57 protein-coding genes (2 of these 57 cut by a window edge) are annotated in these 57,671 nt (G+C 41.2%); 50 read left to right on the top strand and 7 right to left on the bottom strand.

Translation table 11 applies throughout. The features are described from left to right. The 3 genes from G4Z05_RS05235 to G4Z05_RS05225 form a co-directional block, all read left to right on the top strand. Nucleotides 1–557 carry the 3' portion of a thiazole biosynthesis adenylyltransferase ThiF gene (locus G4Z05_RS05235; RefSeq protein ID WP_163250783.1) on the top strand. It extends 463 nt beyond the left edge of the window, so the window shows 557 of its 1,020 coding nt (coding positions 464–1,020); its start codon lies off the left edge, out of view; the stop codon is at nt 555–557. Between the two features lie 186 nt (nt 558–743). Next, entirely contained in the window at nt 744–1,052 is a 309-nt protein-coding gene (locus tag G4Z05_RS05230) for a YwdI family protein (protein ID WP_163250782.1), read from the top strand. A 17-nt stretch (nt 1,053–1,069) separates the two neighbouring features. Next, on the top strand, nt 1,070–1,441 hold the full coding sequence (locus tag G4Z05_RS05225) for a DUF423 domain-containing protein (RefSeq protein ID WP_163250781.1): 372 nt from the start codon (nt 1,070–1,072) through the stop codon (nt 1,439–1,441). A gap of 83 nt (nt 1,442–1,524) precedes the next feature. Here the strand turns inward: G4Z05_RS05225 and gerQ are convergent, their stop codons facing one another. Together gerQ and hemQ are read right to left on the bottom strand one after the other, a co-directional pair. After that, nucleotides 1,525–2,025 carry a spore coat protein GerQ gene (gene gerQ / locus G4Z05_RS05220; RefSeq protein WP_163250780.1) on the bottom strand — a complete coding sequence of 167 codons (501 nt, stop codon included), beginning with the start codon at nt 2,023–2,025 and terminating at the stop codon, nt 1,525–1,527. A 474-nt stretch (nt 2,026–2,499) separates the two neighbouring features. Next, entirely contained in the window at nt 2,500–3,243 is a 744-nt protein-coding gene (hemQ, locus tag G4Z05_RS05215) for a hydrogen peroxide-dependent heme synthase (protein WP_163250779.1), read from the bottom strand. A gap of 267 nt (nt 3,244–3,510) precedes the next feature. Here hemQ and pta point away from each other — a divergent pair, with 267 nt between their 5' ends. Further along, nucleotides 3,511–4,482 (top strand): phosphate acetyltransferase, encoded by a 972-nt coding sequence (pta, locus tag G4Z05_RS05210; RefSeq protein WP_163250778.1) that lies wholly within the window; start codon nt 3,511–3,513, stop codon nt 4,480–4,482. A gap of 238 nt (nt 4,483–4,720) precedes the next feature. Then, the gene (gene lipL / locus G4Z05_RS05205) at nt 4,721–5,545 is read left to right on the top strand and encodes an octanoyl-[GcvH]:protein N-octanoyltransferase (RefSeq protein ID WP_163250777.1); all 825 of its coding nucleotides are present in this window, start codon (nt 4,721–4,723) and stop codon (nt 5,543–5,545) included. Between the two features lie 130 nt (nt 5,546–5,675). On the opposite strand, the gene G4Z05_RS05200 is transcribed toward lipL, so the two are convergent. Beyond that, entirely contained in the window at nt 5,676–6,401 is a 726-nt protein-coding gene (locus G4Z05_RS05200) for an RsfA family transcriptional regulator (protein ID WP_163250776.1), read from the bottom strand. Between the two features lie 376 nt (nt 6,402–6,777). Here G4Z05_RS05200 and G4Z05_RS05195 point away from each other — a divergent pair, with 376 nt between their 5' ends. The 3 genes from G4Z05_RS05195 to G4Z05_RS05185 all read left to right on the top strand — a co-directional run bounded on the left by G4Z05_RS05195 (nt 6,778) and on the right by G4Z05_RS05185 (nt 9,071). Next, nucleotides 6,778–6,999, top strand: coding sequence for a YuzB family protein (locus G4Z05_RS05195; RefSeq protein ID WP_163250775.1), 222 nt, complete (start codon nt 6,778–6,780; stop codon nt 6,997–6,999). A gap of 226 nt (nt 7,000–7,225) precedes the next feature. Further along, on the top strand, nt 7,226–8,521 hold the full coding sequence (locus tag G4Z05_RS05190; RefSeq protein ID WP_163250774.1) for an HD domain-containing protein: 1,296 nt from the start codon (nt 7,226–7,228) through the stop codon (nt 8,519–8,521). A 34-nt stretch (nt 8,522–8,555) separates the two neighbouring features. Beyond that, on the top strand, nt 8,556–9,071 hold the full coding sequence (locus G4Z05_RS05185) for a YwgA family protein (RefSeq protein ID WP_163250773.1): 516 nt from the start codon (nt 8,556–8,558) through the stop codon (nt 9,069–9,071). A gap of 142 nt (nt 9,072–9,213) precedes the next feature. Here the strand turns inward: G4Z05_RS05185 and G4Z05_RS05180 are convergent, their stop codons facing one another. Continuing rightward, nucleotides 9,214–9,408: a 2-hydroxymuconate tautomerase gene (locus G4Z05_RS05180; protein WP_038537900.1), complete on the bottom strand. Its 195-nt coding sequence runs from the start codon at nt 9,406–9,408 to the stop codon at nt 9,214–9,216. A gap of 184 nt (nt 9,409–9,592) precedes the next feature. On the opposite strand from G4Z05_RS05180, the gene G4Z05_RS05175 reads away from it, so the two are divergent. Together G4Z05_RS05175 and G4Z05_RS05170 are read left to right on the top strand one after the other, a co-directional pair. After that, nucleotides 9,593–10,243 (top strand): site-2 protease family protein, encoded by a 651-nt coding sequence (locus G4Z05_RS05175; protein WP_163250772.1) that lies wholly within the window; start codon nt 9,593–9,595, stop codon nt 10,241–10,243. Between the two features lie 17 nt (nt 10,244–10,260). Beyond that, on the top strand, nt 10,261–10,770 hold the full coding sequence (locus G4Z05_RS05170; RefSeq protein WP_163250771.1) for a YwhD family protein: 510 nt from the start codon (nt 10,261–10,263) through the stop codon (nt 10,768–10,770). Nucleotides 10,771–10,940: 170 nt separating this feature from the next. Here G4Z05_RS05170 and G4Z05_RS05165 read toward each other — a convergent pair whose 3' ends face one another. After that, complete coding sequence (locus G4Z05_RS05165; protein ID WP_163250770.1) at nt 10,941–13,001, bottom strand: transglycosylase domain-containing protein; 2,061 nt, start codon at nt 12,999–13,001, stop codon at nt 10,941–10,943. Between the two features lie 295 nt (nt 13,002–13,296). Between G4Z05_RS05165 and speE the strand changes: the two genes are divergently transcribed. The 5 genes from speE to G4Z05_RS05140 all read left to right on the top strand — a co-directional run bounded on the left by speE (nt 13,297) and on the right by G4Z05_RS05140 (nt 17,740). After that, nucleotides 13,297–14,127 (top strand): spermidine synthase, encoded by an 831-nt coding sequence (speE, locus tag G4Z05_RS05160; RefSeq protein ID WP_038537890.1) that lies wholly within the window; start codon nt 13,297–13,299, stop codon nt 14,125–14,127. 118 nt (nt 14,128–14,245) lie between these two features. After that, nucleotides 14,246–15,118 (top strand): agmatinase, encoded by an 873-nt coding sequence (gene speB / locus G4Z05_RS05155; protein WP_038537887.1) that lies wholly within the window; start codon nt 14,246–14,248, stop codon nt 15,116–15,118. Nucleotides 15,119–15,306: 188 nt separating this feature from the next. Further along, on the top strand, nt 15,307–15,720 hold the full coding sequence (locus tag G4Z05_RS05150) for a YwiB family protein (protein WP_163250769.1): 414 nt from the start codon (nt 15,307–15,309) through the stop codon (nt 15,718–15,720). Continuing rightward, nucleotides 15,717–17,387: an arginine--tRNA ligase gene (gene argS / locus G4Z05_RS05145; protein ID WP_163250768.1), complete on the top strand. Its 1,671-nt coding sequence runs from the start codon at nt 15,717–15,719 to the stop codon at nt 17,385–17,387. Before G4Z05_RS05150 ends, argS begins: the two co-directional genes overlap by 4 nt. Nucleotides 17,388–17,560: 173 nt before the next feature. Continuing rightward, a complete protein-coding gene (locus G4Z05_RS05140; RefSeq protein ID WP_038537879.1) occupies nt 17,561–17,740 on the top strand; it encodes an H-type small acid-soluble spore protein in 180 nt (59 codons plus the stop codon). Between the two features lie 39 nt (nt 17,741–17,779). On the opposite strand, the gene G4Z05_RS16490 is transcribed toward G4Z05_RS05140, so the two are convergent. Beyond that, nucleotides 17,780–19,156, bottom strand: coding sequence for a phospholipase D-like domain-containing protein (locus tag G4Z05_RS16490; RefSeq protein WP_240465312.1), 1,377 nt, complete (start codon nt 19,154–19,156; stop codon nt 17,780–17,782). Between the two features lie 192 nt (nt 19,157–19,348). On the opposite strand from G4Z05_RS16490, the gene G4Z05_RS05125 reads away from it, so the two are divergent. The 10 genes from G4Z05_RS05125 (at nt 19,349) to G4Z05_RS05080 (ending at nt 33,446) form a co-directional block, all read left to right on the top strand. Beyond that, entirely contained in the window at nt 19,349–21,460 is a 2,112-nt protein-coding gene (locus G4Z05_RS05125) for a (Fe-S)-binding protein (protein WP_163250767.1), read from the top strand. 299 nt (nt 21,461–21,759) lie between these two features. Continuing rightward, the gene (locus tag G4Z05_RS05120) at nt 21,760–22,947 is read left to right on the top strand and encodes an acetyl-CoA C-acetyltransferase (protein WP_163250766.1); all 1,188 of its coding nucleotides are present in this window, start codon (nt 21,760–21,762) and stop codon (nt 22,945–22,947) included. A gap of 134 nt (nt 22,948–23,081) precedes the next feature. Further along, nucleotides 23,082–23,933: a 3-hydroxybutyryl-CoA dehydrogenase gene (locus G4Z05_RS05115; RefSeq protein WP_163250765.1), complete on the top strand. Its 852-nt coding sequence runs from the start codon at nt 23,082–23,084 to the stop codon at nt 23,931–23,933. 219 nt (nt 23,934–24,152) lie between these two features. Further along, complete coding sequence (locus G4Z05_RS05110; protein ID WP_163250764.1) at nt 24,153–25,283, top strand: acyl-CoA dehydrogenase; 1,131 nt, start codon at nt 24,153–24,155, stop codon at nt 25,281–25,283. Between the two features lie 59 nt (nt 25,284–25,342). Then, nucleotides 25,343–26,482 carry an acyl-CoA dehydrogenase gene (locus G4Z05_RS05105; RefSeq protein WP_163250763.1) on the top strand — a complete coding sequence of 380 codons (1,140 nt, stop codon included), beginning with the start codon at nt 25,343–25,345 and terminating at the stop codon, nt 26,480–26,482. A 16-nt stretch (nt 26,483–26,498) separates the two neighbouring features. Then, entirely contained in the window at nt 26,499–27,137 is a 639-nt protein-coding gene (locus G4Z05_RS05100; protein ID WP_163250762.1) for a TetR/AcrR family transcriptional regulator, read from the top strand. Nucleotides 27,138–27,147: 10 nt separating this feature from the next. Continuing rightward, on the top strand, nt 27,148–30,408 hold the full coding sequence (gene icmF / locus G4Z05_RS05095; protein WP_163250761.1) for a fused isobutyryl-CoA mutase/GTPase IcmF: 3,261 nt from the start codon (nt 27,148–27,150) through the stop codon (nt 30,406–30,408). Between the two features lie 310 nt (nt 30,409–30,718). Next, on the top strand, nt 30,719–30,919 hold the full coding sequence (locus G4Z05_RS05090) for a hypothetical protein (protein ID WP_163250760.1): 201 nt from the start codon (nt 30,719–30,721) through the stop codon (nt 30,917–30,919). 101 nt (nt 30,920–31,020) lie between these two features. After that, on the top strand, nt 31,021–31,590 hold the full coding sequence (rpoE, locus tag G4Z05_RS05085) for a DNA-directed RNA polymerase subunit delta (RefSeq protein WP_163250759.1): 570 nt from the start codon (nt 31,021–31,023) through the stop codon (nt 31,588–31,590). A 260-nt stretch (nt 31,591–31,850) separates the two neighbouring features. After that, nucleotides 31,851–33,446: a CTP synthase gene (locus tag G4Z05_RS05080; RefSeq protein WP_163250758.1), complete on the top strand. Its 1,596-nt coding sequence runs from the start codon at nt 31,851–31,853 to the stop codon at nt 33,444–33,446. Between the two features lie 374 nt (nt 33,447–33,820). Here the strand turns inward: G4Z05_RS05080 and G4Z05_RS05075 are convergent, their stop codons facing one another. Next, the gene (locus tag G4Z05_RS05075; RefSeq protein ID WP_163250757.1) at nt 33,821–34,348 is read right to left on the bottom strand and encodes a DUF2529 domain-containing protein; all 528 of its coding nucleotides are present in this window, start codon (nt 34,346–34,348) and stop codon (nt 33,821–33,823) included. A 168-nt stretch (nt 34,349–34,516) separates the two neighbouring features. Here G4Z05_RS05075 and G4Z05_RS05070 point away from each other — a divergent pair, with 168 nt between their 5' ends. The 25 genes from G4Z05_RS05070 to atpE form a co-directional block, all read left to right on the top strand. Continuing rightward, complete coding sequence (locus G4Z05_RS05070) at nt 34,517–34,888, top strand: response regulator (RefSeq protein WP_163250756.1); 372 nt, start codon at nt 34,517–34,519, stop codon at nt 34,886–34,888. A gap of 267 nt (nt 34,889–35,155) precedes the next feature. Next, entirely contained in the window at nt 35,156–36,013 is an 858-nt protein-coding gene (locus G4Z05_RS05065) for a class II fructose-bisphosphate aldolase (RefSeq protein ID WP_038537846.1), read from the top strand. Between the two features lie 166 nt (nt 36,014–36,179). After that, nucleotides 36,180–36,830 (top strand): fructose-6-phosphate aldolase, encoded by a 651-nt coding sequence (gene fsa / locus G4Z05_RS05060; RefSeq protein ID WP_038537843.1) that lies wholly within the window; start codon nt 36,180–36,182, stop codon nt 36,828–36,830. A gap of 258 nt (nt 36,831–37,088) precedes the next feature. Further along, nucleotides 37,089–38,375, top strand: a complete 1,287-nt coding sequence (locus G4Z05_RS05055) for a UDP-N-acetylglucosamine 1-carboxyvinyltransferase (RefSeq protein ID WP_163250755.1) — start codon at nt 37,089–37,091, stop codon at nt 38,373–38,375. A gap of 81 nt (nt 38,376–38,456) precedes the next feature. Next, entirely contained in the window at nt 38,457–39,425 is a 969-nt protein-coding gene (gene glpX, locus G4Z05_RS05050) for a class II fructose-bisphosphatase (RefSeq protein WP_163250754.1), read from the top strand. Nucleotides 39,426–39,746: 321 nt separating this feature from the next. Next, complete coding sequence (gene rho, locus G4Z05_RS05045) at nt 39,747–41,012, top strand: transcription termination factor Rho (RefSeq protein WP_038537834.1); 1,266 nt, start codon at nt 39,747–39,749, stop codon at nt 41,010–41,012. Nucleotides 41,013–41,225: 213 nt separating this feature from the next. After that, a complete protein-coding gene (rpmE, locus tag G4Z05_RS05040; protein ID WP_038537832.1) occupies nt 41,226–41,432 on the top strand; it encodes a 50S ribosomal protein L31 in 207 nt (68 codons plus the stop codon). 404 nt (nt 41,433–41,836) lie between these two features. Continuing rightward, nucleotides 41,837–42,451, top strand: coding sequence for a thymidine kinase (locus G4Z05_RS05035; protein ID WP_163250753.1), 615 nt, complete (start codon nt 41,837–41,839; stop codon nt 42,449–42,451). Nucleotides 42,452–42,605: 154 nt separating this feature from the next. Continuing rightward, nucleotides 42,606–43,115 carry a hypothetical protein gene (locus tag G4Z05_RS05030; RefSeq protein ID WP_163250752.1) on the top strand — a complete coding sequence of 170 codons (510 nt, stop codon included), beginning with the start codon at nt 42,606–42,608 and terminating at the stop codon, nt 43,113–43,115. Nucleotides 43,116–43,516: 401 nt separating this feature from the next. Next, on the top strand, nt 43,517–44,590 hold the full coding sequence (gene prfA / locus G4Z05_RS05025) for a peptide chain release factor 1 (RefSeq protein WP_163250751.1): 1,074 nt from the start codon (nt 43,517–43,519) through the stop codon (nt 44,588–44,590). Beyond that, on the top strand, nt 44,583–45,476 hold the full coding sequence (gene prmC / locus G4Z05_RS05020) for a peptide chain release factor N(5)-glutamine methyltransferase (protein WP_163250750.1): 894 nt from the start codon (nt 44,583–44,585) through the stop codon (nt 45,474–45,476). Before prfA ends, prmC begins: the two co-directional genes overlap by 8 nt. Before the next feature lie 239 nt (nt 45,477–45,715). Then, the gene (gene spoIIR, locus G4Z05_RS05015) at nt 45,716–46,750 is read left to right on the top strand and encodes a stage II sporulation protein R (protein WP_205597442.1); all 1,035 of its coding nucleotides are present in this window, start codon (nt 45,716–45,718) and stop codon (nt 46,748–46,750) included. A gap of 145 nt (nt 46,751–46,895) precedes the next feature. Further along, nucleotides 46,896–47,342 (top strand): GNAT family N-acetyltransferase, encoded by a 447-nt coding sequence (locus G4Z05_RS05010; protein WP_163250748.1) that lies wholly within the window; start codon nt 46,896–46,898, stop codon nt 47,340–47,342. 177 nt (nt 47,343–47,519) lie between these two features. Beyond that, nucleotides 47,520–48,566: an L-threonylcarbamoyladenylate synthase gene (locus G4Z05_RS05005; RefSeq protein WP_163250747.1), complete on the top strand. Its 1,047-nt coding sequence runs from the start codon at nt 47,520–47,522 to the stop codon at nt 48,564–48,566. Between the two features lie 205 nt (nt 48,567–48,771). Further along, entirely contained in the window at nt 48,772–49,329 is a 558-nt protein-coding gene (locus G4Z05_RS05000) for a manganese efflux pump MntP (protein ID WP_163250746.1), read from the top strand. Nucleotides 49,330–49,411: 82 nt separating this feature from the next. Further along, complete coding sequence (locus tag G4Z05_RS04995) at nt 49,412–49,870, top strand: low molecular weight protein arginine phosphatase (protein WP_163250745.1); 459 nt, start codon at nt 49,412–49,414, stop codon at nt 49,868–49,870. Nucleotides 49,871–50,009: 139 nt separating this feature from the next. Further along, on the top strand, nt 50,010–50,456 hold the full coding sequence (gene rpiB / locus G4Z05_RS04990) for a ribose 5-phosphate isomerase B (RefSeq protein WP_038537810.1): 447 nt from the start codon (nt 50,010–50,012) through the stop codon (nt 50,454–50,456). A 24-nt stretch (nt 50,457–50,480) separates the two neighbouring features. After that, the gene (locus G4Z05_RS04985; RefSeq protein ID WP_163250744.1) at nt 50,481–51,047 is read left to right on the top strand and encodes a TIGR01440 family protein; all 567 of its coding nucleotides are present in this window, start codon (nt 50,481–50,483) and stop codon (nt 51,045–51,047) included. A 175-nt stretch (nt 51,048–51,222) separates the two neighbouring features. Beyond that, entirely contained in the window at nt 51,223–52,464 is a 1,242-nt protein-coding gene (gene glyA, locus G4Z05_RS04980; RefSeq protein ID WP_163250743.1) for a serine hydroxymethyltransferase, read from the top strand. Nucleotides 52,465–52,623: 159 nt separating this feature from the next. Further along, a complete protein-coding gene (upp, locus tag G4Z05_RS04975; protein WP_038537800.1) occupies nt 52,624–53,253 on the top strand; it encodes a uracil phosphoribosyltransferase in 630 nt (209 codons plus the stop codon). A gap of 157 nt (nt 53,254–53,410) precedes the next feature. Further along, on the top strand, nt 53,411–55,714 hold the full coding sequence (locus G4Z05_RS04970; protein WP_163250742.1) for a S8 family serine peptidase: 2,304 nt from the start codon (nt 53,411–53,413) through the stop codon (nt 55,712–55,714). Nucleotides 55,715–56,053: 339 nt separating this feature from the next. Continuing rightward, on the top strand, nt 56,054–56,272 hold the full coding sequence (locus G4Z05_RS04965) for an AtpZ/AtpI family protein (protein ID WP_163250741.1): 219 nt from the start codon (nt 56,054–56,056) through the stop codon (nt 56,270–56,272). Between the two features lie 7 nt (nt 56,273–56,279). Then, nucleotides 56,280–56,654 (top strand): ATP synthase subunit I, encoded by a 375-nt coding sequence (locus G4Z05_RS04960; protein WP_163250740.1) that lies wholly within the window; start codon nt 56,280–56,282, stop codon nt 56,652–56,654. Nucleotides 56,655–56,676: 22 nt separating this feature from the next. Continuing rightward, entirely contained in the window at nt 56,677–57,387 is a 711-nt protein-coding gene (gene atpB / locus G4Z05_RS04955) for a F0F1 ATP synthase subunit A (RefSeq protein ID WP_163250739.1), read from the top strand. 103 nt (nt 57,388–57,490) lie between these two features. Next, on the top strand, nt 57,491–57,671 hold the 5' portion of the coding sequence (atpE, locus tag G4Z05_RS04950) for a F0F1 ATP synthase subunit C (RefSeq protein ID WP_006838507.1). Its footprint extends 32 nt past the window's final position; only the first 181 of its 213 coding nucleotides appear in the window; the start codon lies at nt 57,491–57,493; its stop codon lies off the right edge, out of view.

Below are 57,671 nucleotides of genomic sequence, written 5' to 3'. Positions count from 1 at the left end.
TGAGTTTTTCCATTATTCCTGGTAAAACCCCTTGTTTAAATTGCCTTTTACGCACTATTCCTCTGCAGGGAATGACTTGTGATACGGGTGGCATCATTTCCCCAACCGTCCAAATGGTCATCTCTCATCAAACAGCAGAAGCATTGAAAATACTTGTGGAGGATTGGGAGGCTGTCCGGACTTCATTTGTCAGCTTTGATTTATGGAGGAATCAGTACACTAGCTTAAAAATGGGAAAGGCGAAATTTGCTGGCTGTTTGTCATGTGGTGAGGATCGAACATACCCGTACTTAGACCGTGAAAATATGACAAAATCGACCGTCTTATGTGGGAGGGATACTGTTCAAATCCGACCGTCTAACCAGGGGAAGATTTCATTGGAAAGACTTGCTACCCAACTCCTTTCACTTGGATATAAAGTAAAGGGCAATCCTTATTTATTATCCGTGGAAATGGGTAGTGAGCGGATGGTCATTTTCCAAGACGGGCGTGCCCTTATTCATGGAACGAAAGACTTGATTCATGCCAAAACGATTTATCAACGTATTTTAGGATAATATTGTGCCACCCAGTGTCTAAAAAGGTGTAGATTTTAAGGTGCATAATTTGACTGATTTTCATCATAAACGACATTTTTCGATATGTTTCATGTGGAACATTGATAAAAAGTCGAGGATTGTTTTTTGAAAAAAACAAGATACATGAAGATTAAAAGCGGAAGCAAAAGAGCGAGGTTTTGAATCGTGAATATATCTGTTCAAAAACTATTAATGAAAATGGAAGAAGAATTGCAGCAGGCGAGAACTAGTCAAAAGACGGAAAGTTTGCGGGAAAGGATTCACTCTATTAAAATATTATGCGAATTAATTTTAGATGAAAAGCAAGTAGGAAACGAATTTTTAGAAACGGTTTCTCAACCCGTTCGGCAGCAGTCAATAGAACAGGCAGCAATCTCCCAACCTATTTTTCAACAACAACAGCCATCCATTTCACAGCCAAAAAAATTGGATATGGATGACGGTGCGAACGGTGATTCGCTGTTTGATTTTTAAAAGGAGAGAAGGAAAGAATGAAAACTTTTATCATCATAGGTGCGGTTAATGCCTTTTTAGCTGTTGCTCTTGGCGCCTTTGGAGCACATGGATTAAAGGATAAGCTTGAACCTTATTATTTAGACATTTGGAAAACAGGAGTGCAATACCAAATGTTTCATGCCGCTGGATTATTGGTCATTGCCCTACTCCTTGGAAAGGCAGCGACAAGCTCTTTGTTTACGTGGTCTGGATGGCTCATGCTAATTGGAATTATTTTTTTCAGTGGCAGCTTGTACTTGTTAAGCATAACGAAAATTGGTCCGCTAGGTGCCATCACACCCATCGGAGGAGTTTGCTTTTTGGCGGCCTGGGTGATGATGATGATAGGGGCAGTGAAAAATCTATAAAAGCATTGAGAGTTGATATGCTCCCCAAAGGTATTTTTTATCTTAAAGGGAGTTTATCAAAACACTCTCAATGCTTTTTTCTATTATCTTGGAGGGAACGTACTTAATGATGCTCCCGTCCCAAATGGATATTCGTATTCAATTTCTTCCGAGAAAGTAATGTAGTCAACGGCAATCATTGGAATTAAGTAACGTGTGCCGGATTGCGGATCACTCAAGATAACGTGGTCTCTTCCTGCTGCTTCAATAATTCCTTTGAATTCTTTGGCATTCCATTGATTATTGCCCTCGAAAGTGGCAAAGACAGTGACTAACTTGCCTTTGTTTAACCGTAAAATGTTTTCAATGTAGGATTGCTCGAGTGGGAGCATGCCCGGAACTTGGCTGCCTGGCTGAGTACCGGTTCCTGCCCCCGCTGGCGGAAATTGCGGGAACCCTGGCTGAACAGGAACTCCACCAGATTGGGTGCCCGGCATTCCTCCGTTAAATCCCTGCCCTCCAGGAGTAGTGCCCCCTGCCATTCCACCAGTACCGGTCATTCCAGAATATGGTTGAAAACCTTGAGGATTGTAAAATTGGTTCATTTTATTCCCTCCTAAAAATAAATCATGGCCTAACAGTCTATATTTACTCAAGAAACCCAACTGGGTTCATATACTCACTGTTTAATTAATATGAGGGAAAGTCCGAATATATGACTTTAAGAAAGAAAAGCGTAAGCACCCTGGTCAGCGGCATAAAGCCTGGAAGTCTCCAACTGAGATAAAGGAAACACGAAGATCCCAAAACAAATCGATGTTGACTTATCGTAGGGCGGAGACTGAAGGATTCTAGCCGCTAGGGTGCTGAAGCTAGACAATTCTCTAAGTCTTAAATACCAATTCTTATCTTAATAGAAAAGCGTAAGCACTCTGGTCAGCAGCGTTGTCCTCCTTATTTCATAAAAAAAAAGCCCCCAGCTTTGTGTTGATCACCCATTCTTAAAACAGTGCTATCCATTTAGGAAATTTTACTTTAAAGAATGCAGATCAATGTGATCACTGGGAGCTTTTATTTATTTATACATGAAGGAATGTTGAAATGTTTTCTTCCTCTAAAATATTGCCGACAAAGAAGGAGCCGAACTCGCCGTAGCGGGCACTTACTTCGTCAAAGCGCATTTCATAAACAAGCTTTTTAAACTGAAGAACATCATCTGAGAACAGGGTTACACCCCACTCGTAATCATCAAATCCGACAGATCCAGTAATAATTTGTTTCACTTTACCAGCATATTTGCGGCCAATCATACCGTGAGAGCGCATTAAGTTTCGGCGTTCTTCCATCGGTAGCATGTACCAGTTATCATTACCTTGGCGGCGTTTATCCATTGGATAGAAGCAAACATGTTTGGCTTTCGGAAGAATTGGATAAAGGCGTGCCAAAATTTGCGGATTTTGGTAAGGGTCTTCCCCAGCAGGCAAGTAATTACTTAACTCTACCACTGATACATAGGAATGGGCTGGAATGAGAAATTCAGCAAATTTTGTTTTGTTGAATTCGGTTTCAATTTCGTTTAATTCTTCCATTGTTGGACGAAGAATCATCATCATAAAGTCTGCTTTTTGCCCAACAATTGTATATAATGCATGGCTGCCTTCTTTTTTATCTTGAGTGGTATTCCATTTTTCAATTAAACTTAAGAATTCGTGAATGGCCGTTTGGCGCTCATCACTTGAAAGCATCTTCCATGTTGTCCAATCAACGGTACGGAAATCATGTAAGCAATACCAGCCATCAAGTGTTTGTGCTGCTTCGCTCATTAATAATCACTCCTAAAAAATCATAGTTCAATAACTATATTTACTATATCATAGTTTCCCCAATCAATGTCCAAAAAAACCTTTACGGGGAAAAACCGTTATCAGGTAGAGAATATTTTTATAAAAAATAGCAAATAGTAAATAGGTAAATATAATTTTTTGAAAAAAAGAACTTTTTTATGAAAGCGCTATCAGTGATGAGCTTATCTTGAATTTTCAGGGTGGTAAAGTATGCTAGTAATGAATAGTTAATGGGAGGTTTGGGCTTTGAGTGATTTATTTGAAGGATTAAAGAAAAAAGTATCCGGTCGCGGATTGAGAATTGTATTCCCAGAAGCTTTGGATGAACGGATTTTAAAAGCTGCCAGCCGTTTGGCAGAGGAAAATTTAGTAACTCCGCTTTTAATTGGGGCTGCTGATCAAGTTCAGGCAAAGGCACAGGAGCTTGGGGTTTCTCTGGAAGGTGCACAAATTTTTGACCCTGCAAGCTATGAAGGAATGGACGAGCTTGTGGCAGCTTTTGTTGAGCGTCGGAAAGGAAAAGCAACTGAAGAGCAGGCACGAAAGATTTTATTGGATGTCAACTATTTTGGTACCATGCTAGTGTATGTAAATAAAGCAGACGGTTTGGTAAGTGGTGCAACTCACTCTACAGCAGATACGGTTCGCCCTGCACTGCAAATTATTAAGACGAAGGAAGGCGTAAAGAAGACCTCTGGTGTGTTCATAATGGTTCGCGGCGACGAAAAGTATGTGTTTGCTGATTGTGCGATCAATATTGCGCCGGACAGTATGGATTTAGCAGAAATTGCGATTGAAAGTGCGAAAACAGCAGAGATGTTTGATATCGAGCCACGCGTGGCTATGCTTTCATTCTCAACAAAGGGTTCTGCGAAGTCAGAAGAAACAGAACGGGTTGTGGCTGCTGTGGAAGAAGCGAAGCGTCGTGAGCCTTCTTTAGTATTGGATGGTGAGTTCCAATTTGATGCTGCGTTTGTTCCTTCAGTGGCAAAAAGCAAAGCGCCAGGTTCACCGATTCAGGGGGATGCGAATGTCTTTATTTTCCCAAGCCTTGAAGCAGGTAACATTGGCTACAAAATTGCTCAGCGTTTAGGTGGTTTCGAGGCAGTCGGCCCGATTTTACAAGGCTTGAACCGTCCGGTAAACGACCTTTCTCGCGGATGTAATGAAGAAGATGTTTACAAGCTTGCATTAATTACAGCAGCGCAGGCATTATAGGATATCATAAAGGGTTGGTCTGATTATTAGGCCAGCTCTTTTTTTATGATCTGTAAATAAATTTTCCTTTTTAGAATGCACGATTAAGGAACTATCCTGCTATTGCTCCCCACCCTACGTTGAGTTTACATCATTTGTTTTGGTGGCCATACGCCGTTGAGCGGGTCGCTTACGCTCCTTCTTTTTTGACAGTTATTTTGATAAAATATCCTCATCAAACATTCAAGGAGTTACGAACATGGAAGTTTTATTGAACCAGCCTGAATGGCGAATCATTGACCAGTCAGCGCTAGGGTCGCATTTTCATGCGTTGCAATCTTTTGCCACTGATGATACACTGTGTGCCTCTATCGGAGCAGGTAAGGCGCCGGCGACGGCACGTACCTGGGTACATCACAATACGATTGTTTTGGGAATCCAAGATACGAAACTGCCATTTTTACAGGAAGGCGTTCAATTTTTAAACGAGAAGGGTTATCAGTCTATTGTAAGGAACTCTGGAGGCCTTGCGGTCGTTCTGGATGAAGGAGTCCTTAATTTATCATTAATTTTTCCAGAGGTAGAAAAAGGAATAGATATTAATCGTGGATATGATGCGATGTGGACTTTAATTCGTCGTATGTTTGCTGATTTTCCTCACGAGATTGAGGCGAGAGAAATTGTTGGTTCTTATTGTCCTGGAAGTTACGACCTAAGCATAGGTGGGAAAAAGTTTGCTGGTATTTCTCAACGCCGTTTAAAAAAAGGAGTAGCGGTACAAATTTATTTATGTGTGAATGGCAGCGGATCAAAGCGTGCTGAACTGATTCGAGAATTTTATCGGATTGCTAAAAAGGACGTAACGACGAAATTTGTTTATCCATCTATTGTTCCTGAGGTAATGGCGTCTTTATCAGAGTTATTAGAAACTGATTTTACTATAGGAGATATAATGCTAAGGTTGTTACAGGAATTGAAGCGAAATAGTGGGAGAATATATGGCGGTTCGTTAAATGAATTTGAAATGGATCTTTTGCCGGGGTATTATCAAAGAATTGTAGAGCGGAATGGAAAATTTTTGTGAGTTAAGAGCAAAAAAGCCGTAATCCTCTATGGTAGGTTTACGGCTTTTTCATATTTTACTTCAATAAATATCTAGTTGAGCGCCTAAGTGGTCCGTCAACATAGAATCGCCTTTATAATTATCTTATACTTTATTCCGCTACTTTTTCTAAGTTTCCGTTACGATCCATTTTGAATTTCGTAGCAGGTCTTTCTTCTTCTTCAAATAATACAAGCTTGCGTGCTCGGTTCATGATCTTCATTAAGGTCTCGTAATCTTCTTGCATTGTTTCCTTATTTTCCTCGAGTTCCTTAATCTTCATGCTCATTTCTTCGTTTTGTTTTCTCAAATCAGCAATTTCTTTTTTCAATCTTTCATTCTCACTTTTTAAAGCGATATTTTGCAGATTGGAATGTTTAAAGTTTTCCAAAAAGGCAATCACGGTATCGATCGTCATTTCAGTTGGTGCCTGTGTTGCTGTTGGTTGAATAAAGGTTTCCGTGGCTAATTCTACGGTCATATCTGACTTATTGGCAGTTGTATCAACTGACAAATCTGCTGTTAGTGGAATATCTTGCAAATCCTCTACCTTAGGAACTGGCGGATTGTATAGTAATTTTTTCTTGCCACCTTGGTCTTTTCCTAGAATTCTCTGTCTTTGTTTGCGTTGTTTTTTAGCTAATTGTAAGGCTTTTTCATAGCGGTGACGGACAACAGCATTCCATCGGAAGCCACAGGCTGCGGAGGTTCGGTTTAGCTTGTCCCCTACTTCTTCAAAGGCGTTCAGCTGTGTGCTACCTTCACGTACATGTCGAAGAACCGTTTCGGCCAACAGAAGATCATTCTCTTCAGTCCATGCATCTTGACGAACTTTCATCTCTTTCAACTCCCTACTGGATTTATTTAACCGTCAGTAAAAATCCGACGAATGTATATAAGTTCTAGTCTTATGATGGACAAGTTTTCTATGGTTTATACCAAAATGGTTAAAAGGATAATAGATTTTTTTGCTAATAGCTAACTATAAATGAATGAGGTAAATAATTTAAAGTATGGTAAATAGTGGAAGAATCTTAATTTGAATACATGTTTGCAGCTTGCATTGTGGTCGGAGAACATGTACAATACGGTAGGAGTTAAGGCTGGATGTTTTTCATTTTTTGCCGATCAGATATGATGATTGTTTGGTGAAAATTATATATATACGTTGGTTAGACTATGAATTATAGAGATGTTAGAAAGGGATGTAGAAAATGGCTAATGAATTTCGCGTATGCGATGATTGTCAGGCCGTAAACTTAAAAACGTTAATTCCCCGTTTAAAGGAAATTGATCCAAATGCCGAAATCAAAATAGGCTGCCAGTCTTATTGTGGACCTGGACGAAAGAAAACCTTTGCTTTCGTAAACAATCGACCGCTTGCGGCCCTAACTGAAGACGAATTAATAGAGAAAATTAATAAAAAGCTAAAATAATCACCTTTGAACGAAGTGACAAGGTGATTTTTTATTTGAAAGTAATGAGAGGAATCCTTTTTTTGGAAATAGTGTTAGAAATTTAATATAAAATAAGGGTAGCTGTGTCCATGTACGGTGTTTCATACATTACCGAAGAAAATTGTTGAAATTTGGATGATTTACCTTTGATATGGGGATATAATAGAATCAAGTATTATGTGGAAGTTGAGGAAGAGGGAACTTTATGGTGTATTCGGCGGAGAAGTTAAGTGAGGAGAAAGTGTTCAAGGATCCAGTGCATCGGTATGTCCATGTACGTGATCGGGTGATTTGGGATTTAATTGGGACGAAGGAGTTTCAGCGCCTTCGGAGGATTAAGCAGCTAGGTACGACCTTTTTGACGTTCCATGGGGCTGAGCATAGCCGATTTAATCATTCCCTTGGTGTATATGAAATTGTCCGTAGAATGATTGATGATGTGTTTGCCGGTAGGCCAGCATGGAATGATGAAGACCGCCTACTTACTTTATGTGCAGCTCTACTCCATGATCTTGGACACGGGCCATTTTCTCACGCCTTTGAAAAAGTGTTTGATTTTGACCATGAAGAATTCACTCGAGCCATTATTTTAGGAGATACCGAAGTCAATCAAGTCCTCACTAGAGTAAGCCCTGACTTTCCTCAGAAAGTGGCAGAAGTCATTGGAAAAACCTCTGAGAAAAAGCTGATAGTCAGTATGATTTCCAGTCAAATTGACGCTGACCGTATGGATTACCTGCAGCGTGATGCTTATTTTACAGGGGTGAGCTATGGCCAATTTGATATGGAACGAATTTTGCGTGTGATGCGCCCACGAGAAGATCAAGTCGTCATAAAAAAAAGTGGCATGCATGCAGTCGAAGACTATATCATGAGTCGTTACCAAATGTACTGGCAAGTTTATTTTCACCCTGTATCCCGAAGTGCGGAGGTTATTTTAACGAAAATCCTCCACCGTGCAAAAGAATTGTTTAAGAAAAACTACACGTTTAAATATGAGCCCATTCACTTTATATCCATTTTCCATGAAATTGTTACATTAGAAGACTACTTAAAATTAGATGAAGCCGTGATTATGTATTATTTTCAAATCTGGCAGGAAGAGGAAGATCCTATCTTAAGTGATCTGTGCCGCCGTTTTGTTAATCGTAATCTATTTAAATATGCAGAGTTTGATCCAGCTAAGGAATACAAAAAGCTGGCAGAATTAACGACACTTTTTGTAAAAGCAGGCATTGATCCAGACTATTATTTGGTCGTCGATTCCTCTTCGGATTTACCATATGATTTCTATCGTCCAGGAGAAGAAGAAGAGCGACTACCGATTCATTTGTTAATGAAAAATGGAGAATTGAGGGAGCTTTCACGGGAATCTGAAATTGTTGATTCGATTTCCGGAAAACGAAGAACGGACCATAAACTCTATTATCCTGCTGATTTTCTCGAAGATGAATCAAATCATTCAGCGGTTAAAAAACAAATACGTGCCCTTTTGGATTAGAGATTGTTTAAATGGAGTAGGAGATGAGCGAACATTGCTGAAAGATCATGCCAAGCTAATGCAGGCAATTATGGTTTCCGGTGAAATTATCGGGAGAAAAAAGCTTCAAAAGATGATATATATTGCAAAAAAAATGGACTTCCCTTTCCAAGAACGTTTTCAATTTCATTTTTACGGCCCTTATTCAGAAGAATTGACAACAAGAGTGGAAGAGCTTTGCAATATGGGGTTTCTTAATGAAGTGAAGGAGAAAAAAGGCGGGTATTACCAATACCGTTACACGCTAACCGAATCGGGCAAAGAGTTTTTGAGTTTAAATGAGGTGGACATGCCGTTTTTAAAGGAATGTTTTAACGATATGAACGACCAGAATGCTAGATTTCTTGAACTTGTATCGACCGTTTTATATTTTGATAATCTACCAAAAGATGAGGTTGCTTCCAAGGTGTTTACACTTAAAAGTAGCCAGCGCTATACCGAAACCGAGATTGATGAAGCTTATGCATACATTGAAATGTTGAAAGGAAAAACAGGACAACCAGTGGCATAATTGAAAAATACCCGGACACCTTATTTTAGGAAGTCCGGGCGTTGTTGTATTCAGTTCGGAAATAAAGAATAAAATAGCACAAACACCCTAGCGGCAAAAAAGCCTTGCTCTCTGCTCTACGATCATAGAGGTGATGGCTATATCATCCTGGTGATTTGTCACTTAATCGCACGCCACCTACAGCGTAATGGTTTTTAGTCATTTCTTCAATGAAAACAACAATGTTTTCTTTTGGGGCGCCGGTCGTTTCACTGACAGCGTCGGTTACTTTTTTAACGAGTTCTCTCTTCTGTTCCTCTGTGCGTCCCTCAAGCATTTTTACGGTTACATATGGCATAAAATCGTCCTCCTACCATTTTATCAGGCTTGCCTGTCCTTTACGGTTAATAGTGTTCCACAATTTGCAAAAATCTGCAAGAAACCGAAGCACGTAAGATTTTCTATTTCAAACCAGTTTCAGTTATACTAAATGGTAAAATAGAGAGAAGACGCGATTCGCGAATAAAGGAGGAGAAACGCCTTTGGACCGATTTTTGGCCTACCCATTAGAACTGATTCCCTATGTCGCAATTACACTTGTGTTTGCCTTTACACTTCACGAATTCGCCCATGCCTATGTTGCATATAAATTTGGTGACCATACGGCGGCAAAACAAGGCAGATTGACATTAAATCCGATTCAGCATCTTGACCCGATTGGAACGATTTTTATTTTTATAGCCGGGTTTGGCTGGGCCCGTCCAGTGCCGGTAAACCGGTTTTTCTTTAAAAAGCCACGGCTAGCCGGTATTCTTGTTTCTGCAGCCGGACCGCTGAGTAACCTGTTATTGGCAAGTATAGGTTTTATCATTGCTGCATCCATTTATCGGTTCGGTATCCCAGCATCAGAAAATTTCTTCACCTTTTTGGAGATATTTATCAGTCTGAATGTGGTGTTGTTTATCTTTAATCTTCTTCCATTTCCACCACTTGATGGGTATCGAATTGTTGAGGACCTTGCGCCCAATGAGATAAGAGCAAAAATGACACAATATGAACAGTATGGAATTCTCATTTTTTTAATTTTAGTAATCACACCACTGGATCAGTACACAATTCATCCAATCTTTAATATAGTGGTTCCTTGGGTTTTAGGAGGATTAAGCAACTTTTTTTATGGTTTGTTTTTATAAGGAGGTTTCAAACATCTATGGAAGAAAAAAAGAAAAAGATGAGTTTTAATATTATCAAAAATGATCCCTTGGACGGACACAAGGGCTTTGGTAAAGGAGTTTTGAGCCTGGATAATGTGTCACCGGTTATTATTGATATCGAGGCAGGGGAAGCGGAAATTGACATTGGTGCGATGCATGCTCGTAGTGCTGTTGAAAAGGGTATTAAATTTTTGCCGAATCAGGATGAGGTTCCAAATGGGAAGCCATATTGGCTCGTTTGGGTGACGATTGACCGCAACGAGGAAGGACCTTATTATGCCGGAGTAGCAGCTTGTTACATGACTGTCGATCGTGAAATCCGCCGAGGCTATAAGTCGCTGCCTGAGCATGTGAACCGTATGGATAAGTCGCTGAAGCGCCATATTATCGTGGATCATATGGATGAAAAATCGAAGCGGGTGCTTGGAGAATTCCTTCGTAACCACAATGAAGAATTATGGAATAACTCCTCTGATGAACTGAAAAAAAGCTTGCTTGATGTCTAATTCATTTTTTTGCAAAAATAAAAAGTTTGAATCTCTTGTAGTTTTCTTAAAAAATGGGTAGTATAAAATCAGTGTGAGCACACTGTAAGACTAGGACAGAAAAAAGCTCCGGGGCAACCCGGAGCTTTTTTCGTAAGATAAGAAAGGAAATCGTCGACTTCGAGAACTGTTTAGCTCCATGGCATAATTCGTTTATACCATGGGATTTTCTTTTCTTTTCCTTCATTCTTTTTATCCTTATGACCAATATGTTCGGTACAGTATTCGGTCGGTTCGGTTCCTTCGATGTAATAAGTTAAGCGACGAATTGGACAATCTTTTGTCGCTAGTTTGCCGTTGGCCGGATTGACATAAAGGCCGACCACGCCTTCTTTAGGAGGTTTAAAGGCTCGTACGGATTTGCCGTCAAGGGCTGCCTCCATGAACTTAGCCCAAATTTTTTTTGCGTATGACTTTTCCTCCGGTATCTCAATCGGCTTACTGGCATCGTACCCCACCCAAACAGCGGTAACGAGCTGTGGGGCAAAACCGATCATCCAGCTGTCCGTTTCTGTGGAACCCGATTTACCAGCATAGGGGCGGGTTAAGTCTTTGAGGATGGTGCTTCCTGTCACCTTGGTATAACCGTTTAGCTTCGGGTCGAACACACCGGTCATCATATGCGTCATGACAAATGCTTTCGCTTCATCCAATACTTTTTCTTTTGTTTCTTCTTTTTCAAAGATAATATTGCCGTTTGAATCTTCGACTCTTGTAATTAATGTTGGATGAACCTTGTTGCCACCATTAGCAAACATACTGTAGGCGTTTGCCATTTCAATAACCCGAACTCCAGAAGTACCCAGAGCTAGTGATGGGACATCCTTCATTTTCGTGGACAGGCCAAATTTTTTTGCTGTTTCAATCAATGTCCCTTCTCCCAGAAAAAGATGAGTTTTCACGGCAAAAATATTATCAGAAACCGCGAGTGCCTGGGCGAGAGTAATTTCGTCGTTAGCATACTTGTTATTAAAATTATGTGGCGTGTAATCAGCCTGGCCGTTATCAAAATGAAACGTTGTATATTCACTTCTCATCGTTGAGGAAGGTGTGAATCCGTGTTCTAGGGCAGCATAATAAAGAATCGGTTTAATCGTAGAGCCTGGCTGGCGGATGGCTTGAACAGCACGGTTAAATGGACTTTTCTCATAATCTCTACCACCAACCATCGCTTTGACATGACCGTTTTTCGGATTCATGGCAATTAAGCCGACTTGAATTTCTGATGACTCATTCACCACTTGAGCAATTTGCTCCTCGGCCTTTTTTTGCTGCTTCAGATCGAGTGTTGTGTAGACTTTTAAGCCACCTAGCGCAATGGTTCGATCATCTAAATTCAGTTGATTTTTAAGGGCGTTTTTTACTGCATCCTGAAAATAGGGTGCAATTTTCACTTTTGGTGTCGTATGTTTACCTACAATTGTAAGCGGCTGTGCTGCAGCAGTCTCGGCCTGATTTTTGGAAATAAAACCATCATTGACCATGCTCTGTAAAATGATTTTCTGACGGGTTTTGGCGTTTTCCATGGAGCTTGTTGGTGCATAAATGTTGGGCCCCTTTGGAATACCGGCAAGTAGACTTGCTTCTGCCAGATTTAATTCCGAGGCTTTTTTTCCAAAATAATATTGGCTCGCCGCTTCTATACCATAGGCGCCGTTGCCGTAATAGATTGTATTTAAGTAGCCTTCTAGAATTTCTTTTTTTGAATAATTCATTTCGAGACGAATGGTATAAAAAGCCTCGCTGAGTTTGCGTGTCCATGTTTTCTCGTGTTTAAGAAATAGATTTCGCGCATATTGTTGCGTGATGGTGCTGGCCCCTTGTACCTTGGCAAATGCTTGAATATCAGCGAGGACTGCCCCTCCGATACGTTTGTAATCAAAACCGTGATGCTCGTAAAAGTTTTTATCTTCAATGGAAATCGTCGCATTTACAAGGTCCTTTGAGATATTATCTAATTTCACCCAGTACCGCTTTTGACCATTGTGGCTTTCCCCAATTAGGGTACCGTCATCGGCGAAGATCAAGGTCGACTGCGGAACCGCTAGTGTTGGTGGTCCAAGTATTTTAGCATAAGTAAGGATACCGACGAAGAAAAGGAGTGCTCCAATCATTCCTATTAAACTAATGAACAACAGCGCACGTAAGATTTTTATTGTTTTTCGAAACCCATGGTCAGTCATGATTTCCACATTGGTTCCCCCCACCATAAAAGCGCCCGGTCACCATTTGATCGTGCGCTTTTTCTTGTTAGAAAAAATTGGATAGTAATAGTATTGAAAAAATAGAGAGATTTTAAACATGAATTGATGAAATTTGAAATATTTCTTTAGTTTTTACTAGACTTTTTCGTGTGTTTGTAATTCAATAGTTTGGGTAGTATAAAATTGAAGTGTTTTCGATATTTATACTGGAAAAAATACGAAAAGCATTAGACTGATTCAGCAGTTTTATTATTAGAAAAAAATGAGAAAGGAAGATGGAAAAATGGCTGGATTATGGTTTACTGAGAAACAAACAGAAAACTTTGGTATTACAATGAAAGTAAATAAGACTTTACATACAGAACAAACGGAGTTTCAAAAGCTAGAAATGGTAGAAACAGCGGAATGGGGAAACATGCTGCTACTTGATGGCATGGTTATGACGTCTGTAAAGGATGAGTTTGTCTATCATGAAATGGTAGCTCACGTGCCATTATTTACTCATCCAAATCCAGAGCAAGTTCTCGTTGTCGGTGGCGGTGACGGCGGAGTAATTCGCGAAGTGTTAAAGCACCCAAGCGTAAAAAAAGCAACGCTTGTCGATATAGATGGAAAAGTAATTGAGTATTCGAAGAAGTTCTTACCTGAGATTGCAGGTAAATTGGATGACCCGCGTGTGGAAGTCCGTGTAGATGACGGTTTCATGCATATTGCAAAAAGTGAAAATGAGTATGATGTAATCATGGTTGATTCAACAGAGCCGGTTGGTCCTGCAGTAAATCTGTTTACAAAAGGTTTTTATGCGGGAATTGCGAAAGCATTAAAGGAAGATGGAATTTTTGTTGCGCAGTCTGATAACCCATGGTTTAAGGCAGATTTAATTCGCAACGTGCAACGTGATGTACGCGAAATCTTCCCAATTACTCGTTTGTATGTAGCGAATATCCCAACTTATCCAAGCGGTATGTGGGCATTCACGATCGGTTCTAAGAAATACGATCCACTAGAAGTTAGTGATGACCGTTTCCACGAAATCGAAACGAAATATTACACAAAAGAATTACACAAAGCTTGCTTTGTATTGCCAAAATTTGTTGGAGATTTACTTAAATAAAGAGGTTTCTGTCCTTTGATTGAGGGGTAGTGTGTAAAGGGAAAGGATTTCTTGAGCTCACGTCCAAGAAGTTCAACATTGCCCCTTTTAAAAATGAAATAGAAAGCGAGGAGTTTGGATGCGTTTTGATGAAGCATATTCAGGGAATGTGTTTATAAAGAGCCACCCAAATTTTGAGGAAAGCCAAGTTGTTTTATATGGAATGCCAATGGATTGGACGGTAAGCTATCGCCCAGGGTCACGCTTTGGTCCAGCGCGAATTCGCGAAGTTTCTATTGGTTTAGAGGAATACAGCCCATATCTTGACCGTGAATTAGAAGAGGTAAAATACTTTGATGCGGGTGATATCCCACTGCCATTTGGAAATGCGCAAAAGAGCCTTGATATCATTGAGGATTTTGTTGACAAAGTCCTTGCAGCAGGAAAATTTCCTCTAGGTATGGGTGGAGAACATTTAGTTTCTTGGCCAGTGATGAAAGCTGTCTATAAGAAATATCCAGATTTAGCGATTATTCATATGGACGCCCATACAGATTTAAGAGAGCATTATGAAGGCGAGCCTTTGTCCCATTCCACGCCAATCCGTAAAATTGCGGATTTAATTGGGCCGCAAAACGTGTATTCTTTCGGTATTCGTTCCGGAATGAAGGAAGAATTTGAGTGGGCAAAGAAAAATGGCATGCATATTTCTAAGTTCGAAGTTCTCGAACCGTTAAAGGAAATTTTACCAAAGCTTGCCGGACGTCCGGTTTATGTTACCATTGACATTGATGTTCTAGATCCTGCCCATGCACCAGGAACGGGTACGGTTGATGCAGGTGGTATTACATCTCGTGAACTTCTTGCTTCTATTCATGAGATTGCCCGTTCAGAAGTGAAGGTAGTTGGTGCGGATCTAGTAGAAGTTGCGCCAATCTATGATGTATCTGAACAAACAGTCAACACAGCAAGCAAATTAATTCGTGAAATGCTTTTAGGCTGGGTGAAATAATAGTGAGAGGGTTAGTTCCTTTATCAAAGTGATGATTAAAACAGAAGGAACGATCCTCCTAAAATATGCCTGTCCGGCTGAGGGCGGGCTTTTTTTGATTTTGAGCCATTCCATGTTTATAATAAAACGGTGTATGTCAAGGATAAAGAATATTAGAAGGAATTTAGATCGAAATAAGGACGTGCAAGATGGAGATTCCTGTAAAAATTAAGGTAAAAACAACAATTGATCGAGAGGAGACCATTGAGTTACTTGTATTTGGCCGTTTCTTTCGAAAGGAAAATGCCTCCTTCCTCCAATATGACGAAGTGATGGAGGAAGGAACAGTAAAGACAATTGTAAAATGGACAAAGGAAGAAGTCTTGATTTTACGAAGCGGAGCGATTAAAATGCGACTCCCTTTTCAATTAAATCGGAAGCTTAATGGCCGTTACCAAATGCCGTTTGGGGTGTTTCAAACAACAACCTTGGCCAGAAAGTTGGATTTTTCATTTGAAAAAAACAAGGGCCAACTCCACATTGTTTATGATTTTGAAATGCAGGGCGAACCTGCGGGTACATACCAGTTAGAAATTAGTTTTCAGGAGGAGCACACAAAATGAATATAGTTGAACAAGTCCAAAGTAAAATAAAAGATGAGATTCGTGCAGCAGTGCTAAAGGCGGGACTTGCTACCGAAGAGCAGATTCCAAACGTAATCCTGGAGACACCAAAGGAAAAAGCGCATGGTGACTACTCAACAAATATGGCTATGCAGTTGGCGCGTGTGGCCAAAAAGGCACCGAGAGTCATTGCGGAGGAGCTAATCGCCAACTTTGACCGTTCGAAGGCATCCATTGAAAAAATTGAGTTAGCAGGGCCTGGGTTCATCAATTTCTATATGAATAACTCTTATTTGACTGATCTGATCCCTACCATCTTAGAAGCCGGAGAGCGCTATGGTGAAACAACGGTCGGTGGCGGTCAAAAAATTCAAGTGGAATTTGTGTCTGCTAACCCGACTGGGGATCTTCATTTGGGGCATGCCCGTGGTGCTGCGGTAGGTGATTCACTTTGCAATATTTTAGCTAAGGCAGGATATGATGTATCTCGGGAATACTATATCAATGATGCTGGGAACCAGATTAATAATTTGGCTTTATCGGTGGAGGCTCGTTATTTTCAAGCTCTTGGTTTGGAGAAAGAGATGCCGGCAGATGGTTACCATGGAGCAGATATTGTTGAAATTGGAAAGCGGCTTGCTGAAGAATTTGGTGACAAATATGTAAATGTATCGGAAGAAGAGCGGTTCGAATTTTTCCGTAAGTATGGGTTGAAATATGAAATGGAAAAGCTACAAAAGGATTTGGAGGATTTCCGTGTCCATTTTGATGTTTGGTATTCTGAAACTTCCCTTTACGAAAATGGAAAAATTGACGCTGCACTAGCCGCACTGCGGGAGAGAGGATATGTTTATGAGCAAGACGGGGCAACATGGTTTCGTTCAACAGAGCTAGGTGATGACAAGGATCGCGTCCTAATTAAGCAGGATGGTTCTTACACCTATTTGACACCGGACATTGCTTACCATAAGGACAAACTTGAACGCGGTTTTGAAAAGTTAATCAATATTTGGGGTGCCGATCACCATGGATATATCCCTCGGATGAAAGCGGCTATTGAAGCCCTTGGTTATGACCGTGAGGCACTTGAGGTTGAAATCATTCAGCTTGTCCATTTATATAAAAATGGTGAGAAAATGAAGATGAGTAAGCGGACCGGAAAGGCAGTAACGATGCGGGATTTGGTTGATGAGGTCGGCCTCGATGCGACACGTTACTTCTTTGCGATGCGTAGTTCGGATACCCATATGGATTTTGACTTGGATTTGGCGGTGTCCCAGTCGAATGAGAACCCTGTTTACTATGCTCAATATGCCCATGCAAGGATTTGCAGTATTTTGCGTACCGGCAAAGAGCAAGGATTTACAGTGAATTCTAGTGCCGATTTCTCTATGATTCATTCGGAAAAAGAAATTGATTTATTGAAAAAGTTAGGGGAATTCCCGTCAGTTGTTGGTGAAGCCGCATTGAAGCGGGTACCGCACCGGATTACAAATTATATTTTTGAATTGGCTTCTGCGTTCCACAGTTTTTATAATGCTGAAAAAGTACTTGATAGCGAGGCTCCAGATCGGACAAAGGCACGTCTTGGCTTAGTGCAGGCCGTACAAATTACATTACGGAACGCACTTTCCTTGATTGGAGTTTCAGCTCCTGAGCGGATGTAATGGAACAGGTCCCGATACCGGGGCCTTTTTTTATTTTTCATAGATCTCGGTACTATTCCTCCATCACATTCTATTGGGCATTAGAGTGTATAAAAGGCTTAATATAAATGAATGCAAATCCAAAAAATGTAAATAATAATAAGGTAATAATCAATGAGGAGTGGACCGAACAAATGAATGTAGGAAGAGCGAAGGAAATTCTTGAATCTGCTGATATGATTAACGTGACTTATCAAGGTACCCCGGTTATTATTCAACATGTAGACGAAAAGACGAAAATGGCTCGGATTTATTCGAGAAAGAACCCGGAACATGAACAGGATGTGCCTGTTTTAAATTTAATTGAAGAGTAAAAAAGTCTCCGAGAATTGTTTCCGGAGACTTTTTTCATTTTATAAAAAGTAAGAAATGGCTCCTGCAAGTTTTTCTTTGATCGTTCTAGCAAGGTTCGGTTGATTAAGTGTTTCAAGTGTCAGTCGTTTCGAGTCTTGAATGTCTTTTTGGATGACTTGTTTAACTTGATCAATAAATGCCGGATCATAGATATAGCAATTGATTTCTTTGTTTAAATATAGGCTACGTTTGTCAAAGTTGGCGGTACCTAGGTCACAGATTTTATTGTCAATCACCAAGGCTTTAGCGTGGTAAAAACCATTTTCAAATTGATAGACGATAGCTCCAGCTTGAAGTAGCGGTCGTAAATAGCGGTAAGAAGCTTCTTGAACAAGAATATGATCAGAAACAAATGGGACTAAGATGGTTAAGTGTACACCTTTTTGGATTGCCTTCAGCAATTCCTTCATGATTCTTTTACCTGGTATAAAATAAGGAGTCCCAATGATAATAGATTTTTCAGCCTCCTGAATGAGGCGGATAAACATTTCCTCTAGTTGAAAAGCTTCTGTTGACATAATTTGATGTGGGATTTTCCCCTTCGGTAGTTCAGGAAAATAATCTAGGTGGCCTTCCATTTGAACCAAGGGATGCTTGGTTGCCTCTTTTATCGATGTATGGGTTTCTTTTTCCCCTCCGTAAAATTCAACAGCTGCTTCAGCTAATCCCCATCCGTGATGATCTACTCGGATACTTTCAGGAACATTAAAGGTTTGAGAGTTTTTCTCTCCCTCCTGTGAAGGTGTAATAGGAGGAAGCATTTGAATTCCAGTACATTGCTGCCAATCCACTAAAAACTCTTGCTGCAAAAAATGGACACCTTCACCTGTGATTTTAAGATGATAATCACGCCAAGGACTTAACTTAGGATCTAGGTCAATATATTCTGCGCCAATGTTAAATCCGCCAAGATAGCCAATTCTTCCATCAATAACCGTTATTTTACGGTGATTTCGTACTTGGGAAGAATAGAACAGAAATGGCAGTTTGACTTTGTTAATAAAAGCACATTGTACACCTGCTTTTCTTAGCGATTTTATCGTGTTTTTTTTCACCTTCCAGCTACCAAGGCGGTCGAGTATCAAACGAACTTCTACGCCCTCCTTAGCTTTTTCTTTTAAAATCTCAAGAAATTCTTGACTGAATGAATCCTCTTTTACAATATAAAACAACACATGGATATGTTTTTCTGCTCTCCGAAGCTCCGTAAAAAAATCTCTAAATAAATCTTTGCCCCTTGAAAAAATTTTAAATTCGCCGTGCAAGATGGGGCTTTCCATCTTCCTTAGAGTAGAAAGATGCTTCCTTCGTCCCAAGTTGAAATCCAATAATAGCCATATAAGAATGATGCCAAATATAATGAGTACAACATTCATCAGAATTCTTCCCCCAATCCGTTGAGTTAGTTTTTCCAAATCCATTCGTTTCTATAAGTTTTAGAATTCCGACAAAAAACTCATTGACTGAATGCTCACTCATAATATAATAGAGATAAGGTTAGTCAGAAAATTAATTATTTTCTACAACTTGAGAACATTTGGGGAGACATTTAGAAAGGAGAGGAGTACATGAACGGTCTGTTATGGGTAAATCTTATTGCGTTTCTTTCTGTAACCGCTTACGCGATCTATCTGTTTATCTACGTTGTTAAAACTCGAATTGAATATATTAAGCTTGGCAAAAAAGTAGAGTTTGACAACAACGTGAAAGAGCGGCTCCAAAAAATTTGGATCAATGTTTTTGGGCAAAAGAAGCTTCTGAAAGATAAGAAAAGTGGTATCATTCACGTTATGTTTTTTTATGGCTTTATACTTGTGCAATTCGGGGCTATCGATTTTATTTGGAAAGGGTTAGTACCGGGATCACATTTGCCTTTAGGTCCGCTGTATCCAGGATTTACTTTCTTCCAAGAAATTGTCACCTTAATGATCTTAGTAGCCGTTATTTGGGCGTTTTATCGCCGCTATATTGAAAAATTAGTCCGCCTTAAACGCAATTTTAAATCAGGTCTTGTCTTATTATTTATCGGTGGATTGATGCTTTCTGTTCTTTTTGGAAATGGTATGAGTATGATTTGGCATGGCCATGAAGGGTCTTGGACAGAACCAGTTGCCTCTTTGATTGCTGGAATTTTCTCCGGCATTAGTGAAACCGCCGCTATTGTTCTTTTCTACGTAGCATGGTGGATCCATCTTTTATTCTTGTTAACATTTTTAGTATACGTGCCACAGTCCAAGCATGCTCACTTAATTGCTGGTCCGGCCAATGTATACTTTAATCGTTTGGAGAAGCCAGGAAAATTAAAGAAAATTGACTTTGAAGATGAGACACAGGAAACCTTCGGAGTTGGAAAAATTGAAGACTTCACTCAGCTGCAAATGATTGATTTTTATGCTTGTGTGGAATGCGGCCGCTGTACCAATATGTGTCCAGCTACTGGTACGGGTAAAATGCTGTCGCCTATGGATCTTATCTTGAAGCTCCGTGACCACTTAACAAATCACGGTGCGGCCGTGACGTCGAAGCAACCATGGGTGCCGACGTTCGCGTTTAGCCATACAAAAGGGAATCAGCTTGCTCTAGCAGCTGCGGGACAGGGAGCTAATGAATCTGCTGCTACACTTGCTTATAGTCCAAGTCTAATTGGTGATGTTATTACTGAAGAAGAAATATGGGCTTGTACAACATGCCGTAACTGTGAGGATCAATGCCCAGTCATGAACGAACATGTGGAAAAAATTATTGACCTGCGCCGCTACCTTGTTTTAACCGAAGGAAAAATGGACGCAGATGCTCAGCGCGCAATCACCAATATTGAACGTCAAGGCAACCCGTGGGGGTTAAATAGAAAAGAGCGCGAAACATGGCGTGAAGCCCGTGAAGATGTTCATGTTCCTACTGTTAAAGAAATGAATAAAGCGGGTGAGGAGTTCGAATACCTTTTCTGGGTTGGTTCCATGGGTTCTTATGACAACCGCAGTCAGAAAATTGCCTTATCTTTTGCAAAATTATTAAACGAAGCAGGCGTGAAATTCGCCATTCTTGGAAATAAAGAAAAGAACTCCGGAGACACGGTTCGCCGCCTTGGAAATGAATTCTTGTTCCAAGAACTTGCCGCTAATAATATTGCGGAGATTGAAAAATCAGGGGCGAAAAAAATTGTTACGATTGACCCGCACGCCTACAATATTTTCAAAAATGAATACCCGGATTTTGGATTAGAAGTCGAAGTATACCATCATACAGAGGTTCTGTTCGAACTAGTTCGAGATGGTCGTTTGAAACCAAAATATGCGGTAAACGAAACCATCACGTTCCATGATTCGTGCTACTTAGGCCGATATAATGATGTATACGATCCACCACGTGAAATCTTAAAAGCCATTCCAGGGGTGAAACTGGTGGAAATGGAACGTAATCGCGAAAAAGGAATGTGCTGTGGTGCCGGTGGAGGTCTTATGTGGATGGAGGAAGAAACTGGCCATCGTATCAATGTAGCTAGAACAGAGCAGGCACTTGCCGTGAATCCATCCGTTATTAGCTCTGGTTGTCCATACTGCTTAACCATGCTTTCTGATGGGACGAAGGCGAAGGAAGTTGAGGACAAGGTGGCTACTTACGATGTCGCGGAGCTACTAGAAAAAGCCGTCTGTGGAGAACCAACGACAGCTGCATCTTAATGAACCTGTATTCTATTAGAAACATTTCTTCATTAGCAGAGGTTAATTTTTAGCAGAATTCATGAAAGTTTACGAATTTTGTGTAAAATCATTTAACTTCTGCTAATTTTTTTGTACAATAGAACCAAAGGGATAAAACGCTTACATTTCTTTGCAAATTGATTGCGTAGGCAGATGGGGCCTGCGTTCCTTTTGGAAGAATGGATGAGCGAGCGTTCGGTCAATTTTTTTACAAACTAATGACTGAAAATTAGGAATAGGCATAATTGAAAATGAATTGAGGAAAAGGAAGTGTTTTTATGGGAAGAACAGTTATTTTAAGTGGTGTTCGCACACCATTTGGAAAATTTGGCGGTGCTTTAAGTAGTTTGACGGCTGCACAGCTTGGTGGAATCGCCATCAAGGAAGCACTAAAACGTGCAGAGGTAAAACCAGAAGAGGTTCAGGAAGTTATTTTTGGGTCAGTATTACAGGGCGGCCAGGGACAAATTCCTTCACGCCAGGCTGCACGCCATGCCGGCCTGCCTTGGGAAGTGAAAACGGAAACCATCAACAAAGTATGCGCTTCAGGATTGCGCAGTGTTACTTTGGCTGATCAAATCATTCGCGCTGGAGATGAGGAAGTCATTGTGGCAGGCGGAATGGAATCAATGAGTAATGCGCCGTATCTATTACCAAAGGCAAGATGGGGTCTCCGCATGGGCAACGCTTCCGTACAAGATTTAATGATTCATGATGGTTTAAGTTGTAGCTTTACGGGAGTGCACATGGGAACCTATGGAAACTCGACTGCCCATGAGATGGAAATCAGCCGTGAGGCCCAGGATGAGTGGGCTCTAAGAAGCCACCAACGTGCGATTGCTGCAATGGAGAAAGGTATCTTGGCAGAAGAAATTGTCTCTGTCGAAGTTCCGCAACGAAAAGGTGAACCCGTGATTGTGGAGCATGATGAAGCACCAAGAAAGGATACTTCTTTAGAAAAACTGGCTAAACTTGGCCCTGCTTTTAATGGAGAAGGAACGATTACAGCTGGTAATGCACCAGGGGTCAATGATGGTGCGGGAGCTCTCGTTCTAATGAGTGAGGAGCGTGCTCTTCGTGAAGGTAGAAAGGTGGAGGCGGTTATCATCGGTCAGGCGGCCATTGCGGTGGAGGCGAAGGATTTTCCAAAAACTCCTGGACTTGTTATTCAAGAAATTCTACGAAAAACTGGCAAGAGCCTTGCGGATATTGATTTATTTGAAATAAATGAGGCTTTTGCGGCAGTGGCGTTAGCGAGCAGTCAAATTGCCGAACTTGATCCGGAAAAGGTCAATGTTAATGGTGGTGCGGTGGCCCTTGGTCATCCAATTGGTGCAAGCGGAGCGCGCATTATTATCACGTTAATGCATGAATTGAAACGGCGAGGTGGAGGCATCGGTGTGGCAGCCATTTGTAGTGGCGGAGGTCAAGGAGACGCCATCATGATTGAAGTGCCAAAATCATAGATTGATAGTTTTTGTGATTAGATGAGGGTGTACATTACTTGTGGTTGACTAATTCTTTTATTTAAAAATGTTTATTCATGAATTTATTTAAGGACAGCCGGATGAGTGTCCGGCTGGAAATGGAGGGAGACAACATGAAAGTAGAAAAAGTAATGGTCGTAGGTGCAGGACAAATGGGGTCCGGTATTGCCCAAGTTTGTGCTCAAGCAGGTTACATAGTTTTGTTAAATGATTTGAAGCCAGAGTTTGTGGAGCGTGGCCTTGGAGTGATTAACAAAAATCTTTCCAGAAATGTGGAAAAAGGTAGGATGACAGAAGAGCAAAAACAAGCCGTTTTAGATCGAATCACGGTTTCCACTGATCTTCAGGATGCTGCTGAGGTCGACCTTGTAATTGAAGCGGCTGTTGAAAATCTGGAGGTTAAATCCAATATTTTTGCACAGCTCGATAAAATGGCTCCGGCTCATGCGATATTAGCAAGTAATACCTCTTCACTCCCAATTACAGAAATTGCAGCGGCGACGAATCGTCCGGACAAGGTAATCGGCATGCATTTTATGAATCCGGTTCCAGTCATGAAGCTAGTGGAAATTATTCGCGGACTGGCTACATCTGATGAGGTATATCAAGTGATTGAAGATATGACCAAGTCATTAAGCAAAGTACCGGTTGAAGTAAACGATTTTCCGGGATTTGTTTCGAATCGTGTGCTCATGCCCATGATTAATGAAGCCATTTACACTCTTTATGAAGGGGTGGCTACAAAAGAAGCTATTGATGAGGTCATGAAACTCGGTATGAATCATCCAATGGGACCATTAACATTGGCTGACTTTATCGGGTTGGATACATGCCTATACATTATGGAAACCCTGCATGAAGGTTTTGGTGATGACAAATACCGTCCATGCCCACTACTACGCAAATATGTAAAAGCGGGCTGGCTTGGAAGGAAAACTGGTCGCGGGTTTTATGTGTATGAATAAGCACGCTCGCAATTTTTAGTAAACGTTTGCAATTAATATAGAATTGAATATCCACATGAAGTGCTTATAAACGCCAGAACTTAGGGGGAAATCAGTGGGAAAAGCTAGCCAAAGACATATCTAACCAAAACCGTACAATGCAAAAATTTGCTCTATTTTTTGAAAGGGGTTGCACCTATGAGCACTGTTGCTTTCAATTCTTCCAAAGGGGTGGACAGCATGAATTTGACATTCACTGAAGAACAAGAAATGATGCGTAAAATGGTGCGTGATTTTGCCCAAACGGAAATTGCACCATTTGTTGAAAAAATGGAAAAAGGGGAGTTTCCACGACCCATTCTTCGCAAAATGGGTGAGCTCGGATTAATGGGGATTCCGGTGCCAGAAAAATACGGCGGTGCCGAGATGGATTTCACTTCCTATATCATTGCGATTAATGAGCTATCAAGGGTAAGTGCTACCTTAGGAGTTATTTTATCCGTGCATACATCGGTTGGAACAAACCCAATTCTATATTTTGGAACAGAGGAGCAAAAACAAAAATATGTGCCTAAGCTGGCATCCGGTGAGTTTTTAGGTGCCTTTTGTTTAACTGAACCGAGCGCTGGATCTGATGCTGCCAGCTTAAAATCAAGGGCCGTTCGAAATGGCGATCATTACATTATTAACGGATCGAAAGTGTTTATTACAAATGGCGGAGAGGCCGATATTTATATTGTTTTCGCAAAAACCAATCCGGACTTGGGGAGTAAAGGGGTATCTGCGTTTATTGTTGAGAAAAATACCCCGGGACTCATTATTGGCAAGGACGAAAAGAAAATGGGTCTACATGGGTCCAGAACGGTTCAGCTCACGTTTGAAGATATGCGCGTTCCAGTAGAAAACCTTCTCGGCCAAGAAGGAGAGGGCTTTAAAATTGCGATGGCTAACCTTGACGTTGGCCGCATCGGAATAGCTGCTCAAGCACTAGGAATTGCAGAGGCTGCACTGTCAGCCGCAACCGAATATGCAAAGAACCGCCACCAATTTGGCAAACCAATCGCAGCTCAACAAGGTATCGGATTTAAATTGGCTGACATGGCCACAAGTGTCGAGGCAGCAAAACTATTAGTCTATCGGGCTGCTGATTTAAGAAGCCGGGGTGTTAAGTGTGGTCTCGAAGCATCGATGGCAAAGCTGTTTGCGACAAGGACAGCTGTAGAAGTGACAACGGAAGCCATTCAAGTATTTGGAGGATACGGCTATACCGAAGATTACCCGGTTGAACGCTACTTCCGCGATGCGAAGGTAACGGAAATTTATGAGGGGACAAGTGAAATTCAACGAATGGTGATTAGTAAGCACCTCTAAAAAAACAAGTGTAGACATTGAATGAAATGGAATAGATCAATTTGAGGGAGGACCCATCCATGAATTTTAAACTTTCTGAAGAACATGAAATGATTCGTAAAATGGTTCGTGATTTTGCAGAGAATGAAGTGGCTCCGACAGCAGCAGAGCGTGATGAAGAGGAGCGTTTTGACCGTGAAATTTTTTCTAAAATGGCGGAGCTTGGCTTAACGGGAATTCCATGGCCGGAGGAGTACGGCGGTATTGGTAGCGATTATCTAGCTTATTGTATCGCCGTGGAAGAACTGTCTCGTGTGGACGCCTCTGTAGGTGTTACCCTATCTGCTCATACTTCGCTGGCTAGTTGGCCAATTTACAAATTTGGTAGTGAAGAACAAAAGCAAAAATATTTGCGTCCATTGGCAGAAGGGTCAAAAATCGGCGCCTATGGTTTAACTGAACCGGGCAGCGGTTCTGATGCAGGTGGGATGAGAACAACCGCACGTCTTGAAGGGGATCATTATATCCTAAACGGTTCCAAAATTTTTATTACAAATGGTGGAGAGGCGGACATTTATGTCGTATTTGCACTAACGGATCCTGCGAGCAGACATAAAGGAACAACGGCATTCATTATTGAAAAAGACTTCCCGGGCTTCTCTGTAGGGAAAAAAGAAAAGAAACTAGGCATTCGTTCCTCTCCTACAACTGAAATTATTTTTGAAGATTGTATAGTACCAGTTGAAAATCGCTTGGGCCAAGAGGGAGAAGGATTCAAAATTGCGATGATGACGCTCGATGGTGGCCGTAATGGCATCGCGGCACAAGCTGTTGGAATCGCTCAAGGTGCGCTTGATGCATCCATTGCCTATGCAAAGGAACGTCATCAATTTGGTAAGCCCATTGTCGCTAACCAAGGAATTAGCTTTAAGCTTGCAGATATGGCTACTAGTGTTGAAGCTTCTAGACTATTAACCTATCAAGCTGCATGGTTGGAGTCCAATGGTTTTCCTTATGGTAAAGAGTCAGCTATGTCTAAACTTTTGGCTGGCGACACAGCCATGAAGGTGACAACCGAGGCAGTACAAATTTTTGGGGGCTATGGCTATACCAAAGATTATCCAGTAGAACGATTCATGCGCGATGCAAAAATTACACAAATTTATGAGGGTACGCAGGAAATTCAGCGTCTCGTTATTTCGCGCATGTTGACGAAGTGAGGCGATCGGAACGGGAATGGAAAAGCGGAAGGTACAGTCTTCGGTTAAAGATGAAAAACTCGTGCAAATCCGGCGCGATCAAATGATTAAAGGGGCTGTAAAACTTTTTAAACAAAAGGGGTTTCATCGTACAACGACAAGGGAAATCGCTAAAGCTGCTGGTTTCAGCATTGGAACACTGTACGAATATATTCGCACAAAAGAAGACGTTCTTTATCTTGTGTGTGATAGCATTTATGACCACGTAAAGGAGAGACTTCAAGAGGACCTTGAACATAAACAAGGCACATTGGAAAGTTTAAAGCTTGGGATTGCAAACTTTTTCCATGTAATGGATGAAATGCAGTCGGAGGTCCTTGTCATGTATCAGGAAGTTAAATCCTTGTCCAAAGATGCCCTACCATATGTGTTGAAAAAGGAAATCGAAATGGTGGGGATGTTTGAAAACCTTCTTAATAAATGTATCGAAAATGGTGAACTTGACTTAACAGAAAAACAGGTCAAAATTATTGCTCACGATATTTTTGTTCAAGGGCAGATGTGGGGCTTCCGGCGCTGGGCTCTTCGAAAGCTTTTTACCTTAGAAGAATATATTGAGCTACAGACAGAGCTTTTATTTAAGGGGATCAAAAAATACGAGATGTCAAATCAATAGGGGGAGAAGGATGAACACAACGGGAAAATATCAACCAAAACATCATATCCGTTTTGTGACAGCATCTAGTTTGTTTGATGGCCATGATGCATCAATCAACATTATGCGACGTATCCTGCAAGCAAGCGGAGCTGAAGTGATCCACCTTGGTCATAACCGTTCGGTTGAAGAAGTGGTTAACGCGGCCATACAAGAAGATGTCCAAGGAATTGCTGTCTCTTCATATCAAGGTGGCCATGTGGAATACTTTAAATACATGTATGATCTATTAAAGGAAAAAGGCGCACCACATATCCGTATTTATGGCGGTGGTGGTGGGGTAATTATTCCGAGGGAAATCAATGAGCTTCATGAATACGGGATTGCCCGCATTTTCTCGCCGGAAGATGGCCGCAAAATGGGGCTACAGGGCATGATTGATTACATGATGCGAGAATGTGATTTTTCCACTATCACCCCGGAAAAAATATCAGAGCAAATTGAAAAACTGCCAACGGGGGATGTGAACGCGATTGCCAAACTGATCACCCTCGCTGAACTACATGTAGATAAAAAGAGCGAAGCAGCAGCGACTGCTGAGCAAGTACTGGAAAAAGTAAAAACGCTCGAAAAGGCGATTCCGGTAGTCGGAATTACTGGTACAGGTGGCGCAGGTAAAAGCTCGCTTACCGATGAACTTATTCGTCGTTTTATCAATGAATTTCCGAATAAAAAAGTGGCTATTTTATCCGTTGACCCAACAAAGCAAAAAACGGGAGGCGCTCTTCTTGGTGACCGGATCCGCATGAATGCGATTTTTTCACCAAACGTGTATATGCGAAGTCTCGCCACACGTGCGTCAAAAAGTGAATTATCGCTTGCCATTAAGGATGCAGTGGCAGTCACGAAAGCCGCTGGTTTTGATTTGGTCATTGTTGAAACGAGTGGTATTGGTCAAGGGGATGCCGGCATTACTGAAATTTGTGACCTGTCCATGTATGTAATGACGAGCGAGTTTGGAGCACCATCCCAGCTCGAAAAAATTGATATGATCGATTTTGCGGACCTCATTGTTATCAACAAATTTGAGCGTAAAGGCTCTGAAGATGCAAAGCGTCAAGTGCAGAAGCAATATCAGCGCAGCCATATGCTTTTTGAAAAAGATCTTTCTGAAATGCCTGTGTACGGAACAATCGCTAGCCAATTCAATGATCCAGGTACGAATGCTTTATTTGCGGCTTTAATTGAAAGATTAAACGAAAAAACAGGCACGGACTGGGTAACGACTTATAGTAAAAATGAGAAAGTCGAAAAGCAAAATGTCATTATCCCGACAGACCGACGTTATTATTTAAGAGAGATTTCAGAAACGGTTCGTAATTACCATAAAAAAGCTGAAGAACAGGCAAATATAGCTCGTAAATTATTCCAGCTCGAAGGAGCTATTGAGGCAGTGAAAGACCAGCCAGAAGTGGTGGCGGCGCTGGAAGCGATAAAACAAGAAACGGAAGCGAAGCTGACCCCAGAGTCGAAGAAAATTCTCGATACATGGGAAAAAACAAAAGAAGCTTACTCCGGGGAAAAGTTTGTCACCAGAATTCGCGACAAAGAAATTGTTACCGTCTTGAAAACAAAAAGTTTATCAGGTCTGGATATCCCGAAAGTTGCTTTACCTAAGTACAAGGATTATGGGGAAATTCTTCGTTGGGTGTACCGTGAAAATGTACCAGGTTCTTTCCCATATACTGCTGGGGTATTCCCTTTCAAACGTGAGGGAGAAGATCCGAAACGTCAGTTTGCTGGGGAAGGTACACCGGAGAGAACGAATCGTCGTTTCCATTATCTTTCAAAAGACGATCAAGCCAAGCGTTTAAGTACGGCCTTTGACTCTGTTACGTTGTATGGTGAAGACCCAGATTATCGTCCCGATATTTTTGGAAAGGTCGGCGAAAGTGGTGTTAGCGTTTGTACGTTAGATGACATGAAAAAACTCTATGATGGATTTGATCTATGTCATCCATCCACATCCGTATCCATGACAATCAATGGCCCGGCACCAATTATTTTGGCTATGTTTATGAATACTGCCATTGACCAGCAGGTAAAGAAAAAAGAAGCAGAACTTGGCCGTATTTTAACAGTGGAAGAATATGCGGAGGTTAAGGCCTATACACTGAAAACGGTTCGCGGTACGGTACAGGCCGATATTTTAAAAGAAGACCAAGGACAGAATACTTGTATTTTTTCAACGGAATTTGCGCTTCGGATGATGGGCGACATTCAGCAATATTTCATTGATAACCAAGTACGTAATTATTATTCTGTTTCTATTTCCGGTTATCATATTGCCGAAGCAGGGGCAAACCCGATTTCACAGCTTGCTTTTACGTTAGCGAATGGCTTCACCTATGTCGAGTATTATTTAAGCCGGGGCATGCATATAGATGATTTTGCTCCGAACTTGTCGTTCTTCTTCTCGAATGGATTGGATCCGGAGTATACGGTGATTGGCCGCGTGGCACGCCGTATTTGGGCAACGGTCATGCGTGAGAAATACGGCGCTAACGAACGCAGTCAAAAACTGAAGTATCATGTGCAGACTTCAGGACGTTCGCTACACGCCCAGGAAATTGACTTTAACGATATCCGCACGACACTACAGGCGTTGATGGCCCTACATGATAACTGTAATTCACTTCATACGAACGCTTATGATGAGGCCATTACCACGCCGACGGAAGAGTCTGTGCGCCGCGCGATGGCCATTCAGATGATCATCACGAAAGAGCATGGATTAACGAAAAATGAAAATCCATTGCAAGGATCGTTCATTGTAGAAGAGCTGACTGACCTAGTGGAGGAAGCAGTGCTTCAAGAATTTGACCGCTTAAATGAACGTGGCGGAGTGCTCGGAGCGATGGAAACCCAGTACCAGCGAGGGAAAATTCAGGATGAATCGATGTATTATGAAATGAAAAAGCATAGTGGAGAACTTCCAATTATTGGAGTTAATACCTACTTGAATCCGAACCCTCCTTCCGAGGAAGAGATTGACAATATGGAGCTTGCAAGAGCCACTATCGAGGAGAAAGAATTACAAATTCGTAATTTGCGTGCCTTCCAGGAAGCGCATGCTAGTGAGTCAGCAGCGGCGCTCAAGCGATTGAAAGAAGTAGCAATTAGTGGAGGCAACATTTTTGCCGAACTGATGGAAACGGTTAAAGTAGCAAGTCTTGGTCAAATTACGAAGGCTCTTTATGAAGTAGGAGGACAATATCGCCGCAATATGTAACAAAGAACCATCGATTTTACTTGGTCTTTCATCTACAAAAAGGTAAATATTTTTGCTACAATGGCCCGCGGGCCATTGTCTTTTTTTGAATAGTAAAAATGTGTATTTACCATTCTGAGAATGGTTAAGCTCATGTGTCCAAGTGGCTTTCAATCAATCTATATGGAATCGCCTTCGGTTTCTTCGAGTTGTGTAGAGAATTGAACATACATGTTAGTAATAAATTTTTATATGATATTAAAATAGGAAGATTTCCTATATAATCAAAATAGTGAATCTATTTCCAGTTTTTATGGGCAGGTGAAATTGTATGAAGGTAAGACAAATTATCTTAATATTAATTATTTCAGCCTGGCCTTTATTTTATCTCTATGAACGCCAATTAGGTGCCATTTCATTTCTGCTTCTTGCCGTCTTCTTTTTGTTCATCTCCATTAAGGAGATGAAGAAAGCTAAAGAAGAGGAACAAGAGAAGTTAAAGAAGCAAAAAATCAAGCAAAATAGCAGATAAAACTAGCATAAACCGAAAAAATTTGTTTATAATGAAGAATATGTTTTTTTATACGTTCGACACACTTTCAAGTGTTCAAATAGAGAAAGGAAGTGCCTAAATTGAGTTTAGCCCAATACTCAAAAGAGGAATTACAAGAGTTATCCCTTATCGAACTAGCATATGAATTTTTGAAAAATAATAAGCAGCCGATGTCTTTTCATGATTTGGTTGCTGAAATTTCTGCACTTGCCAGGATTTCTGAAGAAGAAATGCGTAAACGGCTGGCCCAATTTTATACAGACTTAAATATTGATGGCCGCTTCCTCTCCTTGGGTGAAAATCGCTGGGGACTTCGTGTTTGGTATCCTGTAGATACACAGGAGGAGGAAGTTGTTTCAGCTGTGAAGCCGAAGAAGAAAAAAGCGAAGAAACTTGTTGATGAAGATGATCTTGACATCGAAGATTACGAGGATCTGGATGAAGAAGATTATGATGATCTTGATGACTTCGAAGATGAACTTCTTGATGAGGATGAAGAAGACTACGATGATCTTGATGATGTGGACGAGTATGATGATGATGAAGTGTTAGAGGATGACGATGATTTCGATCTGGACGATGAAGCGGACTTAGATGAAGACCTTGATGATGAGGAAGATTTAGATATCGAGGATGAAGAAGACCTCTAATTCTCATCCATTTTGAGAAACGACTTGACTTTTATCTCAGCCCCTTGTATCATCTTGTTTGGGCTCCTTAAAAAAGGAACGATTACTTATAATCAATATGCGCTCCCTTACATTGCGTAAGCGGAGCGCTTTTTATTTTTTTAAACTCCGGTTTTGTAATGGGGTTTTTTCCTTTTTGATGAGAGAGAAAAGAATTTTTTTCAAAAACTCCATTAACTATCTGAAGAATGTACAAACTGTAATTGAGGAGGAATTTTTTCATGACAAAGTATATTTTTGTAACCGGTGGTGTGGTTTCATCCCTTGGAAAAGGGATTACTGCTGCATCTTTAGGGCGTTTATTAAAAAATCGCGGCTTAAATGTGACGATTCAAAAATTCGACCCTTATATTAACGTGGACCCTGGAACGATGAGCCCGTATCAACATGGAGAGGTTTTTGTTACTGATGATGGTGCGGAAACCGATCTAGACTTAGGCCACTATGAGCGCTTTATTGACATAAATCTTAATAAGTACAGCAACGTGACAACAGGAAAAATTTATTCTTCTGTACTTCGTAAAGAGCGCCGTGGCGATTATCTTGGGGCTACTGTGCAGGTCATTCCACATATTACAAATGAAATTAAAGACCGCGTATTTCGTGCTGGTAATGAAACGAATGCAGATGTCGTCATCACAGAGATTGGCGGTACGGTAGGAGATATCGAATCACTACCATTCTTAGAGGCGATTCGCCAAATTAAAAGTGATGTCGGCCGTGACAATGTGATGTATATCCACTGTACATTAGTTCCTTATATTAAAGCGGCTGGTGAAATGAAGACGAAGCCGACTCAACATAGTGTAAAAGAATTGCGCAGCCTGGGTATTCAGCCAAATATTATTGTTGTACGTACAGAAATGCCAATTTCACTGGATATGAAAGAAAAAATTGCATTGTTCTGTGATATTGATTCGAAAGCCGTTATCGAGTGTCGTGATGCGGATACTCTTTACTCTGTGCCTCTTGCTTTACAAGAGCAAAAAATGGACCAAATTGTTTGTGACCATTTGAAATTAGAGACTCAAGAAGCGGAAATGACTGAGTGGAAAGCATTGGTGGATCGCGTTCTTAACCTTTCTGGCAAAACGCGTATTGGCCTTGTTGGTAAATATGTTGAACTTCAGGATGCGTATATTTCTGTCGTAGAAGCGATGAAGCATGCCGGCTATGCATTTGATACCGATGTTGAAGTGAAGTGGATTAATGCAGAGGAAGTGACTCGTGAGAATGTTTCAGAGTTACTTAGTGATGTAGATGGAGTTCTTGTTCCAGGAGGCTTTGGTGACCGCGGGGTAGAAGGAAAAATTGAAGCAATCCGCTATGCGCGTGAATCAAAGAAACCTTTACTAGGTATTTGTCTAGGCATGCAATTAGCAACTATTGAATTTGCTCGCAATGTGTTGGGACTTACTGATGCTCATTCTGCAGAATTCGTACCAGATACAGAGCATCCAATTATCGACTTGCTTCCTGAACAAAAGGATGTTGAAGATTTAGGTGGAACATTGCGGTTAGGTCTTTATCCTTGCCGCTTAGTGGAAGGAACAAAAGCATTTGAAGCCTATGGAGAAAAAGTCGTTTATGAGCGCCATCGTCACCGCTATGAATTTAATAATCAATATCGTCAAGAAATGGAAGAAGCAGGCTTTGTGTTCTCTGGAACAAGTCCAGACGGCCGCTTAGTGGAAATTGTGGAGCTTAAAGACCATCCATGGTTTGTTGCTTCCCAATTCCATCCTGAATTCGTTTCAAGACCAACTCGTCCACAGCCATTATTCCGTGACTTTATTAAAGCTACTCTTCAAAAATAAGACTTTTCTTAAGAAGGCCAGTTCCTGGGAGAGGGAACTGGTCTTTTTTAACTTCGAGAATGGTCTAGCTCAAGTTTCCTATGGCTAGTAAACAAGGTGTGAGGTGAATGGAAAAAAGGTGCCTCTTAAAAGATAAGGCTAGCTGGGAGTACTTAGATGAAGGGCGAACGGAGTGGAGGATAAGACCTAATTGGTCTTTTAAAACCTGTATGAAGGACAAATTGAGTGGGGGATGGCACCAAACTCTCTATCATAAACCGTATGAAAGACAGATGGGGTGGAAGATGAGGCCAAAATGTCTTTCAAATCTCAGATGATGGCCAAAACAAAATATCTTTTCCCCAAAAAAAAGAGACCCTTATCAAGGGGTCTTCTTACTCGTATTCTGCCAAAATTTCCTCAATCGTAAACTTTAAGCCGAAATAGACAAACAACGCGGCCATTGAAGAAGGATAGCCAAACCGGTTGCCGTATTCATCTGGGAGCAAGCCTTTTGTTAGCCGCAAATCGATGTGTATATCGGCCAATTCAGCCAGACTGCCTACCGTCGAATCCACAATGGAAGACACGGCAACGAACGGGATGCCCTTTTCTTTGAGCTCTTTCGCCAGCTTCACAGCTTCTTCATCACCTGAAGTCCTTGAAAAAATGATCACACGATCAGCATGGTCCAGTTCCCCGATAGCCAAAGCGGTTAATCCTTTTGCCCACTGAAACGGTTCTTCCCCTTTCAATGCCTCTAGTTCAATTGCTTTCATTTCCTTTGTACCATAAATATAAATCGCTCCGTCACCAACAGGAGCCTGTGCTAGTAAACGAGCCCCATCTTCAAAAGCAAATTCTTCTTTTTCGGCAATTCGTTTAAATAAACCCGTTAACTGGGTAGTGAACATTTTTAGCATAAATACCCTCCTTATCCACCATTCATTATAGTCCTTTTTTTAAAAATGCAAAAATGATTAAAGATAACGCAAAATAACGAAAGAAAATGACAGGATTTTTCATAATTGTGTAGAATTATAAGTAGATATGTACATAACGAATCTATGAAATTAGAAAGAGGTGGCAGTATGAAAGAGAAAATCTTAATCGTTGATGACCAGTTTGGTATCCGTATTTTATTAAATGAAGTATTTCAAAAAGAAGGATATCAGACGTTTCAAGCAGCCAATGGTGTTCAGGCGCTTGAGCTTGTGAAAAAGAACAGCCCGGACCTTGTGCTCTTGGATATGAAAATTCCTGGTATGGATGGAATTGAAATTTTAAAACGGTTAAAGGTCATCGATCCAGATATCCGTGTCATTATCATGACCGCCTATGGTGAACTTGATATGATACAAGAGGCAAAAGAACTTGGCGCGATTACCCATTTTGCCAAGCCATTTGATATTGATGATATTCGAGCTGCCGTCCGTAAATATATCCCGCAGAAGGCAAAATAATTTATTTAAAAACCCTATTCTATTACCAAAAAAAGCAAAGCATTCCTTTGCTTTTTTATCTGAATAAATGGTCACGCTTTCAATATTTCAATTGATAAAACTCTGTCTGAATAATGGCATTTAGAGGTTTCTTTTGATATGATACATATTGGAATTTAACAAGTCTGTTATCTTTTGAACAGGATACATATTCCGGAAATGGGAAGGAAAACATGAATATGAACTTTCCTGTAAAAAGATATCGACCGAATTTAAGGAGGAATAGAAATGCCTTTAGTATCCATGACAGAAATGCTAAAAAAAGCAAATAAAGAAGGCTACGCTGTTGGGCAATTTAACTTAAATAACTTGGAGTTCACTCAAGCTATTTTGCTAGCAGCAGAAGAGGAAAAATCTCCAGTTATTCTTGGTGTATCCGAAGGCGCAGGCCGCTATATGGGCGGTTTTAAAACAGTAGTAAAAATGGTAGAAGGCTTAATGGAAGACTATAACATTACTGTTCCAGTAGCTATCCATCTTGACCATGGCTCAAGCTTCGAAAAATGTAAAGAAGCGATTGACGCTGGTTTTACATCTGTTATGATCGACGCGTCTCACCACCCATTTGAAGAAAACGTGGCAACTACGAAAAAGGTTGTCGAGTATGCGCACGCTAAAGGTGTTTCCGTTGAGGCAGAATTAGGAACGGTTGGCGGACAAGAAGATGATGTAGTAGCAGACGGTATCATTTATGCTGACCCACAAGAATGTGTGGAGCTTGTTAAGCAAACTGGTATTGACTGCCTTGCACCAGCACTAGGTTCTGTACATGGCCCTTACAAAGGTGAGCCAAACCTTGGTTTTAAAGAAATGGAAGAAATCAACAACTTAACAGGTGTTCCACTTGTATTACACGGCGGAACAGGTATCCCAACAAAAGATATTCAAAAAGCTATTTCTTTAGGAACTGCAAAAATTAACGTAAATACAGAAAACCAAATTGCTTCTGCAAAAGTAGTTCGTAAAGTGTTAGCTGAAAATCCAAACTTGTATGATCCACGCAAATATTTAGGACCAGCACGCGATGCCATCAAAGAAACTGTTATCGGTAAAATGCGTGAGTTCGGTTCTTCTGGCAAGGCATAAGACTTGAAGAAGAAAAATTTCTAGGGCATATATTGGCTTATTGAAAGTTAAACATTTTTTGGATTTGTTAAACAGTATGATAAAATGAAACCGCCCTTAAATGGGGGCGGTTTCCGTATTTAATAAGGAGACTGAAAATTTTGTCGAATAAACGGAGGGAAAGAGGATGAAATTTTTTATTGATACAGCTAATCTGGATGAAATTCGTGAAGCCCATGAACTTGGTTTACTAGCAGGTGTGACGACCAATCCATCTCTGGTGGCAAAGGAAAAAGGTGTTTCATTCCATGATCGATTAAGAGAGATCACTAGTCTAGTTTCTGGATCTGTAAGTGCGGAAGTAATTGCTCTTGATGCAGAAGGTATGATTAAAGAGGGAAAAGAGCTAGCTGCTATTGCTCCGAATATTACGGTTAAAATTCCAATGACTCCGGAAGGCTTAAAAGCTGTACATGCCTTATCAAAAGAAGGTATCAAAACAAACGTTACTCTAATTTTCAACGCAAACCAAGCATTGCTTGCAGCACGTGCAGGTGCAACTTATGTTTCTCCATTCCTAGGCAGATTAGATGATATTGGTCAAAACGGTTTGGATATCATCTCTACTATTTCTGAAATTTTTGCCATTCATGGAATTGAAACCGAAATCATTGCGGCATCTATTCGCCATCCAATGCATGTAACGGAAGCTGCCTTAAGAGGAGCGCATATTGCGACCGTTCCATACAAAGTGTTGATGAGCTTATGTAATCATCCATTGACAGACAAAGGAATTGACGCTTTCTTAAAAGACTGGAATTCCCGTACAGAATCTTAATCTGGCATCAGTATTTCCATTTTCGAGTAAATTTTTTCAAATGGATACATGAAAATAATTTTTTCGTGTAAACTATAAGATAAGACATACTGTCGGAATTTGATGATTAATAGTGGAAAAATTTACCTTAAGCCATAGTTGCTTTTTTTTATAAAAAAGGTATCAGCGCAGGGTCAGTTGGTTAATGATGGAATAAGGGCTGCGCTGATGCTGCCGAATTCATTCCGTTTTTACATAAGGCTTAGAAGGGAGTCGAAAATGGAAAAACTAAAAATAGCGGGCGGATATCCGTTAAAAGGGACAGTACGAATCAGTGGAGCTAAAAACAGTGCCGTAGCACTTATTCCGGCGACGATTTTAGCTGAATCTCCAGTCACAATTGAAGGATTGCCTAAAATTTCCGATGTGGAGATTTTGAAGGATCTTCTAGAGGAAATCGGAGGCAAAGTTTCCATATCAGAGGATGAAATGACCGTCGATCCGACGACAATGATTTCGATGCCTCTTCCAAATGGAAAGGTAAAAAAATTGCGCGCATCCTATTATTTAATGGGGGCCATGCTCGGACGTTTTAAAAAAGCAGTCATCGGTTTACCAGGAGGCTGCCATTTAGGGCCTAGGCCGATCGATCAACATATTAAAGGATTTGAAGCGCTAGGTGCTCAGGTGACGAATGAGCAAGGAGCGATTTATCTTCGGGCGGATGAACTCCGTGGTGCTCGCATTTATTTAGACGTGGTAAGTGTTGGTGCAACCATCAACATCATGCTGGCTGCTGTACGGGCTAAAGGGCGGACGATTATTGAAAATGCGGCAAAGGAACCAGAGATCATTGATGTGGCCACACTTTTAACGAATATGGGTGCAAAAATTAAAGGAGCAGGTACTGACGTGATTCGCATTGATGGGGTAGACCAACTTCATGGTTGCCGTCATACGATCATACCAGATCGGATTGAAGCTGGAACGTACATGATTCTAGGTGCTGCCATGGGTGAAGGTGTAGTCATTGATAATGTTATTCCAACGCATTTAGAATCGTTGATTGCCAAGTTGCGTGAAATGGGTGTCTACGTGGAAACTGGTGATGATCGAGTGTTTGTGAAAGGTACGGATCGATTAAAAGCTGTCGATATTAAGACGCTTGTTTATCCGGGGTTTCCAACCGATTTACAGCAGCCTTTTACTTCGCTTTTAACAAAAGCTGAAGGTTCAAGTGTCGTAACAGATACGATTTATGGTGCTCGTTTCAAGCATATTGATGAGCTAAGAAGAATGAATGCCAATATTAAAGTGGAAGGACGTTCAGCTATTATTAATGGACCTGTTCAGCTGCAAGGAGCGAAGGTTAAAGCAAGTGATCTTAGAGCTGGTGCGGCATTGGTTATTGCTGGCCTTATGGCGGAAGGAATTACGGAAGTAACTGGTCTCGAGCATATTGATCGGGGATACAGCAATCTTGTTGAAAAATTAAGTGGACTAGGAGCAACTGTTTGGCGTGAAGCTTTATCAAATGAAGAAATGGAACAATTAAAAAACACCTAATGGATAAATAGGCTATACTATTCCCTCGAATCTGTTATACTATTAGTGAGACATAGTCAAGCGAATGAGGGAGATGAGAGGATGGAAAGAAGTTTATCGATGGAGCTTGTCCGTGTGACAGAAGGAGCGGCGCTTGCATCAGCCCGTTGGATGGGACGTGGGAAAAAGGATGAAGCTGATGGGTCAGCAACTTCTGCCATGCGTGATGTGTTTGATACGGTGCCAATGAAAGGAACCGTGGTTATCGGTGAAGGGGAAATGGACGAGGCTCCAATGCTATATATTGGAGAAAAGCTTGGGACAGGCTATGGACCTCGCGTTGATGTCGCCGTCGATCCACTTGAAGGCACCAATATTTTAGCTTCTGGTGGGTGGAATGCATTGGCGGTAGTAGCGGTAGCTGACCATGGATGTCTGCTTCATGCTCCAGATATGTATATGGAAAAAATCGCGGTTGGCCCTGAGGCAGTGGGACATGTGGATATAAATGCATCTGTACTTGATAACCTTAAGGCAGTTGCTCGCGCGAAAAATAAAGATATTGAAGACGTTGTGGCTACGGTATTGAACCGTCCACGACATGAACATATTATTCACCAGCTGCGTGAAGCCGGTGCCCGCATTAAGTTAATTAATGACGGTGATGTGGCAGGTGCCATCAATACAGCTTTCGATAATACCGGTGTAGATATTTTATTTGGTTCTGGTGGCGCACCTGAGGGAGTACTTTCAGCGGTGGCTTTGAAATGTCTCGGTGGTGAAATTATTGGTAAATTACTCCCACAAAATGATGAAGAGTTGGAACGTTGCAAGAAAATGGGAATCGATGTGAATAAGGTTTTACGTATGGAAGACCTTGTTAAAGGTGACGACGCTATTTTTGCGGCAACAGGAGTAACGGATGGCGAACTCTTGCGTGGAGTCCAATTTAAAGGCTCTCATGCCACTACACACTCTGTCGTTATGCGTGCCAAATCCGGAACTGTTCGCTTCATTGAAGGTAGACATAGCCTTCATAAAAAACCAAACCTAGTATTAAAAAGAACTTAAAATAATATGTAATATTTGATAGAGGGTGTCAGGAACCATGTGAAAGTTTCACATGATTCCTGACACCTTGTTATAGAAATGACTCCCACCTCTCCTAGAGGAATTCCTTCCAGAATAATTTCCAGTTAAATGTTCTTAAAAATTGTATTGATTAATTTTTTGCAGTGAGGGTAAAATAGAAATTGTTTTATTATGAAAATTATCTGCTATTCTATTCTTTTCTTTTCAACTTCTATTCTATTTCCTCTCAATTATGATCAAATCATCATCTCTCGCTAGGACAAGCGGATATGAAGGAAAACTATTAAAGCAGGTGTACAAATGGAATTAACAATTTCTAGTTTAGAAAATATGAAGCTGAAGGAGCTTTATGAGCTTGCACGCGAGTATAAAGTGACTTATTACAGCAAATTAACGAAAAAGGAATTAATTTTTGCGATTCTTAAGTCTCGTGCCGAACAGCAAGGCTACTTTTTCATGGAAGGTGTATTAGAAATCATCCAGTCCGAAGGATTTGGATTCTTGCGACCAATTAACTATTCACCAAGCTCCGAAGATATTTATATTTCAGCATCACAAATCCGCCGATTCGACCTTCGAAATGGGGATAAAGTATCAGGGAAAGTTCGCCCACCAAAAGAAAATGAGCGTTATTTCGGATTGTTACATGTAGAGGCCGTTAATGGAGAAGATCCGGAATTGGCAAAAGAACGTGTCTATTTCCCAGCTTTGACACCGCTTTATCCTAATCGGATGATGAAGCTGGAGACCGATTCGAAACATCTTTCTACAAGGATTATGGATCTCGTTGCACCGGTCGGTTTTGGTCAGCGCGGACTAATAGTGGCACCGCCAAAAGCCGGTAAAACGATGCTATTAAAAGAAATTGCCAACAGTATTACAACCAACCATCCTGACGTTGAGTTAATTGTGTTATTGATTGACGAGCGTCCGGAAGAGGTAACGGACATTGAGCGTTCCGTTGCTGGAGATGTCGTCAGCTCGACATTTGATGAAGTGCCGGAAAATCATATTAAGGTAGCGGAGCTAGTGCTAGACCGTGCCATGCGTTTAGTTGAGCACAAACGGGATGTCGTTATTTTAATGGATAGTATTACCCGTCTTGCACGCGCTTACAACTTAGTGATTCCGCCAAGTGGACGTACGCTATCCGGAGGTATTGATCCGGCAGCATTTCACCGTCCAAAACGTTTCTTCGGGGCAGCTCGGAACATTGAAGAAGGCGGTAGCTTAACCATTCTTGCAACGGCGCTTGTTGATACTGGTTCCCGTATGGATGATGTCATTTATGAGGAATTTAAGGGTACCGGAAACATGGAGCTTCATCTAGATCGTTCTCTAGCTGAGCGTCGTATATTCCCTGCGCTTGATATCCGTCGTTCCGGAACGCGTAAGGAAGAATTGCTTATTCCGAAGGAGCACCTTGAAAAATTATGGGCGATTCGAAAATCTATGTCTGATTCACCGGATTTTGCTGAGCGTTTCTTGAAAAAATTAAAACAAACAAAATCGAATGAAGAATTTTTTGAACAGCTTGGTGAGGAATTGAAAGCGCGACGTTCATAATTTTTGTAAATGATTATGGCTAGTTTTATCTGGCTAGAATCCGATCTTATTTTTCATTAAGGCGTGGGGTACCTAAAAATCCCAGCTTGCAAATAGGGGAGTCCCCTGTTATAATGGGGACAGTGTGTTTTTAGTCATTGAGTGTAGTCTTAAAGACAAGCACTTCATTTTAACTCTGTTTCAGATGATTCAGGGCGGAAGGAGATGAAAAGAATGAAACAAGGAATCCATCCTAACTATAAAACAGTAACGGTTACTTGCGCATGCGGAAACACGTTTGAAAGCGGATCTGTAAAAGATGAAATCCGCGTTGAAACTTGCTCTGAGTGCCATCCGTTCTATACTGGTCGTCAAAAATTCGCTGAAGCTGGCGGACGTGTTGACCGTTTCAACAAAAAATACGGCCTTAAGCAACAATAATGTTCAGAAACAGGCAAGAAGCAATTTTACTCTTGCCTGTTTTTTTCTTGTGAGATAAGAATGTCTATTTTTCACTTTAAGAAATATTTAGCGCAAGCGTTCTAGTGGCAAGACGTTTTTCCCCACTGCCCTTCAATTATTAACATGGAATTGTTTTTGTCCCTCTTGATGTTTTTATCTTAGTTGGAGCCCTCACAAGGAAGGTCTCGATGCATAAATATAACACGACTAAAAGTGATTGCTTTTGGGAAGTGGCCTTACGCCCTGCAACCCAGGGCGCTTGTGTTTTTTAAAAAATATTGGTCATTCCAAGTTGGTTACTCGCTTGGATAAGTTCAGTAAAATTAGTACAATGAAAATTAGTTTGTTCTATCAGGGTTCGTAAGAGGAAGGAGACGCCGTTTATGTATGTAATGAAGCAAAGCGGATGGGTTGAGGTTATCTGCGGCAGTATGTTTTCTGGAAAATCGGAGGAATTAATTCGTCGCGTGCGACGTGCCCAATTTGCCAAGCAAAAAATCGCTGTATTTAAACCGAAAATTGATAATCGCTACAGTGAACAATCTGTAGTATCCCATAATGGCTCCTCTTTTCATGCGAAGCCAATTTCTCATTCCATTGAAATCCTTCATCATGTGGAAGCGGATATAGATGTGATTGCGATTGATGAAGTTCAGTTTTTTGATGAAGGTATTGTAAGGGTGGTTCAACAGCTGGCAAACAGTGGACACCGAGTCATTGTTGCAGGTCTGGACCAGGATTTCCGTGGTGAACCTTTCGGACAAATGCCACAACTTATGGCAATTGCTGAATTGGTAACAAAACTTCAGGCTGTTTGTACAGTCTGCGGTTCTCCTGCGAGTAGAACGCAGCGATTAATTGATGGCCGACCAGCTTCTTATCATGATCCTGTTATATTGGTTGGAGCTGCTGAAGCCTATGAACCGCGCTGCCGCCACCATCATGAAGTCCCAAAAACTGCAAGCAGCCGGACGGCGGTTGAAGAAAGAGGATATTAATTCATTGTTATTTGTTGGAAAAGGGTGTCAGGCACCATGTGAAAGATTCGCATGGTGCCTGACGCCCTTTTTTGATTTTGGAATAGGTTTGGTAATGATTTACTTGTGAGGAAGCGTTTTTAGTGGGGCATGATAGTAAAGGGAGGTGTATGTGATGAGAAAAGGGATGTTTTTCATGATCATGTTGCTTATGCTGTTAAGCGCTTGTCAAGGTAACATGCGCGATGATGCCGATGGAACTGCATATGATTTGCGGTCAGATCGGTCAGCCCCTAATTATATGGCAAACCGTGATAATAATCCTTACAATGATGATAATGATCGGGCAGGGACTCGTGACAAAGATCAACACATGGTCGAAGAGGATATTACGAATCAAAATCCGAATTTCCTTAATCTCCAACAGACTGGAAGTGGAAGTGAAACAGGAGCTGGGGACCAAGGCCATGACATTGATAAAGCCAAACAAGTCATTGCTGATACTGGAGAGTTTGTAACGGACTCCGTATGGATCAATGGTGACCGGATGTGGGTAACTGTTTACAAAAAAGGTACTCTTTCAGAGAATGAAAAAATAAAGGCTGAAGCCCGTCTCCATAAGAAATTGGTTAAAGCCATTCCGCGCTATCATATTGAAGTAAGAGTGCAAGAAGACCGTAGATAACATGCTCTGTCAAACAGGGCATGTTTTTTTTGTGAAAAGAAAATGATACTTGCATTAATAAATATCTAGGCCCAGCGTTCTAGTTGCTAGACGCCTCTACATAGATTGTTTTTACTGTTCTTAGTAAATAATCGTTTGTTTAAGGAATTTGAATGTGAGTAGGATTCTATTCCTGCTTTTTAGTAACTTTCCAATCTCTTTCCAAGACAGAAAAGTTTTTTAGACAAAATTGTTTTTGACGCTGGTTTTTACCTATACTATAATTAGAATGTTATGGACAAAATTGGACCCGGTAGTGGTATTTGTCACACTTTGTCCATTAATGTGTTTAAACGAGATTTAAAAATAGGTATATTTTTTAGTTATATAGAAGTTTTGATTTTAATATGAGGTGAAAAACAGTGTTTGATCGTCTTCAATCGGTGGAGGATCGTTATGAAAGGCTGAATGAGCTGTTGAGCGATCCCGAAATTATTAATGATTCAAAAAAGCTTCGAGAGTATTCAAAAGAACAAGCGGACTTACAGGAAACGGTGACAACTTATCGCGAATATAAAGACGTGAAGAGTCAGCTTCAAGACGCGAAGGCCATGCTAGAGGAGAAATTGGACGCTGAAATGCGTGAAATGGTCAAAGAAGAAGTCAGCGAGCTGGAAAAGCGAATCGAGGACTTGGAAGCTAGGTTAAAAGTTTTACTCATTCCGAAAGACCCGAATGATGACAAAAACGTCATTATGGAGATTCGTGGGGCAGCCGGCGGGGAAGAGGCAGCATTATTTGCTGGAACGCTTTTCCGCATGTATAGCCGTTATGCGGAATCACAAGGATGGAAAATCGAAGTCATGGACGCCAATGAAACAGGTCTGGGCGGTTTTAAAGAAATTGTCTTTATGATCAGTGGTCAAGGTGCTTATTCTAAATTAAAGTTTGAAAATGGTGCTCACCGTGTTCAGCGTGTTCCTGAAACGGAATCTGGTGGCCGAATTCATACATCAACGGCAACGGTAGCTTGCTTACCGGAAGTAGAAGAATTTGATATTGAAATTAATGAAAAGGATATCCGTTTTGATACATTTGCATCCAGTGGTGCTGGTGGACAGAGTGTTAACACGACAATGTCAGCGGTTCGCTTAACGCATATTCCAACGGGTATCGTCGTTACTTCTCAAGATGAACGTTCTCAGCATAAAAATAAAGAAAAGGCCATGAAGGTATTGCGTGCGCGGATTTATGATAAATTCCAGCAGGAAGCACAAGCTGAATATGACCAAGTGAGAAAGTCAGCGGTTGGAACTGGGGACCGCTCAGAACGGATTCGCACTTATAACTATCCGCAAAACCGTGTAACCGACCACCGTATTGGATTAACCATTCAAAAGCTTGACCAAATTATCGAAGGAAAGCTTGATGAAATCATTGAAGCATTGATCCTCGATGACCAAGCTAAAAGATTGGAAAATGCATCAAATGAGTAAAAAAGTATTTGAAGCTCTGAAATGGGCTTCTTCTTTTTTAACAGAAGCAGGACGGGACGAAAATGCGGGTGAGCTTTTGCTTCGGCATTTTACCGGCATGTCACGTTCCCAACTGTTTGCTAGTGTAAGAGATGAATTGGCTCCAGAGGTATGGTCAGCATTCGAAAAAGCTGTATATGACCATGTAAACAACGGTGTTCCGATTCAATACATTATGGGAAAAGAGGAATTCTACGGTCGGACCTTCCTTGTTAACCCAGATGTACTCATCCCGAGACCTGAAACAGAGGAACTCGTTTACGGGACATTGCAAAGGATTAGGCGACTCTTTAATGCTAGTCCGGAAATTAAGCTTGCCGACATCGGTACTGGTAGCGGCGCTATCGCCATCACTCTCAAACTAGAAGGTGGACCGAGTTTTGGAACAGTGCCTAACACCCATTTTAAAGTGACTGGTACTGATATTTCTGAACATTCTTTGGATGTGGCGAGGGAAAATGCACGACGGCTTGAGGCCGAGGTTGATTTTGTGCAGGGGGATTTACTGCAGCCATTTATGGATGCTGGTGAGAAGTTAGATGTGGTGGTGTCGAATCCTCCATATATTCCACTAAAGGATAGGGAAACGATGTCTGAAGTAGTGACGGAGCATGAGCCACATCGGGCTTTGTTTGCAGGCGAGGACGGTCTAGATTTCTACCGTCGTTTCATGGAGGAGTTGCCAAAGGTGCTTGCACCAAGGGCGCTTGTTTGTTTTGAAATCGGGGCCGGTCAGGGAAATGCGGTTGCAGAGCTTTTTCGAAAGACTTTCACTAACCTCACAGTGGAAGTGGTTAATGATATTAACGGCAAGGATCGAATGGTATTTGCGGAAATCGGTTTTTAAATGAATAGATTAGGATTTGGTGTAGGAGTGGATCCGCGTAAGATTAAGCTTCAACTTTATGAACATAAGGAAACTGCCATCTTCTTTTTAGTGTGATCTAAAAAGGGTCGGCAGTTTTTTATTTATTTTAGAATGGGTAAAGGATTGTTCTAGCAAAACATTCGAAAAATTTTTAATTTAATAGTTTAAGATTCTGGCATTCTGTCCACAATGATGATAGGGAAGGGATGGTGCTAGAAATGAGAGGGAAAATCATAGTTTGGGGATATTTAGCGATTTTATCATTAGCCACAGTGCTAAATTTATATATGCCAAAAACAGAGGCGGCTTCCAAAGAGTCCATTGTCATACCGGGAGAGGCCATCCGGTTAAGGATTCTTGCTAACAGTGATTTTGAAAAAGACCAGGCATTGAAGCGGAAGGTACGTGATGCGGTGAATGCTCAAATTACCCTTTGGGTACAAGATTTAACTTCCATGGAGGAAGCCCGTGAAGTCATTAACGAAAAGCTTCCGGAAATTCAAGCTATAGCAGAAAAAGTTGTCCGTGAACAGGGATCGAACCAATCGGTGAAGGTGGAATTTAAGGATAATGTTCAGTTTCCTACCAAGCTTTATGGCCAGTTTTTATATCCAGCTGGGAAGTATGAGGCCATTTTAATTACACTGGGAAAAGGCGAAGGAGCTAACTGGTGGTGTGTACTGTATCCGCCACTATGTTTCCTTGACTTTTCAAATGGAGTAGCGGTCAGTGACGGTTTTGAAGAGAAAGAAGTAGCTGCAGCAGAACGGAAAGAAAAGAAGAATCCTAAACAAGAAAGGGTAACTGAAATAGCAGCAAAACCTGTGGTGAAAGAGGTAGATGAAGATCATAAAGATGAAATACAATTAGAAAAAAAGGGAGAGGAAGAACAGCCGGTAAAGCAACAACATGAAAATAAACAAGCAGTAAAACCACAAGTGAAGAAAATGAAAGAGCAAGAGCTGACAAAAAAAGAAAAAGATCAGGTGGAAGAAACAGAGAAAGATGAAGTAAAAAAGATAGATAAAATGGCAAAGAAAATTGAAATTGCAAGGAAAGTTGAAATAGAGGAAGAACTACAGTCTGAAAAAGAAAAACAGCTTGAAAAATCTGAGGAGGAGAATGAGGAAAAGCCTCAAGTGTCAAAGGAAAACAAAAGAGAAAAAGCCGATCCTGTATATGTAAGTGAAGATGAACAACCTGTAAAAGTGAAGTTTTTTGTCGTAGAAATGTGGGATAAGCTTCTAAACTAGGCTCAGTCTTTATAGAAGGCTGGCTTTTTTGTTTTCTTGAGAATCTCTAAAGCAATTATTAAAAAAATAGAATCATTGGTTATGTTCTACTTTCTCTATTTTTTCATATTCATAGAGTAGAATGGAAAAAATGGAGGGGAATGGGATGCAGGAGTTAATTCGAAAAGCTAATAGTGGGGACCTTCATATTTTGAAAGAGTTTCTAATGAGAGCAAATCTAGGGACGGAAGGATTAACAGAAGAAACGATCGACGGGTTTTTGATGTTGGAAAATGAAAAAGGAGAATTAATAGGATCGCTAGGTATGGAGGTCTATGAAAAATATGGCATGCTACGCTCACTTGTGGTTACAACCGGCCAAGCGGAAAAAGATATTTTCGTTCTATTTGATCAAATGGTTCAGTTGGCAAAAGAAAAAGGGTTAAAGAGCTTATTTTTGGCTACGAATAAAAAAGGGGCACTGCCATTTTTTCATTTGATGGGGTTTGTAAACATTGAGCGAGAAGAGTTGCCGGAAGGATTTTATCACTCAGAGCATATTCGACAAGTTTTAAATGTGGATAACTCAGTATTTCTGAAATTTAACCTATAAATTTGTGGATATATCCCCAAAGTTATCCACTTTTGGGTGTAACTTATACACAATTTGTGGATATTACTTGTGTTTATATCTTCCATCTTTTATACTTTCTAGCGTATCATCAGAAAAAATGCGAGATTCTACGCCTCTTTTCGTCAAATTTCGATAAATGATTTAAGGTGGATCAATATGAACACAAAGGTTTGGAAAGTGGATAAGTGTGTGGATAATTTGGAAAGTAATCCACATGTTGTGGATGCAGCTCATTTTTTGCGTGAAAATGAAGTAGTTGCGATGCCAACGGAAACAGTGTATGGACTTGCGGGTAACGCTAAGAACGATGAGGCTGTGAGAAAAATATTTGAAGCGAAGGGACGTCCGTCCGATAATCCTCTCATTATTCACATTGCGGAGAGGAGCCAGCTCGAACAGATGGTGGCCGAAGTTCCCGAGAAAGCGGACCGTTTGATTGAGGCGTTTTGGCCAGGGCCGTTGACAATTGTATTTCGAATGAAGGATGGGGTGCTGTCAAAATTAGCGACAGCGGGTCTTTCGACCGTGGCAGTTAGAATGCCAGATCACCCTGTAGCACTAGCTCTTTTACGGGCATGCAGGTTGCCAATTGCAGCACCTAGTGCAAACAGCTCAGGAAAACCAAGTCCAACGACTGCCGCCCATGTGGTAGAAGATTTAAATGGGAAAATTGCCGGTGTCCTTGATGGGGGTCCAACGGGGGTCGGTGTGGAATCCACCGTTGTGGACTGTACGGAGGACGTACCGGTCATTTTGCGTCCAGGCGGTATCACACGAGAGCAATTGGAGGCGGTAATTGGGGAAGTCCGGATTGACCCTGCGCTAACGAATGAAGCCGAGCAGCCAAAATCACCAGGAATGAAATATCGTCACTATGCACCGAATGCACCGCTTTATTTGGTGTCAGGCACTAGAGAGTTTTTACAGCGATTAGTCAAGGAAAAGCAAAAGGAAGGTTGGCGAGTCGGTGTGCTAACAACGGAAGAATTTGCTGGTGAGTATGAGGCGGATGAGGTGCTTATTTGTGGCCGGCGATCGGAGCTTGAGACGGTGGCGTCTGCTCTTTATGATGTTCTACGCCGATTTAATCAGCTGAATGTAGATATCATTTTCAGTGAGATGTTTCCAAATGTCGGTGTTGGTCACGCCATCATGAATCGCCTTGAAAAAGCAGCAGGAAATAAAGTAATTGTGGAAAAATGATAGAAAGAATGATCGGCACCAGCTCTTTTTATAAGGGCTGGTGTTTTTGAGCTAGGAGGAATGTGAATAGGGGCAAAAGATATGACCATTACATAGAATTGATTCAAACGAGAACCTTTTCAACTAACTTCCCAAACCGCTCAGCTTCTATTCCCCTTAGGACGTGCATATGCTGAAATAGGTAGTCCAAGGGGGAGAAGTAAGAATGGCAGAAATGATTGGGGAACTCGTAGCGCTTATATTGATGGCAGTAGCATTGGGGATGGATGCCTTTTCGGTCGGACTTGGCATGGGCATGTACCAACTGCGTCTGAGGAAAATATTTCAAATTGGTATAATGATTGGGATTTTTCATGTATTAATGCCGCTTTTCGGCATTACTGCAGGTAAGTTTTTATCAGAAAAATTTGGAACCTTTGCTACATTTATTGGGGGAGCTCTCTTAATTGTTTTAGGTATCCAAATGATCTGGTCTAGCTTGAAAAAGGAAGAGGAAAAAATAATCACACCGATTGGTTTTGGGCTAATTTTTTTTGCGCTTAGTGTCAGCTTGGACAGTTTTTCAGTTGGGCTGTCTTTAGGGATCTTTGGGGCAAGGACCATGTTGGTTTTAATTTGCTTTGGAATCATGGCAACCATTCAAACATGGGCAGGCTTGCTGCTAGGCAGAAAGGTTCGTCATTGGATTGGTTGCTATAGTGAGGCGCTTGGTGGGGGCATTCTGTTGGCGTTTGGCTTTAAATTAATCACCGTTTTTTGGTAAGTTCTCTTTTGAAAAATGGGAAACTAGGATGGTTAGGAATTTAGGCAAATGTTTTATAATAAAAGGGAAAGGGGGCAGGTATATGCAGCGAATTTTGTTTGTATGCACAGGGAATACATGTAGAAGCCCAATGGCAGAGGCGATTCTAAAACATAAAAATCTTGAGGGCATTGAAGTGAAATCTGCAGGAATCTATGCATCGGGGGGAAGCGAAGCCTCACCGAACGCAAAGCTGGTGCTGGATAAGAATCAAATATCACATAATCATCGATCCACCTTGTTATCCGAAAAGGAAGTTAACTGGGCGGATCTTATTTTAACCATGACATCATCCCACAAATATGCCATTCAGCAACAATACCCACAGGCGATAGAGAAGGTGTACACATTAAAGGAATTTATTGGAGAGGAAAGGGACCAAGACGTCGTTGACCCATATGGAGGTAGCCTCGCCATCTATGAACAAACCTTCCAAGAACTTCAACAATTGATTGACAAAGCTATTGAAAAATTAAAACCTAATACTGGCGAGCTCTCTTAAACAAGGGAGCTTTTATTATTTTCTTAAAAAAGTGGTACATAAGTAGGAAAAGACCTCACGGGTTTGGTTCTTTATATTTTAGCGGTGGTATGTCAAAATTAAAATTAGATTGAGGATTAAAAAATTGGAGGGGTTTACATTGAAGGTTGCCTTAGCGTCAGATCACGGCGGAGTAAATATCCGCAAAGAAATCGCCAAATTATTGGATGAATTAAAAATTGAGTATGTGGATTTTGGATGTGATTGTGAGACATCTGTGGATTATCCTGATTATGCCCTACCGGTTGCAGAAAAGGTGGCAAACGGTGAGTTTGACCGTGCGATCTTAATTTGCGGCACAGGCATTGGCATGAGCATTGCAGCAAATAAAGTAAAGGGTGTTCGCTGTGCACTTGTGCACGACACATTTAGTGCAAAAGCCACACGTGCTCATAATGATACCAATATTCTTGCCATGGGTGAGCGTGTCATTGGTCCAGGGCTGGCAAGAGAAATTGCCCAAGTATGGCTCACAGGAGAATTTGAAGGTGGACGACATGCAAACCGCGTCAACAAAATCACAGAGTATGAAAATAAACATCTATAATCAAAAAAGAAAGGTCGCGTCCATATGATTCAAGAATGGGAAAAACAGCTGGTTGCCGTTTTAACTGAATTTAAAGAGCAGGCATCACTGAAGCCAGGGCAGTTGCTTGTCGTTGGCTGCAGTACAAGCGAAGTAATCGGTGAGCGTATCGGAACCGCTGGAACCTTCGATGTCGCCGAAATGATTTTTCGCCAGTTGAAAGCATTACAGGACGAAACAGGCATTCAGCTGGCCTTTCAATGCTGCGAGCATTTAAATAGAGCGCTCGTTGTAGAACGGACTACCGCCATGGAAAAAGGTTTGGAGGAAGTCTCGGTTGTCCCTGCCCGTACGGCTGGTGGTGCCATGGCTAGCTATGCCTTTGAAAACATGAATGATGCAGTTGTGGTTGAATTCATTAAAGCCGATGCCGGAATGGACATTGGCCATACCTTCATCGGGATGCATTTAAAACATGTCGCCGTACCGGTTCGCGTAAAGCAGAAAAAGGTCGGACATGCCTATGTGACATTGGCAAAAACACGGCCAAAGTTAATTGGCGGAGCGAGAGCGGTTTATGAGCGGACGAAAGAAAATAACAAATGTCAATAAGATAAAAAAAGAAAAACACGAACAAATTTGATGTATTATACTTAAATTTTAATTAAAACACGAATAATATTAACTATAATTAACAATAAATTACGGGTTTACATAATAGAAAAACATGGTACAATTAAGAGGGAATTTTCGAAATACTTTTATCCATGATGAAGGGGGATTAACCATGATGCATTTGTCTCAAGCTGATGAACAGGTTTTTCAAGCAATTCAAAAAGAACTCGGCCGCCAGCGCTCGAAAATTGAACTGATTGCCTCAGAAAATTTTGTCAGTGAAGCGGTAATGGAAGCGCAAGGGTCCGTGTTAACAAATAAGTACGCGGAAGGCTATCCAGGACGTCGTTATTATGGTGGTTGTGAGTACGTGGATATTGTCGAGGATTTAGCTCGCGAACGTGCGAAGAAAATTTTTGGAGCAGAATATGTGAATGTTCAGCCGCATTCTGGTGCCCAAGCCAATATGGCTGTTTACTTTACAGTTCTTGAACCAGGGGATACAGTGCTTGGCATGAACCTATCCCATGGTGGCCACTTAACCCATGGTAGCCCGGTTAACTTCAGTGGTATTCAATATAATTTTGTTGAATATGGTGTGGACAAAGAAACACATCGTATTAATTATGAGGATGTACGTGCAAAAGCCCTAGAACATAAGCCAAAGCTAATTGTTGCTGGTGCGAGTGCCTACCCACGCGAAATTGATTTTGCAAAATTCCGTGAAATCGCAGATGAAGTGGGAGCTTATTTAATGGTGGATATGGCTCATATTGCTGGTCTTGTTGCAGCAGGTCTGCACCAAAATCCAGTGCCTTATGCTGATTTTGTGACCACTACAACCCATAAAACCCTACGTGGACCGCGCGGCGGTATGATCCTTTGTAAAGAGGAATGGGGTAAGAAAATCGACAAGTCCATCTTCCCTGGAATTCAAGGTGGCCCACTCATGCATGTGATTGCAGCCAAAGCCGTTGCTTTCGGGGAAGCACTTCAAGACAGTTTTAAAGAATATGCTTCTAACATCATTGCGAACGCGAAACGTCTTGCGGAAGGTCTGCAAAAAGAAGGGTTGCAACTTGTTTCCGGCGGTACGGACAACCATCTATTGCTTGTTGATGTAACTAGCCTTGGTTTAACGGGTAAAGTTGCAGAAAAAGTGTTGGATGAGGTTGGCATTACGGTTAATAAAAATACCATTCCATTTGACCAAAACAGCCCATTTGTGACAAGCGGTATTCGCATTGGTACAGCTGCCGTTACAAGCCGTGGTTTTGGGCTTGAAGAAATGGACGAGATTGCTTCTATCATCGCCTTTACTTTGAAAAACCATGAGGATGCATCTAAGCTTGAGGAAGCACGTGCACGTGTTGAAACCCTAACAAACAAATTTACACTATATCCTGAATACTAATGCTAGAAATCGGCCTAACTAGAAAAGTAGGCCGATTTTTTTCGGTAGGAAAATACTATTTAGAAAATTCATACATGATGATAAGTGTTGCTCATGGACTGTTTTTTCTGTAAAATGAGACGACTGCAAAAATTATTTTTTAAAAAAGGGGCGATAAATATGGCAAAGGTCTATGTCTTTGACCATCCGCTTATTCAGCACAAACTTACTTACATACGTGATAAACATACTGGTACGAAAGAATTCCGTGAACTTGTGGATGAAGTAGCTACTTTGATGGCGTTTGAAATTACAAGGGACATGCCTCTTGAGGAAACTGACATTGAAACCCCTGTATGTGCAACAAAATCCAAAGTGCTTTCTGGTAAAAAGATCGGAATCGTTCCCATTCTGCGTGCTGGCATCGGCATGGTGGACGGTATTTTGAAATTAATCCCGGCTGCAAAAGTAGGGCATATTGGCTTGTACCGTGATCCAGAAACATTAAAACCGGTGGAATATTACGTGAAACTCCCTAGTGATGTGGAAGAGCGTGATTTCATTGTAGTCGATCCGATGTTGGCAACAGGTGGTTCAGCAAACGGCGCGATTACGGCTTTGAAAAAACGCGGTGCCAAGAATATTAAATTTATGTGTTTGATTGCTGCTCCAGAGGGCGTGGAAGCTGTAAAAGCTGAGCACCCAGATGTGGATATTTATATTGCTGCCCTTGATGAAAAATTAAACGACCATGGTTACATCGTCCCTGGGTTGGGAGATGCTGGCGACCGTTTGTTTGGTACGAAATAAAATAAATGATAGGAGAGTCAGGCTAGATGCCTGGCTTTTTTATACACAGAAAGACGTAAAAACTAACATACCTACCTATATTCCCCTATCCATTATTATCCTTCCGCATACTTTCTCCTTTTGAAGAAAACGATATGAAAAAAGGGGAATTTTCTATATGAAACTTTTACTCGCTCTGATATTAGCTTTTCAAGTTCCGACAATGGCCCAATCACTACCGAATAACCATGTAAAATCAAATGTATCCATACCGAAAAAACCGCTCATTCACCCGCCCATTCCTAAACCAACAAAGAATATCATTGCTATTGTGATGCTCGACAAAATTCAGACGGAAGCACAAATCAAGGAACTTATCAAACCTTTTAAAGATATTAAACTAAGGCGTATCTTTAAAGAGGCGATTAATGGTTTTTCCATTGAAGGTAGTCCGGAGGCGATTGCTCAATTGGCCAACCGATATCCGGTCAAACATATCTCACCAGTTAACGAGTATCGGGTTGAAACTCAAGAAAGCGTTCGAATTATTGGCGGCGAAGGGGCGCGTCGATTTTTTGATAAACAAAATAGAAGGTTGACCGGCAAAGGGATAAAAGTGGCGGTTATTGATACAGGAGTCGACTATACCCATCCTGACTTAAGGCGAAATTATGCAGGCGGACACGATCTCGTGGATAATGACAAGGACCCAATGGAGACACGGTCACCGGGCACAGCCACCATCCATGGTACTCATGTGGCCGGGATCATCGCCGGCAATGGAAGGATAAAGGGGGTTGCACCAGAGGCAAAAATCTTGGCCTATCGGGCTCTTGGTCCGGGCGGCGGAGGGACGACTGAGCAGGTATTAGCAGCAATCGATCAGGCCATTAAGGATAAGGTCGACATCATGAATCTATCACTAGGCAATACGGTGAACGGGCCTGACCTGCCCCTTAGCCAGGCGCTTGATAATGCCGTAGATAAAGGAATCGTGGCGGTGGCTGCCTCGGGCAATTCGGGGCCAAAGATTTGGTCGGTCGGGTCCCCGGGAACATCCTCAAAAGCCATCTCTGTCGGGGCATCGACACCTACCATGGAAATCCCTTATTTATTAATAGAAGGGATCCGAAACAAATTTCGAATCCAGCCAATGGAGGGTTCTGGAAAATGGAACTTAGACCGTTCACTTGAATTGGCCGACGGCGGCATAGGTAGGAAGCAGGATTTAAAAAATGTCAGAGGAAAAATTGTTTTAATTAAACGAGGGACATTGACTTTTTCAGAAAAAGCCCAGAACGCGATGGAGGCGGGAGCAAAGGCAGTTCTAATTTATAACAACACGAGCGGAAACTTTATAGGCAACCTTGAAGCCCCGCTTCATTTTCCAATCGGAACCCTTTCCAAGCAAGAAGGATTCTTATTAAAAAAAGAAATGAAAAATCGTCGCCTTTTTGTAAGGATTTCAATTACCAAGGAGAAAGATCAGCTTGCTGATTTCAGCTCAAGAGGCCCGGTAACAGGAACATGGGAAATTAAGCCGGATATTGTCGCTCCGGGTGTTGCTATCAACTCGACCATTCCAGGAGGATATATGTCACTGCAAGGAACAAGCATGGCGGCACCACATGTCGCAGGTGCAGCTGCTTTAATCAAACAGGCCCATCCGGATTGGACACCGGAACAAATCAAGGCCGCACTGATGAATACGGCCAAACCACTCACAAAGTCTTCAGATATGAACAGAAGTACAAAATTAGGTAGGTTAACAGACAAGCCAGAATTCCTTTCCCAATCCAATGCGCCTCACTACCGTACTTTTGAACAAGGGGCCGGTCGCATTCAGGTGGATGAAGCGATTAATGCTCAGTCCCTTGTATCTCCTGGTAGCATACGATTTGGGAAATTCACTGAACAAAATAATGTGCACAAAATGGTGTTACGTGTGGAGAATACGAGCAGTCGCCCTCAGCGATATTCATTTGAAATCCCCAAACATGTCGAGGGCTTAATGTGGCACCTTCCGAAGACGTTTTCTCTGAAAGCAAGGGAATCTAGAGAAATCACGGTGGAACTAAAGGTAAACCCAGAAATTTTTAAGGAAAAGATTCATGACGGATACCTCACTTTAAAGGCGGGAAAATCTCAAATTCACATCCCATATCTTTATGTGCTTACAGAGCCAAATTACCCGAGGATCATGGGGTTTGAATTTGCAGAGGGAGATGTTCCGAATACTTATCGTTACGAAGTCTATTTGCCGGGCGGAGCAGAGGAGTTTGGAATTGCTTTATTTCACCCGGATGACTATCGCTTTATTGGATTTTTAGACACAAGTACAAATGTAAAAAAAGGGTTGATTCAAAAAGAATTGAAAGTAACGGACATTCCGTATAAAGGTACTTTTTTGGTTAAGGTTTTTGCTAAAAAGGCCGGTAAAGAGGATTCCATTCAGACAATGATTATGATTGAGAAAAGATAGGGAGGAGGGAATGTTTCCACCTCCTCTCTTTCTTGTAAAAAATACAAGGCATTTATCTGAAAATGTTCACAAAATTGACACAAAATAACCAAAAAATCGGAAGAATTTACAATACAATAATAGTGTTAACTATTGCTCCCAATTGGAAAAAATTTTGGGAAATTGTAAGGGAATAAATCTCGGAAATACATTGACATTGTAGGGTCCCTATTGTATGCTAACAAAGGGAATCCGTGAGAGGGTTTTCAAGTTGTTTATGCAATTTTAACAACGTTATTGAATTTCCAACTGCCTCTGTGATATAGTTTTTCATTCTCTATAAGCGAGGATGATTCACCAATGAAAAATGACCGCAATCCACTAAAGGCGATAGCCCTAATGTCCACTATACTCGCCCAGTTGGCGGGTTCCACACTGATTGGTGTTTTTTCAGGAAAATGGCTGGATAAACACTTTGATTCAGAACCAATTTTCTTAATAATCGGATTGTTTATTGGGCTCGGGGCAGGGATCTATTCTATGTTAGTATCTGTCCGAAAGTTCTTTTCAGGAGACTAAACATACCATGCCAGAATTACAAGCGATGTTTACAAGACAACGAAAATGGATGTTTTTTTTATTGTCCTTTTATGTACTTGGTTGGGGGTTTACAGCCTATCAACCAATCTTTCTTGGGTTAATTTTTGGGACAAGCTTGAGTTTCTTTAATTTGTGGTTGATGGTCAGAAAAACGGAGCAATTTGGTGAAAATGTTCTCAAAGGGAAAAAGGTACGATCACTTGGTTCTTTTTCTCGAATGGCAACAGGTGCACTTGCTGTCGTTGTCGCATTGAGGTATCCGGACCAATTTCATCTTATTAGTGTAGTTATAGGATTAATGACATCCTACATTGTCATTATGATAGATTTCTTTATTCACTCTTTAAAAATACATAAGTAGCGGGGAAGCGAGGTGAATTCTGTTGCATCACGGAGCATATGTAGTAGATTTTCTAGGTCTCAGATTTAATTTAGGTAATGTTTTGATGGTTACCGTAGCCTCTGTGATTGTTTTCTTAATCGCTGTTCTTTCTACTCGTCGTCTTGCGATGAAACCTACAGGAATGCAGAACTTCATGGAGTGGGTTATGGATTTTGTCAAAAACATCATTAAAAGTACGATGGATTGGAAAGATGGCGGAAGATTCCATGCCCTTGGAATTACGATCATTATGTACATCTTTGTTTCAAACATGCTTGGGCTACCATTTTCAGTTGTAATTGATGGAAACCTTTGGTGGAAGTCACCAACGGCGGATCCGGCAATTACATTGACATTAGCAACGTTGGTTGTTGGATTGTCACACTATTACGGGGTAAAGCTAAAAGGAACAAAAGAATACGGAAAGGAATTCTTAAGACCATTCTGGTTCATGTTCCCAATTAAAATTATTGAAGAGTTTGCCAACACTTTGACTCTCGGTCTCCGTCTCTACGGTAACATCTATGCTGGTGAAATCTTATTAGGTTTACTTGCATCCGGATTGGCAACTGGAGTTGGCGGACATTTAGCCGCATTCATTCCGATGTTGGCATGGCAAGGTTTCTCCATTTTCGTTGGCGCGATTCAAGCCTTTATTTTCACAATGTTAACAATGGTGTACTTGTCTCACAAAGTGAGTCATGACCATTAATAATAGTAATTGCAGTGCCCTCATAGGGTCCTGAATTATATATAGAAATACCAATTTTTATAAAAAATTAATTATTTATACATTTTAAGGAGGAAATTTTACAATGGGTCTTTTAGCAGCAGCAATTGCAATTGGTTTAGCAGCACTAGGTGCTGGTATTGGTAACGGTCTTATCGTATCTCGTACAGTTGAAGGTATCGCACGTCAACCAGAAGCTCGCGGTATGCTTCAAACAACAATGTTCATTGGGGTTGCGTTAGTTGAGGCGATTCCAATCATCGCGG

Source organism: Neobacillus thermocopriae, assembly GCF_010975035.1.
GTDB classification, from domain to species: Bacteria; Bacillota; Bacilli; order Bacillales; family Cytobacillaceae; genus Neobacillus; species Neobacillus thermocopriae.
The sequence above is the reverse complement of the archived record's forward strand: the minus strand, read 5'-3'. Positions and strand labels throughout refer to the sequence as shown.

What these genes read in the sequence shown, in the direction of transcription:
- G4Z05_RS05225 (WP_163250781.1), top strand. Translation starts at nt 1,070, where the DNA reads ATGAAAACTTTTATCATCATAGGTGCGGTTAATGCCTTTTTAGCTGTT.
- gerQ (WP_163250780.1), bottom strand. Translation starts at nt 2,025, where the DNA reads ATGAACCAATTTTACAATCCTCAAGGTTTTCAACCATATTCTGGAATG.
- hemQ (WP_163250779.1), bottom strand. Translation starts at nt 3,243, where the DNA reads ATGAGCGAAGCAGCACAAACACTTGATGGCTGGTATTGCTTACATGAT.
- lipL (WP_163250777.1), top strand. Translation starts at nt 4,721, where the DNA reads ATGGAAGTTTTATTGAACCAGCCTGAATGGCGAATCATTGACCAGTCA.
- G4Z05_RS05200 (WP_163250776.1), bottom strand. Translation starts at nt 6,401, where the DNA reads ATGAAAGTTCGTCAAGATGCATGGACTGAAGAGAATGATCTTCTGTTG.
- G4Z05_RS05195 (WP_163250775.1), top strand. Translation starts at nt 6,778, where the DNA reads ATGGCTAATGAATTTCGCGTATGCGATGATTGTCAGGCCGTAAACTTA.
- G4Z05_RS05190 (WP_163250774.1), top strand. Translation starts at nt 7,226, where the DNA reads ATGGTGTATTCGGCGGAGAAGTTAAGTGAGGAGAAAGTGTTCAAGGAT.
- G4Z05_RS05180 (WP_038537900.1), bottom strand. Translation starts at nt 9,408, where the DNA reads ATGCCATATGTAACCGTAAAAATGCTTGAGGGACGCACAGAGGAACAG.
- G4Z05_RS05170 (WP_163250771.1), top strand. Translation starts at nt 10,261, where the DNA reads ATGGAAGAAAAAAAGAAAAAGATGAGTTTTAATATTATCAAAAATGAT.
- speE (WP_038537890.1), top strand. Translation starts at nt 13,297, where the DNA reads ATGGCTGGATTATGGTTTACTGAGAAACAAACAGAAAACTTTGGTATT.
- speB (WP_038537887.1), top strand. Translation starts at nt 14,246, where the DNA reads ATGCGTTTTGATGAAGCATATTCAGGGAATGTGTTTATAAAGAGCCAC.
- G4Z05_RS05150 (WP_163250769.1), top strand. Translation starts at nt 15,307, where the DNA reads ATGGAGATTCCTGTAAAAATTAAGGTAAAAACAACAATTGATCGAGAG.
- argS (WP_163250768.1), top strand. Translation starts at nt 15,717, where the DNA reads ATGAATATAGTTGAACAAGTCCAAAGTAAAATAAAAGATGAGATTCGT.
- G4Z05_RS05140 (WP_038537879.1), top strand. Translation starts at nt 17,561, where the DNA reads ATGAATGTAGGAAGAGCGAAGGAAATTCTTGAATCTGCTGATATGATT.
- G4Z05_RS16490 (WP_240465312.1), bottom strand. Translation starts at nt 19,156, where the DNA reads ATGAATGTTGTACTCATTATATTTGGCATCATTCTTATATGGCTATTA.
- G4Z05_RS05125 (WP_163250767.1), top strand. Translation starts at nt 19,349, where the DNA reads ATGAACGGTCTGTTATGGGTAAATCTTATTGCGTTTCTTTCTGTAACC.
- G4Z05_RS05120 (WP_163250766.1), top strand. Translation starts at nt 21,760, where the DNA reads ATGGGAAGAACAGTTATTTTAAGTGGTGTTCGCACACCATTTGGAAAA.
- G4Z05_RS05115 (WP_163250765.1), top strand. Translation starts at nt 23,082, where the DNA reads ATGAAAGTAGAAAAAGTAATGGTCGTAGGTGCAGGACAAATGGGGTCC.
- G4Z05_RS05110 (WP_163250764.1), top strand. Translation starts at nt 24,153, where the DNA reads ATGAATTTGACATTCACTGAAGAACAAGAAATGATGCGTAAAATGGTG.
- G4Z05_RS05105 (WP_163250763.1), top strand. Translation starts at nt 25,343, where the DNA reads ATGAATTTTAAACTTTCTGAAGAACATGAAATGATTCGTAAAATGGTT.
- G4Z05_RS05100 (WP_163250762.1), top strand. Translation starts at nt 26,499, where the DNA reads ATGGAAAAGCGGAAGGTACAGTCTTCGGTTAAAGATGAAAAACTCGTG.
- icmF (WP_163250761.1), top strand. Translation starts at nt 27,148, where the DNA reads ATGAACACAACGGGAAAATATCAACCAAAACATCATATCCGTTTTGTG.
- G4Z05_RS05090 (WP_163250760.1), top strand. Translation starts at nt 30,719, where the DNA reads ATGAAGGTAAGACAAATTATCTTAATATTAATTATTTCAGCCTGGCCT.
- G4Z05_RS05080 (WP_163250758.1), top strand. Translation starts at nt 31,851, where the DNA reads ATGACAAAGTATATTTTTGTAACCGGTGGTGTGGTTTCATCCCTTGGA.
- G4Z05_RS05075 (WP_163250757.1), bottom strand. Translation starts at nt 34,348, where the DNA reads ATGCTAAAAATGTTCACTACCCAGTTAACGGGTTTATTTAAACGAATT.
- G4Z05_RS05070 (WP_163250756.1), top strand. Translation starts at nt 34,517, where the DNA reads ATGAAAGAGAAAATCTTAATCGTTGATGACCAGTTTGGTATCCGTATT.
- G4Z05_RS05065 (WP_038537846.1), top strand. Translation starts at nt 35,156, where the DNA reads ATGCCTTTAGTATCCATGACAGAAATGCTAAAAAAAGCAAATAAAGAA.
- fsa (WP_038537843.1), top strand. Translation starts at nt 36,180, where the DNA reads ATGAAATTTTTTATTGATACAGCTAATCTGGATGAAATTCGTGAAGCC.
- G4Z05_RS05055 (WP_163250755.1), top strand. Translation starts at nt 37,089, where the DNA reads ATGGAAAAACTAAAAATAGCGGGCGGATATCCGTTAAAAGGGACAGTA.
- glpX (WP_163250754.1), top strand. Translation starts at nt 38,457, where the DNA reads ATGGAAAGAAGTTTATCGATGGAGCTTGTCCGTGTGACAGAAGGAGCG.
- rho (WP_038537834.1), top strand. Translation starts at nt 39,747, where the DNA reads ATGGAATTAACAATTTCTAGTTTAGAAAATATGAAGCTGAAGGAGCTT.
- rpmE (WP_038537832.1), top strand. Translation starts at nt 41,226, where the DNA reads ATGAAACAAGGAATCCATCCTAACTATAAAACAGTAACGGTTACTTGC.
- G4Z05_RS05035 (WP_163250753.1), top strand. Translation starts at nt 41,837, where the DNA reads ATGTATGTAATGAAGCAAAGCGGATGGGTTGAGGTTATCTGCGGCAGT.
- G4Z05_RS05030 (WP_163250752.1), top strand. Translation starts at nt 42,606, where the DNA reads ATGAGAAAAGGGATGTTTTTCATGATCATGTTGCTTATGCTGTTAAGC.
- prmC (WP_163250750.1), top strand. Translation starts at nt 44,583, where the DNA reads ATGAGTAAAAAAGTATTTGAAGCTCTGAAATGGGCTTCTTCTTTTTTA.
- spoIIR (WP_205597442.1), top strand. Translation starts at nt 45,716, where the DNA reads ATGAGAGGGAAAATCATAGTTTGGGGATATTTAGCGATTTTATCATTA.
- G4Z05_RS05010 (WP_163250748.1), top strand. Translation starts at nt 46,896, where the DNA reads ATGCAGGAGTTAATTCGAAAAGCTAATAGTGGGGACCTTCATATTTTG.
- G4Z05_RS05005 (WP_163250747.1), top strand. Translation starts at nt 47,520, where the DNA reads ATGAACACAAAGGTTTGGAAAGTGGATAAGTGTGTGGATAATTTGGAA.
- G4Z05_RS05000 (WP_163250746.1), top strand. Translation starts at nt 48,772, where the DNA reads ATGGCAGAAATGATTGGGGAACTCGTAGCGCTTATATTGATGGCAGTA.
- G4Z05_RS04995 (WP_163250745.1), top strand. Translation starts at nt 49,412, where the DNA reads ATGCAGCGAATTTTGTTTGTATGCACAGGGAATACATGTAGAAGCCCA.
- G4Z05_RS04985 (WP_163250744.1), top strand. Translation starts at nt 50,481, where the DNA reads ATGATTCAAGAATGGGAAAAACAGCTGGTTGCCGTTTTAACTGAATTT.
- glyA (WP_163250743.1), top strand. Translation starts at nt 51,223, where the DNA reads ATGATGCATTTGTCTCAAGCTGATGAACAGGTTTTTCAAGCAATTCAA.
- upp (WP_038537800.1), top strand. Translation starts at nt 52,624, where the DNA reads ATGGCAAAGGTCTATGTCTTTGACCATCCGCTTATTCAGCACAAACTT.
- G4Z05_RS04970 (WP_163250742.1), top strand. Translation starts at nt 53,411, where the DNA reads ATGAAACTTTTACTCGCTCTGATATTAGCTTTTCAAGTTCCGACAATG.
- G4Z05_RS04965 (WP_163250741.1), top strand. Translation starts at nt 56,054, where the DNA reads ATGAAAAATGACCGCAATCCACTAAAGGCGATAGCCCTAATGTCCACT.
- G4Z05_RS04960 (WP_163250740.1), top strand. Translation starts at nt 56,280, where the DNA reads ATGCCAGAATTACAAGCGATGTTTACAAGACAACGAAAATGGATGTTT.